Genomic DNA, 57671 nt, shown 5'->3' with positions numbered 1-57671 from the left:
CACCGACACGCGCGGGCTCCTGGAGGGCGGCCGCTACGCGCTGCTGCACACCCGCAGCCTGGAGTTCGACGACCTGCGGCCCTACGTGGCCGGCGACGACGTCCGCGACATCGACTGGAAGGCCTCGGCCCGTTCGGGTTCGGTGCTCATCAAGCGCTACGTCTCGGAGAAGCACCACAAGATCCTGCTGATCGCCGACGCCGGGCGCAACATGACGGCCCTGGCGCCCAGCGGGGAACTCAAGCGCGACGTCGCGCTGCACGCGATGGGCGCGATCGGGCTGATCTCGCTGGGCCGCTCGGACGAGGTCGCGCTCGTGTTCGGGGACTCCCGCGGCAGCGCCAACGTTCACGCGCGGCGCGGCGAGACCCACGTCGAGAGCCTGCTGCACCGGTACTACTCCCACACCGCCGGCCAGCCGGCCCGCAGCGATCTTGTTACCCAATTGGATTACGCGGCAACGGGATACCGGCGCCGGATGCTGATCGTCATCGTGTCGGATGAACCCGACGTCCGCCCCCGGCTGGACGCGGCGCTGCAGCAGCTGTCCGGGCGCCACGACCTGATGTGGGTGATGGTTTCGGACATGCCCGCCGTCGGCTCCGCCGAGGGCGAGCGCGACGGCTACGACGTCGCCACCGGCGCCTACGTGCTCAACGGCGCCACCCTGGGGCCGCGCATCATCGCCGCCTACCGCCGCCGGGAAGCGGCCCGGGTCGCCGACCTCGAGGCGTTCCTGGCCACCCGTGGGATCGGCTTCGCCCGCATCGCCGGCAGCAGCGAGATCCGCTCCGAGCTCGTCGCGTTGACCGAGGCGTTCCAGCATGCCGGGTGAGCTGCTGCGCTATCTCGCTGGGCCGAACGGCTTTTCGCCGTGGTGGTGGCTGGTGGCGGTCCTCTGCGCGGCGACGCTGATCGGTTACTACGGCGGGGTGTACGTGTGGACGCTACCCGCGGGCCGGTTGCGCCGCCTCCCGGTGCTGCGGGAGGTGCACGCACGGCTGCTGCGGCGGCGTTTCGCCCGCACCATCGCCGCCATCGCCGGGCGATACCGGGCCGGTCACCTGTCGGGCGCGCAGGCCGCCGCGGCGATGAGCCGCACCCTGCGCAGCTTCCTGCACCTGCGCACCGGCGCGCGCGTGCAGTACATGCACGTCGGCGACATCACCGCGAATCCGCAACTGGCCGTGGCCGCACCGGTTTTCGCCGCCCTGAACGACGCCCAGTTCTCCACCGAAGGCGCCGACATCGACCGGGTCGCCCACGCGACGACGGAGGTGATCCGGACATGGACCTGAGGTGGCCGGCCGTCCCGATCGTCGGTCTCATCGCGCTGGTGGCGGTGCTCGCGGTGGGGATGCTGGCGCCGATGCCGAAGATCACCAAGGTGCTGCGCCCGCTCGCCCACGTCGAGCGTCTCACCGCGATGCCGGAATACGCGCGGGTGGCCCGCGTCCAGCACTGGTCCATGCTGATCACGCTGGTGCTGCTGGTCGCCGTGTTCGTGACGGCGCTGCTCACCACCTCGCGCCCCACCGGATTCACCTCCGCCAGCCGCAATTTCGAGGCCGTCCACCCCGAGGACATCATGGTCTGCGTCGGGCAGCCGGTCACTGACCCGACCACCGCGGGATTCCTCGATTATTTCGACGACCAGCTCAAGAGCTACCGCACCCAGCGCATCGGGCTGACCTCCCCCACGCTGCGGGTGGTGCCGTTGACCCGTGACTACACCTACGCCGGGTCCCAGTTCGGCCGCTACGCCGGCATGGCCGCCCTACAGCATCAACTGGACACGACCAAAGAACTGCCCGGGCCGCAGGCCGACCAGCTGCGCACCGGCATCAACGACTTCTCGCGGCATGTCGCCTACGTCGACTACGCCCGCAGCGTGGAGGACATCCTGGCGCTGTGCATGACCGGCTTCCCGTCGTTCGAGGACAAGAGCACGCACCGCCGCTCCCTGATCTATTTGGGCTACAGCAACTTTCGGGGAGCCGACGAGACCCGGCCGTCGCTCTACTCCGACCAGCAGATCAAGGACATGGCGACCAGGGCCGGCGTCCAGATCAACGTGATCAACCGCGCGGACGTCGTCAAGTCGCCCGAGCAGTCCAACCAGGCACTGGCCGCCATCGCGGGGGTCACCAACGGCCGCTACAGCGTCTACAACCCGGCCGGCACCGCCGGCGCATCGGGCACCGATCCCACGCTGGCCGCGCTGCTGGACAAGATCCGCGCCAACCCGCCGAACGTCGTGCTGCCCAGCGGCACCGTCGTGACCAGCCGCTCCTGGGACTACCCCAACGTGCCGCTGCTGGGTGCACTGTTGATGGCCAGCCTGTTGTTCGTTTCGCTGGCGGTGCTGCGCCGATGACCTTCGAACCGATCGTGCCCGCGGCCCTGCTGGCCGCGATCGGCGCCGTCCTCATCGCGATCCGGATGGCCGCCCTGTACCGCGTCCTGGTCCGCACCGGCACCGGCCGGTACCTGCGGGTGGTGCTGCGCTGGGGCGCGCTCACCGTCGCGGGCCTGCTGCTGGTGCTGGCCGCCGCCCGCCCCGGCCTGCCGCACGGCGACTCCCGCGGGCACACCGGCAACCGGGCGTCCGCCGCGTCGGCCGCGGCCAACGTGTTCTTCGTGATCGACCGATCCGTGGACGGGCGGGTGAGGGACTTCGGCCAGGAGGCCGGGCAGGGCAAGTCGCGCATGTCGGGGATCCGCAGCGACATCGCCGCGCTCATCGACCAATACCCGCGGGCGCGCTTCTCCGTGATCAGCTTCGCGGCCAAGGCCAGCCTGGACTGGCCGTTGTCCGACGACGTCTGGAGCCTCAAGCCGCTGATCAAGGGCCTGTCGACCTACACCGAGGTGCCGCACGACGCGACGTTCGCCGTCGACGCCGGCGCCGCGAACGGGCTGCTGCGCGCCAAGCTCGCCGAAGCCACCGAGCAGCATCGCGACTCCAAGAACCTGGTCTTCTACTTCGGGGAGGGCGCGGGCGGCTCCCGGGCCGCGCAGAGCGGCTTCGACATCCCCCGCAAGTCGATCGCCGGGGGCGCGGTGCTGGGCTACGGCACCCCCGCCGGCGGGCCGATCCCGGAGGCGTTCGTCAACGGCGACCTCGTCTACGCGTGGGACGAGCGGTCCGACCGGGCGGCGAACTCGGCCCTCGACGAAGACGCCCTCAAGAACATCGCCGGGCAACTGGGGGTGCCGTACTTCCACCGCGACAACAGCCCCATCACCCCGGTGGTCCCCGCCGTCGACCTGACCGGCACCAGCGCGGGCGACTCGCCGGTGATCTCTTCGTCCACCGTGGAGCGCACGGAGCTCTACTGGTTGTTCACCGGGCTTGCCGCGGTCCTCGCCCTCGTCGAGGCCTACCTGACCCTGCGGGAGTTCCGCCGCAACCGCCCGCCCCGACGAGTGAGTGTGTAGATGCTGCAACGTGATCCCCGCCCCGCCGCGCGCCGCGCCCGCCTGCGCCTGGCGACCTGGTGGCGGCGCGGCCCGTCCCGGCTGCGGCTGCGTCGCCGGCTCGTCGTGTACTCGCTGCCGCCCGCGCTGGTGTTGCTAATCGGCGTCGGCAAGATCGTGTCGACCATGCTGACCGGCAACGCCGCGGTGTCGGATTTCGCCCAGCACGACATCGACGCGCTGCGCTCCGACGTCTCCACCCTGAGCGGACTGAACATCATCGAGCCCGGCAAGGTCTCGTTCGTCGCCGGTGACTTGGAGGTGCTGGAGGGCAACCTCGACACCGCTGAACGGCAGTTTGGCGCCGCGCTGGACCGCAGCGGCGGCGCCGACGCCTGCGCGGTGCGCGTCAACCTGGAGCTGGTCCGCGAGACGCAGGGCGACATCGCCGCCGCCAACGGCGACAAGTCCCGCGCCGAGGAGCGCTACAACAGCGCCCTGCAGGTCATCTCCGGGGCGCCGCCACACTGCTACCGGGACAACGCCGACCCCAACCCGGACCGGCGCCGCATCCGCAACGACGCCGCGGCGCGGCTGGCCGACAAGATCAAGGCGCTGCACCTGCCGCCGACGGCGCCGCCGCCCTCGCAGACGATGACCCCCCCCCCGCCCCCGCCGACCTCGCTGACGAAGACGAACCTGCCGCCACCGCCCGCGCCCGGGGCGACCTCCACGCCCGAACCGCCGCCCCCGCCGCCCGGACCGGGTGGCCCGGTCTTCGGACCCAACGGCGGCGGCGGAAACGGTGAGCCCGGGGGGCGTGACGGGCTCAAAGACGTCAGCCCCGACCGGATCCCCGTGACGGGGAACGGATCGGTGCCGGGGCACCGGCTCGGCACCGGGGAGGGCGGCAGCCCGCTGGACCAGCTACAGCAGGCCCTGGGTGACGCCGACTCCACCGGCCCCAGTGGTCAGGGCGCGGTCGAGGGCGCGCACGCCTAACCCCAGTCAGGGTGCGACGGCGTCGGCCTCGGCGTCCTCCACCTCGGCGCCCGCGCTCTGCATGGCCCGCGACGCCCGGCCCGGCCGGGCGCGTTTCTCCCAGCGCCGCAGCGCCTCCCGGCACGGGGACTCCACCAGCCCGTAGCTGACGGCCGCAATCGCGAAGCCGAACAGCAGCGTCAGCGCCAGCACCTCCGGCATGCGGCCGGTGAACGGGAACGTCCCCAGGACCGGGAAGACCATCGCCAGGGCCGCCAGGTGCCACACGAACAACCCGTAGGACCAGCGCCCGAGGGTCACCATGAACGTGGTGCCCAGCAGCCGATGCGGCGTGTCAGGCCGGTCCAGCACCAGCGGGGCCACCAGCGCGAACGCCACCAGCGAGCCCATCGCCGTCTTGACCGCGAACTGGCTGGCGGTGCCCGGCACCAGGCCCTCCGGACCGGCCAGCGGCGACGCCGCCACCAGATAGGCCGACACCGCGGTGAGGGCGAACACCAGCCGGCCCACCCCGTTCCGCGCCAGCCGGTGCACCGGCCCGGGCGGGTAATAGGCCAGCTCGGCCAGCAGCATGCCGGCGGCGAACCACGAGAAGAACGCGGGCGGCCAGTTCAGCGGATTCATGCCCGGACCGGAATGCGCCACCACCGGCGCCAGCCAGCCCCAGGTCCAGCTCAGCGCGGCCAGCGCCGCGATCGCCGGCAGGCGGGCGGCGGTCGGAAGGCGGCGCGCCAGCAACGCGAGGAGCGGCAGCGCCAGGTAGAAGCTGACCTCCACCGACAGGCTCCACATCTGGGTTAGCCCGCCGGTCAGGGTCAGCGGAACATAGATCTGGGTCAGGGTCAGGTTCGCCAGCCACACGGTCGGGCTGGCGTGATCGGCGTCGGGCAACAGCGACAGGATCACGACGACCGCCACGACGTACGCCGGCATGATGCGGACCACCCGGGACCGCAGGTAGTGGCCCGTGCGGGGCCGCGACCCGATGCCCCGCGCGGCGGCGGCGTGCCCGCGCCACAACAGGAACCCGGACAGCGCGAAGAACACCGCGACGGCGAGGTCGAAGCGGCCGAACAGCCGGCCACCCACCCCGGTGGAGTGCCCCGTCTGGAAGGCGACGTGCGTGACGACCACGCCCATGGCGGCGCAGGCGCGCATCCCCTCCACGGCGGGCAGGAAGCTGCGCGCGCCGCCCACTTGCGGGCCGTCGGTCACCTCCACAGTCTGCCTGGAGTGCCGCCGGGCGAACGGGGTACACCCGTAGGGCGCGTGGCGCGGCGGGATCGGGTTCGTAAGCGGACGCCTTATGTCCTGCTGTTAGGGTCGAACGGGTTTGCTTCAGGGACCAATTCGGGACCATTAGGGAGGGCACGGCAACGTGAACCGAGCAGTCATGTTGCGGTTTGCCGCATGCGCGATCATCGGCCTCGGATCCGCCCTGCTGATCGCCGCGCTGCTCTTGTCGACCTACACCAGCCACCGGATCACCAAGATCCCGTTGGACATCGACACCACGCTTATCGGCGACGGCACCGGGACCGCGCTCGACGCGGCCTCCCTGTCGACGGACCACCTGGTGGTCAACCAGAACGTCCCGCTGGTGTCCCAGGAGCAGACCAGCGTCGAGTCGCCGGCCAACGCCGACGTCGTCACGCTGCAGGTCGGCTCCTCGGTGCGGCGCACCGACAAGCAGAAGGACAGCGGGCTGCTGCTGGCCATCGTCGACACGGTCACCCTGAACCGCAAGACCGCCATGGCCGTCTCCGACGACACGCGCGCCGGCGGGTCGGTCCAGAAGCCGCGCGCCTTCGGCGACGAGAACCCGCCGACCGCGATCCCGGTGCGGCACGACGGCCTGGCCTACCGGTTCCCGTTCCACACCGAGAAGAAGACGTATCCCTACTTCGACGCGATCGCGCAGAAGCCGTTCGACGTCAACTACGACAGCCAGGAAGACATCAACGGGCTGACCACCTACCGCTTCACACAGAACATCGGCTACAACGCCGACGGCAGGCTGGCCGGCCCCATCCCCTACCCGTCGCTGTACGCCGGCGCCGAGGACGCCAAGGTGACCGCCGCCGCGTCGATGTGGGGGGTCCCCGGCGAGCCGGGCGAACAGATCACCATGACCCGCTACTACGCGGCGCAGCGGACCTTCTGGGTGGACCCGGTGACGGGCACCATCGTCAAGGAAACCGAGCACGCCAACCACTACTTCGCCCGGGATCCGCTCAAGCCCGAGATGACCCTGGCCGACTACAAGATCACCTCCAACGAGGAGACCGTCGAATCCCAGGTCAACGCCGCGCGTGACGAGCGGGACCGGCTGGCGCTGTGGTCGCGGGTGCTGCCCATCACCTTCACCGCCGTCGGCCTGATCGCGTTGATCGGCGGCGGGGTGCTCGCCGCGTTCAGCCTGCGCACCGAGAGCGCGCTGACCGACCCCGGCCTGGACCGCGGCGACCAGGAATTCTTCGGCCGCAGCGGGCTGGAGGAACCGGTGCCTGGCGCCGAGGCCGAGACCGAGAAGCTGCCCACCCAGCGACCCACGCTGCGCGACGACGACGGGCCTCCCGGCTCCGACCCGCCCGGCGCTGGTACTGACGAGCCGACCGAGGCGGGCCCGGCCGACCCGAAACCGCCCGAACGGGAGTAGCCGGGTCGAGACCACCGTGCGCCGGACCTTGCCCGGGTACGCCCTGGCCCTGGCGCTCCTGGTTACCGGGCCGCTGTCGGGGCCCGGCTATCTGCTGCTGCGCGACGCGGTGTCGACCCCGCGCTCCTACCTGTCAGATGCCGCGCTCGGGCTGACGGCGGCGCCGCGCGCCACCCCGCAGGACTTCGCGGTTGCGCTGGCCTCCCGGGTGGTCGACGGCGGGATCGTGGTCAAGGCGCTGCTGGTCCTGGGCTTGTGGCTCGCGGGCTGGGGCGCGGCCCGGTTGGTCGCGGCGGCCCTCCCCGCCGCGGGCACGGGCGGCCAGTTCGTCGCCTGCACCCTGGCGGTGTGGAATCCCTATGTCGCCGAACGCCTTTTGCAGGGGCACTGGAGCCTGCTGCTGGGCTACGGCTGCCTGCCCTGGGTGGCGACGGCCATGCTGGGGCTGCGGGCCGGCGGCGGCGAGTTCCCGCGGCTGGTGTTCTGGATCGCGCTGGCCGGGCTCACCCCGACCGGGTTGCTGCTGGCGGCGGCGGTGGCGCTGGTCTGCGTGGCGACGCCCGGCGCTTCCCCGGACCAGGCCAGGCCGCGCTGGCGGTGCGCAGCGGCGGCGCTGGGCACGGCGCTGGTCGGGGCGCTGCCCTGGCTGACCGCTGCGGCGATGGGCTCCTCGCTCACCTCGCACACCGCCGCCAGCGCGCTCGGGGTCGACGCGTTTGCGCCGCGGGCGGAACCGGGCCTGGGCACGCTGGGCAGCCTGGCCAGCCTCGGCGGCATCTGGAACGGCCAAGCCGTACCGACCTCGCGCGCAACGCTATTCGCGGTGGCCTCGGCCGCGGTGCTGCTCGGTGTGGTGGCGGCCGGGTTGCCGGCGGCGGTGCGCCGTCGCGAGGCGTTGCCGCTGCTGGTCCTGGCGGCGGCGGCCGTCCTGGTGCCGGCCGGCCTGTCGAGCGGCCCCGGTCTGCACCTGCTCACCGCGGTGGTCGACGCCGCCCCCGGCCTCGGGGTGCTGCGCGACGGGCAGAAGTGGGTGGCCCTGGCCGTGCCGGGCTACGCGCTGGCCGGCGCCGGCGCGGTGGTCACGCTGCGGCACGCGCGTCCGGCGGCCGTGGCGGCTGCGTGCTGCGTCGCGCTGGTCCTGGCGCTGCCGGACCTGGCCTGGGGCGTGTGGGGCAGGGTGGCGCCGGTGCGCTATCCCCCCGGGTGGGCCGCGGTCTCGGCGGCCGTCAACACCGACCCCCGCACCGTCGCGGTGCTGCCCGCCGGCACCATGCGGCAGTTCTCGTGGTCAGGGCCGGCCCCGGTGCTGGACCCGTTGCCGCGCTGGCTGCGCGCGGACGTGCTGACCACCGGCGACCTGGTGATCTCGGGGGTCGTCGTGCCGGGCGAGGGCACTCGCGCCCGCCAGGTCCAGGACCTGCTGCTGCGCGGCACCGATCCGTCCGCCCTGACCGACATCGGGTGGCTGGTCGTCGAGTCGGACACCGCCGGTGACATGGGCGCGGCGGCCCGCACCCTCGACGCGCTGACGCCGGTGTATCGAGACCGCGATTTCGCGCTCTACCGGATCGGGGGCGGCTTCCCGGGCGCGTCGCCCGGCCGGCGCGCGGCGACGGTCGTCGCTCACCTCGCGTGGGTGGCGATGCTGCTCGCGAGCGGGGCTGGCGCGGTGGCCACCGCCTGGCGCCGGCGCTCGGCTACACCACGCCGCTGACGAACTTGCCGGCGCACACCGCTTCCAGCACCACCCGCATCGCGTCGGCGCTTTGCGTCCAGGAGAACTCGCCGCTGCGTGCCTGCGCCTTGAGGCCGAGCTGGTCGCGCAACACCCCGTCGGCAAGCAGTTCCTCGAGCCGGTCGACCAGCTCGGAGCGGCTGTCCACCAGGATCCCGGTCACCCCGTCGACCACGGAGTCGGTCAGCCCGCCCGAGGACCGGTAGCCGATCGTCGGCACCCGGTGCTGGGCCGCCTCGACGACCGCCAACCCCCATCCCTCCTTGCGCGACGGCAGGACGTGCACCCAGGAGCTCTGCAGCACATGGTGTTTGGTGACGTCGTCGACGTGGCCGTGAAAGGTGACCGCCCGCGAGATGCCGAGCCGCTGCGCGTGCTCGACCAACCGCTGCCGCCACCAGCCGTCGCCGACGACGTCGAGGTGCACGCCCGGCATGCGGCGCCGCAGTTCGGCGACCGCCTCCAGCGCGTCCTCGATCTGCTTGTGGGGTACCAGCCGCGACAGCACGACCACGCGCGGGTCGGCGGCGCGCGGGCCGCCCAACGACTGCGCGGGGGCCTCGTCGAGGCCGTTGCGCACCACCGCGATTCGCTCGTTGCCCACGCCGAGCTCGACCAGGTCGCGGGCCGACGGGAGCGACACCGTCACGTATTGGTTGCGCCGGTTCAGCCGCGGCGACAACGTCGACTCGACAAACCAGCCCAGCCGGCCGAGCACCGGCCCGGCGACCGGCCACTGCTCGCGGTGGCAATGGTGCATGAGGACCACCACCCGGCGCCCGTAGACCAGCCGGGCGAGGAACGGCAGCCCGTTCTGGGTGTCGACCACCACGTCGGGCCGGGCGCGCCGCAACGGCGCGAGGCCCAGGCGCGCCCCCAACTCGTGCAGGGCCATCGCCAGCAACGCCCACACGTACACCGAGTAGTGGCCGCCGGCCCGGGTGATGCGCACCCCGTCGACCACTTCGCGGCGGGCGGCACCGGGATAGCGGGCCGTGCGCAGCGTGACCGCGATGCCCGCCGCGGCCAGCTGCGCGCCGATGCGCTGCAGATAAGCCTCGCTACCCCCGCCCTGCGGGTGACCGGTGTCGCGCCAGCACAGCAGCAACACGGAACGCGGACCAGACATCAGTCGCCAGCCTAGCCTGGTCCTGGCTGCGTAGGCGGCTGCGTAGGGTGTGGCCCGTGGCCGCCCCCGCACGAGTCACCGACGCCTTCGCCCGCCGGGCGACGCTCGCCCGCTCCCTGCGGCTGCTGTCGGAGTTCCGCTACGAGCAACCGGACCCGGCGCGCTTCTACGGCGCGCTGGCCGCCGACACCGCGGCGATGGTGAGCGACCTGTGGACGGCCGGGCACGGCGCCCCGCCCGTCGGGCGCACGCTGCTCGACGTCGGCGGTGGACCCGGATACTTCTCCGCGGCGTTCACCGCCGCCGGGGTGCGCTACATCGGCGTCGAGCCGGACCCGCGCGAGATGCACGCGGCCGCACCGGCGGGCGCCCGGGGGAACCACGCCCCGTTCGTCCGGGCATCCGGGATGGCGCTGCCCTTCGCGGACGGCTCGGTGGACATCTGCCTGTCGTCGAACGTCGCCGAGCATGTGCCGCACCCATGGCGGCTCGGCGCGGAGATGCTGCGCGTGACCCGGCCGGGCGGGCTGGCCGTGCTGTCCTACACCGTCTGGCTCGGCCCCTTCGGCGGCCACGAAATGGGCCTGACGCACTACCTCGGCGGGGCGCGGGCCGCCGCGCGCTACGCCCGCAAACACGGCCATCCGGCCAAAAACAACTACGGGTCGTCGTTGTTCGCGGTGTCCGCCGCCGACGGCCTGGCCTGGGCCGCCGGCACGGGCGCTCTGGTCGCGGCTTTTCCCCGCTACCACCCGCGATGGGCCTGGTGGCTGACGTCGGTTCCGGTACTGCGGGAGTTCCTCGTGAGCAATCTCGTGCTGGTGCTGTCGCCCCGGGAATGAAACATGTTCTCGTTTGGCGTCCGCTTGGGTAGGGTGGCGCCCATGCGCGCCGGCGACGATGCAGCGCGGAATGATGAGGAGGAGCGGCGCAGATGACGGAGAACGTGACGACGACGGAGAACGCTTCAACCGAGTACGACAAGCTCTTCATCGGCGGTAAATGGGTGGAGCCGTCGACCGACGAGGTCATCGAGGTGCGCTGCCCGGCCACCGGCGAGTACGTCGGCAAGGTCCCGCTGGCGGCGGCGGCCGACGTGGATGCCGCGGTCGCCTCGGCCCGCGCGGCCTTCGACAACGGCCCCTGGCCGACGACGCCGCCCAAGGAGCGCGCGGCCGTCATCGCCAATGCGCTCAAGGTGATGGACGAGCGCAAGGATCACTTCATCAAGCTCCTCGCGGGCGAGACGGGCCAGCCGCCGATGGGCATCGAGACGATGCACTGGATGAGCTCGATCGGCGCCCTGAACTTCTTCGCCGGGCCCGCGGCCGAACAGGTCAAGTGGCGCGAGATCCGCACCGGCGGTTACGGGCAGAGCATCGTGCACCGCGAGCCGATCGGCGTGGTGGGCGCGATCGTCGCCTGGAACGTTCCGCTCTTCCTGGCCGTCAACAAGCTGGGCCCGGCGTTGCTGGCCGGCTGCACGGTGGTGCTCAAACCGGCCGGCGAGACCCCGTTGAGCGCCAACGCCTTGGCCGAGGTGTTCGCCGAGGCCGGCCTGCCCGAGGGCGTGCTGTCGGTGGTGCCCGGTGGCATCGAGACCGGCCAGGCGCTGACCTCCAACCCGGACGTCGACATCTTCTCCTTCACCGGAAGCTCCGCCGTCGGCAAGGAGATCGGGCGGCGCGCCGCGGAGCTGCTCAAGCCGTGCACCCTGGAGCTGGGCGGGAAATCGGCGGCCATCGTCCTGGACGACGTCGACCTGACCGCCGCCGTCCCGATGCTGGTGTTCTCCGGGATCATGAACACCGGGCAGGCGTGCGTGGCCCAGACCCGCATCCTGGCGCCGCGCTCGCGGTACGACGAGATCGTGGACGCGGTAAGCGCTTTCGTGCAGGCGATGCCGGTGGGCCTGCCGTCCGACCCGGGCGCGCAGATCGGCTCGCTGATCTCGGAGAAGCAGCGCGCCCGCGTCGAGGGCTACATCGCCAAGGGCATCGAGGAGGGCGCGCGGCTGGTCTGCGGCGGCGGTCGCCCCGAGGGGCTGGACACCGGATTCTTCGTGCAGCCCACCGTGTTCGCCGACGTCGACAACAAGATGACGATCGCGCAGGAGGAGATCTTCGGGCCGGTGCTGAGCATCATTCCCTATGACACCGAGGACGACGCGATCAAGATCGCCAACGACTCGGCGTACGGTTTGGCGGGCAGCGTGTGGACCACGGACGTCCCGCGTGGGATCGAGATCTCGGAGAAGATCCGCACCGGGACGTATGCGGTCAACTGGTACGCGTTCGACCCCTGCTGCCCCTTCGGCGGCTACAAGAACTCCGGCATCGGCCGCGAGAACGGGCCCGAGGGTGTGGAGCACTTCACGCAGCAGAAGAGCGTGCTGATGCCGATGGGCTACACCCTGGAAGGCTGACTCCGACCAGCTCGAGCCCAGCCAGCGCTCGCGGCCCGACGCCGAGTCCCGCCGACGCCTGAGCGACCAGGCGTTATGCATGGAGCAATAATTCCGGGCGCTTCGCGATTCCGCGGGTCGCGGCGCGGGATGACGCCCGTTACGCCGTTTGTCGAGCTTCGGCGGTTACTTAGGGAATAAAAATTGCTTACTTGACCTATGTCTTATATGCTTCGGAGCATAATCATGGGCCGCCGGCCTCGGCGCATGACTGCACCACATCGGCCGGGAGAGAAACATGTGGATCATCGAGCTCAACGTCGCCGCCTACCAATTCACCCGCGAGCTGCCCGACCTCAAGCGGCACCACTTCCGCTTCAGCCCGCGTAATATGCACCGGCCGGCAGCCCGGCATTCGCACGCTGCATGACGCCCGTCACGGGAGGTACGCCCGTGCCGACGACCACCGACACGAAGCCCGACCCCGCCCCGGCGAAGCGCTGCGACACCCGCACAAAGATGCTGGTCAGCGCCGCTCAGGTGATGCGCGAGCGGGGCACGGCCGGGGTGACCATCGACGAGGTCCTCGCCCGCAGCGGCGCTCCGCGCGGCTCGGTCTACTACCACTTCCCCGAGGGACGCAATCAGATCCTGACCGAGGCGCTGCGCTTCTCGGGCGACTCGATCACCGCGATGATCGACGACGCGGCCGGCCGGGGCGCCCGCGCGCTGTTGCGCGAATTCGTCGAGTTCTGGGAGCGGCTGCTGACCGAGGGCGACTTCGCCGCCGGCTGCGCGGTGGTGGCGGCCGCCATCGGCTCGGACTGCAGCGGCCTCAACCTTTCCGGCGAGGCCGGCGCCATCCTGGGCCGCTGGCGCTCCGCGCTCACCCGGGCCTTCGTCAACGACGGCTTCGATGACAACGATGCCGCCTCCCTCGCGGTGACGTCGATCGCGGCCCTGGAGGGCGCCATCGTGCTGGCCCGCACGGCCCACAGCATCGAGCCGCTGCGGCAGGTGGGTGAGCAACTCGAATTCCTCATCAAGGCAAGGGAATTCGTGATTAGCAACATGATTGCGCAGTAACGGCCGCCGTTTTCCGATAATGGGATGAACCCCGTCCCCGATCGCATACGATCTGACTTCCAGCCTTGAGCTTCGGAGGTGCGGAAGTGTCGTTCGTATTCACGGTGCCGGATGTTGTGTTAGCGGCCGCTACGGATGTGGGTTCCATCGGCGCGACGCTGAGCCAGGCCAACGCGGCAGCGGCGGCGCAGACCACTCGGATCACGGCCGCGGCCGCCGACGAGGTGTCGGCGGCGGTCGCCGCGGTGTTCGGCTCGCACGCCCAGGAGTACCAAGCCCTGACCGCGCGGGTGGCGTCGTTCCACGACCAATTCGTCCAGGTTTTGAACGCGGGGGCGGCGGCCTACGCCGAAACCGAGGCGGCCAACGCCGCAGCGGCCGCCAACCCGTGGCAGGCCCTGCAGCAGGACGTCCTGAATGCGGTCAACGGGCCCACTCAGGCGCTGCTCGGGCGCCCGCTGATCGGCAACGGGGCCGACGGGGCGCCGGGGACCGGACAGAACGGTGGCGCGGGCGGGCTGCTGTGGGGCAACGGCGGCAATGGAGGATCGGGCAAACCCGCGACGGGATCCGGTCCGGGAGGGGCGGGCGGTATGGGCGGACCCGCCGGACTGTTCGGCGACGGCGGCAGGGGAGGCGACGGCGGACCCGCCGTCGGCTTCCAATCGGCCGGCAGCGGCGGCGCGGGCGGCACCGGCGGCCTAATCCTCGGCACCGGCGGCACCGGCGGCACCGGCGGCTTCGCCCTCGCCTCCACCACGGGCGGTTCGGGTGGACGGGGCGGCGACGCCATCGGATTGTTCGGCAGCGGAGGCGCGGGCGGCGACGGGGGGTCCGGTCAGGTCAATGACGCGGCTAACAGCATCGCCGGTGCCGGCGGCCAGGGTGGGCATGGCGGGCTGCTGAACGGCGATGGTGGCCACGGCGGCAACGCCGGGGTCGCCACCCGCGGCAACAGTGGCGGCAGCGGCGGGGCGGGCGGGATGCTCAGCGGCAACGGTGGCGGCGGCGGCAATGGGACCGAGGGCAATCCCGCTCTGGGAGGCGGCTCCTACGCCGGCGGCAGCGGGGGCTCCGCCGGCCTCATCGGCAATGGTGGCGCCGGGGGCACCGGCGGCTCCGCCACTTTGACATCGCTGTTCGAGAACGGTGGCGACGGTGGCGCCGGCGGTACCGGTGGAACCCTGTGGGGCAGCGGCGGTCACGGTGGCGCGGGCGGGCAATCCGCCTACGGCAACGGCGGCGTCGGCGGCGCGGGCGGCAATGCCGTCGGGCTCTACGGCGACGGCGGGGTCGGCGGCGACGGCGGCCAGGGCCTCGGGAGGGGCGGGTTTGGCGGGCGCGGCGGCAACGCCGGCCTCACCGGTCAAGGCGGCAGGGGCGGCGACGCCGGCTTCGGTACCACGTTTGCCGGAGCGGTCGGTGGCAACGGCGGCAACGCCCAGCTGATCGGCAACGGCGGCGACGGCGGGACCGGGCAACTCCCGGGCGACGGCGGAATTGGTGGCGCCGGCGGGCTGCTGCTCGGCGTGCCGGGCTCCGACGGCAAATAGTCCGGACTTCGCCGAGCGCGACTGGCCCGGCCTGCCCTCAGTCGCTGGCGGGCAGCGGCTTGACCTCTTTGAGGTGCGGCGGCGTCTCACCGACGCTGAGGCTGCCGGCGCCGGGCTTGGTCACCAGCACCTCGGCGCCGCCGTCGTCGACGTAGCGCTTGCCCATCACCGTGCCCTCGGCGAACGCCGGGTCGAGCTCTCCGGACCTCTCGCCGCCGATCGGCACCATCGGCACGCCGCCGCAGCGCAGGTCGTCGAGGCTGTCCGCACTCCTGACGACGATCACCTGGGTGTCGCAGACCTGGCTGGCGAGGCGGGTCCCGCTCTTGATCATGCGCGCAGCCCCTCGAGCTCCCGGATGATCTCCCTACGCACCACCTTGCCGGTAGGGGTGGTCGGCAGCTCGTCGCGAAACACTACGCGGTCGGGGGTGCGGGACCCCCGCAAACTCTTGCGCACGTGCTCGCGCAAATCCTCAGGGTCGGGCGCCGCGCCCGGGGCCGGCACGACGACCGCCACGATCGCCTGACCCCACCACGGGTCGTCGACGCCCACCACGGCGACGTCGCGCACGTGCGGGTGCTCGACCAGCACTTCTTCGAGCTCGGCGGGCGCGATGTTCTCGCCCCCGCGGATGATGGTGTCGTCGCTGCGGCCGCCGATGAACAGGTAACCGTCGTCGTCCAGCATGGCGATGCCCCTGGTCGGGAACCAGCCCTCGTCGTCGAGAAGCAGGGAAATGCTCATCCGCGATCTTTCCGGGATTCCGACGCTTTACAGATCTAAGCCACAGTGTAACCCCTGCTGCGGGGGATCAGGTTCCGGTCCAGCGCGGCGGCCGCTTCTCGGCGAACGCGATCGCGCCCTCCTTGGCGTCATTGGAGGCGAACACCGGCATCAGGATCTTGTTCTGGTCGGCGAACCGGGTCTCCCGGCTCCAGCCACGCGACTCGACGATGATCCGCTTGGTGGCGGCGACGGCCAGCGGCCCGTTCGCGGCGATCTTCTCGGCCAGCGCAATGGCCGCCTCCAGCGCACCGCCCGGCTCGGCCAGCACGTTGACCAGGCCCAGCGCATGCGCGCGCCCGGCGGTGAGGTTATCCCCGGTCAGCGCCAGCTCCATGGCGATCGCGTACGGGATGCGCTCGGGCAGCCGCAGCAACCCACCGCCGCCGGCCACCAGGCCGCGCTTCACCTCGGGAATGCCGAAGGCGGATTCGCGGGACGCGACGATCAGGTCGGTGGCCAGCGCCAGTTCGGTGCCGCCGGCCAGCGCGTAGCCCTCCACCGCAGCGATGAGCGGCTTGTCCGGCGGGCGCTCGGTGAAGCCCATGCCCCGCCCCTCCACGATCGGCAGTTCACCGCGCGCGAACGCCTTGAGGTCCATGCCGGCGCAGAACGAGCCGCCCGCACCGGTCAAGACCCCGACCGACAGCCCGGCGTCGCCGTCGAGCCGGTCCATGGCGTCGGCGAGGCCCCGGCTGACCGCGGCGTTGACCGCGTTCTTGGCCTTCGGGCGGTTGATGGTGATGATCAGGATGCGGTCGCGCTGTTCGACCAGAACCTCGGGCTCAGCTTCTTCGCTTGTGCTCACGGACCGATCGTAACCACTGACGGAAACATCGTTAACGCCAGGCGAGATTGCGATTTCCGTCCGTGCTCCTGCGCCGAGCGTGCACTGAGCGCGAAATTCACGCGCGAATTTCGCACTGGGTGCACGTTCGGCGCGGAAACGCCGTCAGCCGCTCAGGCGGGCGCCATCGCGGTTTCGACGACCGTCAGCTTCTCGGAAAGTCCTGCGGCACGACGTATTTCGATGAAGTCGGCGACCATGGCCTCGGTCACCTCGTGCGGGTCCTCGCACGTGGCCCCGTCGCTGAGCACCGAGATGTTGAGCTGGTCGACGTAACTCCACACGGTGATGTTGAGGCCGCTGCCGGCGGTCAACGGCCCCACCGAATAGATCTCGGTGACGAGCGCCCCGCCCACCCGGCCCCGCTCCCGCGGCCCGGGGACGTTCGAGATGTTGAGATTGAGGACCTTGTTGTGCCCGTCGCGGCCCGACGCCCACCGGAAGAAGGCCTGGGTGGGCACGGGCGGCATGTACGCCGCCCACCGGCTCACCAACTCCGGACCCATCAGCTGGTTGCTCTCCTTGGCCAAAATGGCGTTCTCGTGGCTGCACCGCACCCGCTCGAGCGGGTCATCCGAATCGGTGGGGAGGCCCACCAGCACGCCGGTGAAGCGGTTCCCGGAGATGCGCTCGGGCGAGAAGTCGAAGCTCATCGGGACCGAGGCGAGCAGCGGCACGGCCTTGCCGTCGTAGCGCAGCAGCAGCGTCCGCAGCGCGCCGCTCGACATCGCCAGGACCATGTCGTTGACGGTCGCCCCGAGCTTCTTCCCGGCCTCCTTGACGTCGGCGAGGGCCAGGGTGGCGGTGGCGAACCTGCGCTCCGGGGTGATCTTGTGGTTGATGAAGGTGGGCGGCGGCTCGAAGGGCCGGGTCAGCTCCGGAGACAGCTTGCGCGAGCTGCGCCGCACCCGGCCGAGACCCTCGGCGGTGTAGCGGATGTTCCGCGGGATGCGCCCGAGGTGGCGCATGTGGTCGGCGAACGCCGAACTCATCAGCTGCCGGTTGGTGGGCGCGGGGTCGGACACGTACGGGCCGCCCTCGGGCCCGGGCTGCAGGTCCATGCCGCGCGCCATCAGGTTGGCGGACGCGACGCCGTCGGCGAGCGCGTGGTGGATCTTGCCGACCACCGCGATCCGGCCGTTGGCCAGCCCCTCGACGAAGTACATCTCCCACAGGGGATGGCTGCGGTCGAGCGGGGTGCTGGCGATCTGGCCGATCGCCTCGTCGAGCTCGCGACGGCCGCCTGGCGCCGGTAGGCGCCAGGGCCGGATGTGGTAGTTCAGGTCGACATCGCAATGCTCGCGCCACATCGGATGGTGGAACTTGAACGGGATCTCGACGAGCTGGTAGCAGAACGGGTCGAGCTTGCCCAGCCGGCCGCGGATCACTTCCCGGAACGCGTCGATGCCGAAGTCGAGCCGGTCCGTGTCCAACTCGATGACCGCCGCCTTGATGGTGTGCATGTGCACGTTGGGCGTCTCGCTGTACAGCAGTACCGCGTCCCATCCGCTTAGCCGTTTCACCGCTGCCCCTTACCCATAAAGGGACCATACTCAGCGGCGGGAGCTCAGATAACCTCTTTGGCCGCGTTTGCCTTGGTGCGATAGACCTGGTTGAGGAACAGCGACGTCGCGTGCGCGGCGACGCCCGCCCGCCCGCCGTCGATAAGGTCGAATCCGTGGCCCGCCCCGGGCAGCTCGAGGTAGCCGACGATCGAGTGCGACACCGCCCGCATCCGTTCCACGAAGCCCCGCGCCTGGGCGACGGGGATGACGCTGTCCCTGCTGCCGTGAATGATGAGGAACGGCGGGGCATTCCGGTGCACGCGCGCCATCGGCGACGCGGCGCGGAACACGTCGGGGTGGCGGTCGATTCTGCGCCTCACCACCACCCGCTCGAGGAAGTCGACGAACCGTTCCCGCTCTGGGGTGGACCGGTCCTCCCAGTCGTACCTGCCGTAGATGCCCACCACGGCGTCCACCGAGCTGTCGGCGCCCTCGGGCAGGTGTTCGGCGAAGCCGGGGTCGTCCGGCGTCAGCCCGGCGAGGGCGGACAGGTGGCCGCCGGCCGAGCATCCCGCCACCGCAACGAAATTGCGGTCGCCCCCGAAGCGGTCCACGTTGGCCCTGGCCCACGCGATGGCCGTCTTGACGTCGGTGATGTGGCGGGGCCAGCGGTGGTGCGGCGAGACGCGGTAGTCGATCGCCAGGCACACCCAGCCCTGCTCGGCCAGCCGCGACATCAGCGCCGAGCCCTGCCCCCTGGACTTGCCGTGCACCCAGGCGCCGCCGGGCACGAAGACCAGCACCGGGGCCGGGTGTGCGGGGAGATCCTTGCGGCGCCAGACGTCCAGCACCTGCGCGGGGTGGCTGCCGTAGTGGACCCCACGCCGGTACAGGTAGCGACGCTGACGCATGGCGTCCCAGATGGGGGGCGTGCGGTCGACGACGGGCCACTCCGCCTCCAGGTCGGCGGCCGACACGACGCCGCGCAGCGACGCGAGCGAGATGTCCTGGTCGCTTCGCGGATCGCGGGGTTCTTCCGGCTCGGCCCCGGGCCGCAGCCACCCCTTGGCCGCGGCCGAGAGGAATTCCGGCGCGTGCTTGGCGCCCCAGGTGCCCATCGCGGTCATGGTGCCGAGCGGTTCGAGGTGCTTACCGACCACCGGCAGCGAAGCGCCCGCCACGCTCAGGGCCAGCGCATAGTCGGCAGGCCGGGCCCGCAGCAACCATTTCACGCACGGTGTCATGCTCGGTCCCCTCGCCGTCATTAGGGGAGCTTACCCCCGCGCGGTTCGGCAAAACCGACGTTTGCGTCGGAGCGCGCGACGAGCAGCCGCGTGGCGTAGGCGGCCGCGCTCGCCGCGAACATCGCGGCGGTGAGCAGCAACCACCGCCCCAGGAACGGGTCCTGGGTCTGGCCGGTGGCCGCCCGGTAGGTCGGTGCGCCCTGTTCGATGATGCCGGGCAGGAACACCAGCAACGTCAGTCCGGCGCCCAGGGCGGGCACCCGAATGTGGTTGCGGGCGCTGATGTTTGGCCGACGAGACGCGCGCCTGCGCGCGAATAACACCCGGTCGGCCAAGGCGTAGAGCGGGAACAGCAGCAGGTCGTGGGCGACGACCGCGGCGCCGAGCCAGACCGCGATCGACTGCCACCAGGTGCCGGGGTTCCAGAGGGCTTCGGGCTTGAACGTGACCAGCAGGTAGCCCAGCAGCGTGAAACCGCTGAGCATCGTCAACAGGTGCGCGGGATGCGCCCCGTAGAACGCGGCGAAACGCCTTGTCAAACTCGGCATTTCAGCTCGACTCGAAGCTCACCGACGTCACCCACTTGGTGTTGTGCACGCCGGGCAGCGCCGGCACGATGATGCGTGCCGGGTACCCGTGGTCCAGCGGCAGGTCGGCGCCGTTGACCCGCACGGCCAGCAGCGCGTCGGGATCGCCGATCTGATTGGCCTGCAATGTCGCGGCGCCGAACGCGCCGCCCGGCTGCAGGGACGTCACCCGCGCCGCCTTCGGTGCGGGCACGCCGGCGAGCCGGGCCAGCGCGGCCAGCGGCACGCCGCTCCAGGTCTGCACGGTCGACCAGCCTTCGACGCAGGCGATCGGCAGCCGCGCGGAGCGCTGCGGCAGGGCGGCCAGCGCGGCCCGGTCGAGCACCACCTCCGCGGGCCCGCCGCGTAGGGTCAACCGCCAACCGCCGCCGATCATTTCGGGCGTGATGCCCGCCGCCGCCGCGGTCTTGTTGACGGGGAAGTCGCCGCTGGCATTGGCCCCGCCCCGGCCGCGCGGCAGCAGCAGTGCCGCCTGGCGTGCGGCTCCCCCGAACGTCTGGCCCGCCGTCAGCACGCCGATGAGCAGGGCCCCGGACCCGACCAGCGCCAGCGCGCCGCGCCTGCTCATCGTGGGTTCCGCCGGGTCGGCGGCCACCAGGCCGTCGGGGTCGGGCGGCTGCGGGCGGGTGTCGTCGCGGCCGGTGCGCAGGACCTCCCGCATGGGTAGCGACCGCAGCCCGGTGACCATGCGCGGGATCTTGAGCGCGATGTGCATCAGGAACCCGATGATGAAAACCCAGGCCCCGAAGTAGTGGGCCGTGTAGAAGCTGAACCCGAAGATGTAGTCGTACTGGATGTTGAGGACGCCGGTGACGATTTCGAACAAGACCCCGCCGACGAGCGCCACCAGCGACAGCCGCTCGAGCACCTGGGCGATCGAGCGGGCCGGCGGCCACACGAACAGCCGCGGTATCACCGACCACAGCTTGGCCAGCACCACCGGAATGATGATCAGTCCCAGCCCCACGTGCAGGCCCTGGGTCAGCCGGTACAGCCAGGCGGGCCGGGTGGGCCAGGTGAAGGGGGGCAGGCGCAGCCAGCCGACGTCGGCGGGGATGGCCTGACCGAACTGTGGCGCGTACGCGATGTACGACAACAGCCCCGTGACGACGACGATCGGCAGCGCGACCAGCAGCGCGAGGCCGAACACGGACGTCAGCCAGGGTCCCCGCAGCGGACTCCGGAAGCGCCCCAACGGCCGCAGGTCGATCATGGGTCCCCCATCAGGCCTACAACGCTGCCAGACTCGCGATCACCCGGCTACCGATCAGGCTGACATCGGTCAGTGTCAACCCGACCTGGGCGGCCAGCGCGGCAGCGCTGTCCACGCCCACCGAGGCCCACCGAAACCACGGCCCGACGTCCCCGCCGGACTCGAGCCGCACCCAGCGTTCCCGGATGCCGATGGCCTCCGAGTCGAATTCGGCGACGCACCGGCCGCCGCAGGCCAGCAACTCGACGGCGCGGCCCAGGATCCGGCGCGGATCACCGCCGAGGCCGACGTTGCCGTCGACGAGCAGGACGGTCTGCCAGGCGCCGGTCCAGGGCAGCGGTTCGAACACGTCGCCCAGCAGGGCGGGCGCGCCGCCGCGGCCCGCCAGGCGGATCGCCGTCGCGGACCGGTCGATGCCGAGTGCGGGAACCCCCCGCGCAATCAGCCGCGCCACCAATCGGCCCGGTCCGCACCCCAATTCGATCGCCGGCCCGTCGCACATCTGGGTGACGGCATCGTCGAAGACCTCGTCGGGGGCGTCGGAGGCGTCGGAGGCCGAACCGTCGGGGCGCGGCACGCCCAGCCAGCGGTGGGCGGGCAGCGGTTCCAGCCCACCGTCCTGGTGGCGGATCCAACATCGTTCGCCGACGAGCGCCCGGTCGTAGAGTTGGCCCAGCATTGCCCGCCTCTCGCGCGTCCCCGACCAAGCGGTCCCGACGTGCTGATGCCCACCAGCGCCAGCGTTTCGATCACCCTGATCGATACCCGGAAGTTCGCAGAACTAATCCCTTGCCGGGAGGGACACGTGGCAACCGCCGAAACGGTTCATCCCGTGCCGAGGCGCGCATCGATGCACAACCGGATCGCACCGTCCTCCTCGGCATGCGCGGGATACGCGGTCACCGGCGCGCCGTCGTTGGCCACCTCGCAGCCGGTGGCCAGGTCGTAAGTGTGGCCGTGCAGTGGGCAGATGACGACGGTGTTGTCGGCGATCCCGTCGGCCAGCGGTCCGCCGCGGTGCGGGCAGCTGGCGTCGAGCGCGCGCAGCGAGCCGTCCCGCAGCCGGAACACCGCGATCTGCCGATCGTCGACGACGAAAGCGCGGCCCTCCCCCACCGGGATCTGGTCCACCGGCCCCAGCGAGACGTCGGTCATCGGACCGGCACCTGCGGCAGCGGGATCAGCGGCAGCGACGACCGGAACTGGTTGGGCGTGACCGGATCTTCGCTTTCGCCCCAGGGGTCGCGATAGGAGTCGACGGATTTCTGCATGCGCGCGTCGAGACCCGCGGCGATACCGTCGCTGTCGGAGACCACGATCTCGCGGATCCGGTCGATGCCCACTCGCGGGACGAAATCGTAGGTGCGCTCGAGCCACTTGGCGTTCTCGCGGTAGTACTGCAGGAAGCGGCCCGTGAGCGCGATCACCTCCTCGGGGGAGCCGACCGTGGTGAGCAGGTCGCCCTTGCGGACGTGCGCCCCGGCCGCGCCGCCGACGTAGATCTGCCACTGCCCGCCCTCGATCGCCACGACGCCGAGGTCCTTGCACAGCGCCTCGGCGCAGTTGCGGGGGCAGCCGGTCACCGCCAGCTTCATCTTGCCGGGGCTGGGGATGCCCTGGAAGCGCTCCTCGATCGCGATGCCGAGCGCCGTGGAGTCGCCCAGCCCGAATCGGCAGAAGTCGCTTCCCACACAGGTTTTCACCGTCCGGAAGCTCTTGCCGTAAGCGTAGCCCGACGGCATGCCGAGGTCGGCCCAGACCGCGGGCAGGTCTTCCTTGCGCACGCCGAGCAGGTCGATGCGCTGGCCGCCGGTGAGCTTGATCATGGGGATCCGGTACTTGTCGGCGACGTCGGCGATCGTGCGCAGCTGCTGCGAGCTGGTCACCCCGCCCTTGAGCTGCGGGACCACCGAGAAGGTGCCGTCGCGCTGGATGTTGCCGTGCACGCGGTCGTTGATGAAGCGGCTGTCGCGTTCGTCGACAAACTCGTCGCCCCACATCATGTGCAGCAGCGACGCCAGCGCCATCTTCGACCCGGCGTCCTCCCGGCCCTCGGGGGCCAGCGCCGCGAACACCGAGGACACGGAGTGCAGTTTGAGCTCGCGGATCTTGGCCATCAGCTCCGGTTTTTCGTACGGGATGCCGGGCACGTACCAGTTGGCGGCGGCGTCCCGGGACACCGCGGCCCCTGCCTCCGACGCGGCCCACTCGACGATCTGGGCGACCAGGCCCTTGCACGAACCGCAGCCCTTGCCCGCCCGGGTCGCCGCCATGACGCCGTCGATCGAGGTCTGGCCGTCCTTGACGCAGCGCACGATCGTGGCCTTGTTGACGCCGTTGCAGTTGCACACCTGCGCGTCGTCGGACAGCTCGGCGGCGCCGGCGGCCTCGTCGGGCGCCCCGCCGATGTCGAACATCAGCGTGACGCGTTCGGGGGGCAGGGGCAGGCCGCGGTCGAAGGCCTGCATCAAAAACGCCACCTTGCTGACGTCACCGACCAGCGTGGCCCCAATCAGCTTGTCGTCGCGCACCACCACGGTCTTGTACACGCCGCGCCTGGGCTCGCAGTACTGTACGAACTCGTCGTCGTCGCGTTCGGGTCCCTTCACCCCCATCGCCGCCACGTCGACGCCGGCGACCTTGAGCTTGGTGGCCGTTCGCGAACCATGATATGCCGCATGGGGATTGGCGCCGGTGATGTGCTCGGCCAGGACGGTGGCCTGCTCCCAGAGCGGGGCGACCAGGCCGTAGACCTGGCCGCGGTGCTCCGCGCACTCGCCCACCACATAGATGTCGTCGTCGTCGACCGAACGCATCTGGTCGTCGACCACGATGGCGCGTTCCACCGTCAGGCCCGCGCGGGCGGCCAGCCCGACGTTGGGCCGGATGCCGGCCGCCATCACCACCATGTCGCACGGCAGGCGGCTGCCGTCGGCGAATTCGACAGCCGACGGCAGCCCGTTCTCGGTCAGCATGCGGGTGGTCCGCTTGCCGGTGTGCACCTCGATGCCCAGGGCCTCCACGAGGCGCCGCAGGATCGCGGCGCCCCGGTCGTCGAGCTGGGCGTTCATCAGCGCCGACCCGCCCTGCACGACGCGCGCCTGCAGGCCGCGGTTCTGCAGGCCGCGCGCCGCTTCGAGGCCCAGCAGCCCGCCGCCGATGACCAGAGCCATTGCGCCACCGTTCCTTTCGGCGAAGTCGATCATCGCCTGGGTGTCGTCGAGGGTGCGGAACCCGAACACCCCGGGCGCCAGGGTCTTGTTGTCCAGCCAGATGCCGTCGACCGGCGGGAAGAACGACCGGCTGCCGGTGGCCAGGATCAGCTTGTCGTAACGGACGGTCGTGCCGTCGTCGGCGTGCACCACGTGCGCGAAGGGGTCGACGCGCACCACACGGACCCCCGCGCGCAGCTCGATGCCGTTGTCGGCGTACCAGTCCCGCGGATTGAGGTAGATCTCGCCGGCGTCGTCCGAGCCAGCCAGCACGTTGGACAGCAGTATCCGGTTGTAGTTTCCGTACGGCTCGTCACCGAACACGGTGATGTCGAACCGTTCGGTGCCGCCGCGGGCGACGATCTCCTCGAGCGCCCGCGCGCCGGCCATCCCGTTGCCGACGACCACCAGGGTCGCCAGCCCGGCCCGGTGGTGGCCGTTGGTTTCGGGTTTGGTCAGTGTCGTCATGGCTAGATCTCGACGAGGCCGATGTCGATGAACACGGTGCCGTTCAGCCCGTCGGGCGCGGCGATGAAGACCTCGACGACGGTGTCGGCGATCAGGTCTTCGACGACCCGAAGTGGCACGTGCATGGCGTCTTTGGCCCCGATCGGGAAGTAGCGCATCGGGACGCCGTCACGCATGACCACGACGGTCACCAGCTCGTCGGTGCTGTTGCCGCCGCGGAAATACACTGGCTGGGCGATCGACCCCGCCGGCACAACATAGCGCAGCGACGCGGCGAGCAGCGACGGCGCGTCGTATCCCTTCCCGTCGAACGCGAATGCCCCCTGCAGGAACCGTGGCGTGCTCTCGTCACCCATTCGAATCTCCCTCCCTCGGTTGATCGGTGTCGGCTCTGGACACGGACACCGCGCAGACCTTGAACGACGGCATCCGCGAATACGGATCGAGCGCCGGGTTGGTGAGGCGGTTGATGTTTCCCGCCCCATCCCAGTGGAAAGGCGCGAAGACGGTGTCGGGCCGGATTCCGCTGTCGGTGCGCGCCGTCATCACGGCCTCGCCGCGGCGGGTCCGGAGGCGGACCTTGTCGCCGCTGGCGACCCCGACGCTGCGGGCCAGGGTCGGGTGCAGTTCGGCCACCGGCTCCGGGTCGCCCTCGGCGAGCTGCGGCACCCGGCGCGTCTGGGTCCCGGATTGGTATTGCCGCATCACCCGGCCCGTCGTGAGGTAGTAGGGGAACTCGTCGTCGGGCAGCTCGGGGGTGCCGCGGTGCTCGACGGCGTGGAAATGGGCTCGCCGGTCGGGCGTCGGGAAGTCCTCCACGAACAGGCGCGGGGTGTCGGGGTACAGCGGCGACGGGCAGGGCCAGAACACGCCGTCGTTGTCCGCGATCCGCTGGTAGCTGATGCCCCGGTAGTCGGCCTTGCCGCCCTGGCTGGCGCGGGTCAGCTCGTCGAAGACCTCCTGCGGTTCGGCCGAAAAACCCTGTGCCCCCAGTCGCTTCGCGAGGTCGGCCATCACGTCGAGGTCGCTGCGCACCTCGGCGGGGGGCGGCATTGCCGCGCGCCGCAGGATCACCCGGCCTTCCAGGTTTGTCATCGTGCCGGACTCCTCGGCCCACTGGGTCGTCGGGAGCACCACGTCGGCCAGCGCGGCCGTCTCGGACAGGAAGATGTCGGAGACCGCCAGGAAGTCGAGGGCGCGCAGCCGCTCGGCCACGTGCAGGGCGTTCGGCGCCGAGACCACGACGTTGGAGGCCATCACCCACAGCGCGCGGACGCCGCCGGGAGTGCCTAGCGCGCTGAGCATTTCGTACGCCGACCGCCCGGGCGACGGCAGGTCTGCGGGGTCGACGCCCCACACCCGCGCGACGTGGGCGCGGGCTTGCGTGTCGTCGAGCTTGCGGTAGCCCGGCAGCTGGTCGCTCTTTTGCCCGTGCTCGCGGCCCCCCTGGCCGTTGCCCTGACCGGTGATCGTGGCGAACCCGCTGTAGGGGCGGCCCGGCAGGCCGAGCGCCAGGGCGAGGTTGATGAAGGCCTGCGCGGTGTCGGTGCCGGAGCTGTGCTGTTCGGCGCCCCGCGCGGTCAGGATCATCGCGCGGTTGGCGTGGGCCAGGAGGCGCGCCGCGGCCACGATGTCACGCTCGGGCACGCCGGTGATGCGCTCTACCCGGTCCGGCCAGTACAGCCGCACCGCGCGGCGCACCGCCTCGAACCCCGCGGTGCGGTCGGCGACATAGTCGCCGTCCAGAAGCCCCTCGCGCGCAATGACATTCAACATGCCGTTGGCCAGCGCGAGGTCGGTGCCGGGCACGGGCTGCAGGTGCAGGTCGGCGCGGCCGGCGGTCGGCGTGCGCCGCGGGTCGACGACGATGTGCCGGGCGCCGCGGGCGCGGCCCTCGTCGAAGTACTGCATGGCCGGGGGCAGCGTCTCGGCCGGGTTGCTGCCGACGAGCAGGATGACATCGGCGCGCGCGATGTCGGCCAGCGGGAACGGCAGGCCGCGGTCGATGCCGAACGAGCGGTTGGTCGCCGCGGCGGCCGACGACATGCAGAACCGGCCGTTGTAGTCGATCGCGGAGGTGCGCAGCGCTACCCGCGCGAATTTGCCGAACTGGTAAGCCTTCTCATTGGTCAGGCCGCCGCCACCGAAGCAGCCGACCGCGTCGCGGCCGTGCTCGGCCTGCGCCCGCTGGAACGCCGCCACCATCCGCTCCAGCGCCTCGTTCCAACTCGCCGGCCGCAGCGGCGAACCGCGCTCGTCGCGCACCAGCGGGCCGGTCAGCCGTTCCGGATGCCCCAGCAGCTCGGCCGCCGTCCAGCCTTTGGCGCACAGTCCGCCGCGATTGGTCGGAAAGTCGCGCTGCGGCTCGAGGATCGGCTTCTCGGAGCTACCCCCCGACACTTCCAGCGTGATCCCACACTGCAGCGCGCAGTACGGGCAGTGTGTTTTTGTCGGCGCCGGCGCCATCGGCGATCACCGCTTAGCTGACGAGCTGGGCGTCGCGCGCCCCGCCGTGCTCAGTTGACCTCCCACGTCGCCTCCCGAATCGGCCCTCCTCCCCGAAGCTACGGGCGCCGTGTTGCGGTGGCATTTCAGCGAATTGTCCGCGGGACTACCGTGGCCTCACCGCCGGTGAGGCGCTGCGTGCGCGCTGGCGCCGGCCGGCTGATCACATCGCAAAGTAGACGAGTTCGCCGCCGATCACCGTGGCGGCCACCATGCCGGCGTCGAGTTCGGCGAGCGCGGTCGCGGGCGGTTCGCTCAGCACGCACAGGTCCCCCGGTTGTCCGGGCTCGACCGTGCGGGGCCGGGCCGGCCGGTCCGGGCCGCCCAGGAACATCGTCAACGCCGCCAGGGGCGAGACGCATTCGCCGGCGTTGAGGACCGCGCCGCTCGGGGTGGTGCGGTAGACGGCGGCGCGCATCGCCGTCCACGGGTCGCCGTGGCCGAACGGCATGTCGGTGGACAGCGCGGTCGGCACCGCCGCCTCCAGCAGGGACGCGACGCGCCAGAGCTGGGCGTGCTCGGCGGCGGGGACGTCGTCGAGGTATTGGTCCCCGCGCTCGGCGACGAAGTTGGGCTGGCTCACCACCGTCACGCCGAGCTCGGCGAGGTCGGCCAGGTTGTCGTCGGGCACCACGGCGGCGTGCTCGATCCGGTCCAGCGGGTGGCCACCGGCCGCGCGCAGGGCGGCGATGGTCACGACGAGCTGGGCCGCCGTCACGCAGTGCACCGCGACCGGCCGGCCGTCGCCGTGCACGCGACCGATCCACGCGGTCAGCTCGTCGAGGTCGAGGCGGTCGTCATGCAGGATCCTCTTTCCCGGCGACAGGAACGCCACGCGGGGCCGGAACTCCCCGCTCAGATGCGCCGCCCGCAGCGCTTCGGTGTCGGCGGCGTCCAGGTCGGGGGTGGCGTCGGTGACCCCGGTGACGCCGGTCGCGGCGATCCGGCGGCCGAGTTCGGCGAGGTCGGTCTCCCGCCACTGCAGCAGGTCCGACCAGCCACGGTCGGCGCTGCGCAGGCGGCCGTCGGGATGCCCGGACAGGCCGACCCGGCCCAGCGCCTCGGAGTTGAGGATCCACAGCGCGCCGCTGCGGTGCTGCACGCGCACCGGCACGTCGCGCACGACGGCGTCCAGGGCGGCCCGGTCCAGCTCGCCGGCGACCGATTCGTGATAGCCGACGGCGCGGATCCAGCCGTCGGGGCCCGGTGTGGCGTTCGACAACAGTTGCGCCAGCTCGGATTCGGTGCTTACGCCGGGCGGTCCGACGAAGAACGAGTTCAGGGCGGAGGCGGCCGAGCGGACGTGGACGTGGTGGTCGTGCAGCCCGGGCAGAACGGCGCCGCCGCCCGCGTAGAGGACGCCCTCGCCGGGGTGCGCCTCGAGCCCCTCGCCCATCTCCTCGATCCGCTCGCCCGCCCGCAGGTCGACCGTCCTGCCGTCCAGCAGGGCGGCCCGCTTGATCAGCATGTGGCGCAGCGCCGTTGCGCGACCAGCCGGTGCACGGCGGCATTGTCCGCGCCGAGCCCGCCCGCCGGTGCCGGCGGCTGCGGCGCCCGCGGGGGCGGGGCGGGCAGCTGCGCGATCGAGTCCCCGACGGGCAGCGCGGCGTAGGTGGCGGCGACGGCCACCATCGAGACCTCGATCAGTTCGCCGCCGCCACGGTTGAGCGAGTCGGTCAGCGCCGCAAAGGCTTCCAGTCCGGTCAGCGGGTCTGCGACGGCGTCCCCGCAGAACACCGGTCCCGTCGCGCTGGTCCCCACCAGGCCGCCGGCGACCGCGGCGTCATCGCCGAAGGCCGGCTCAGACCCAGCCACGCGGCCCGGCAGGTGAGCTCGGTGGCGGCATCGATCGCGGCTCCCCAGCCGGCGACGGCCCCGGCCCGGGCCAGCACGTTGGCGCGGGAGAAGTCCGGGGGCCCATCGGGCAGGCCCGTAAGGTGGGCCAGCCCGCCGCTTCCCCAGCGACGCGTCGCGCGGTTCACCTGGCCGAGCGTAACCTGCGGGCCCCGCGCGGCCCGCAGGGCTCAGAAGTGCAGCGCGCTGAACCGCCAGTCCAGCACCTGCCGGTCCGGCGCACCGGCCGCATCCCCGACCGCGTAGACCTGCGACCGCAGCCGCAGCACGCCGCCGCGCGCCGCCGAGGCCGAGGCCGAGGCCGACTCGACCCGCAGCCGGCTGTACAGCGTGTCCCCCTCGTGCACGGGACCGGTGTGGTCGCAGGACTCCCAGCCCAGCACCGTCACCAGATTGGGCAGCAGCCTGCTCGCCTGCGCCAGCGCGACACCGATGGTGTGGCCGCCGTACACCAGCCGGCGGCCGCCGACGCGCAGATCGTGGTGTGTGGCAGCGATATTCGCCGTGAGCCGGGCGAGCTCCGGCGCGCCGCTGACCACGTCACCGGTGCTGGTGAACTCCAGCCCGACCAGGCCCGGGTCGAAGTGCGGCCCGGGAATCCGGCTCCGGTACACGTCGCCGTCCCAGTGGCCCGTGGGATCGGCGGCGGGCCCGGAGGTTTCGGCGCCGATCACCGAGAGGTCGTCGCCGGGCTCGTCGGGCGGATGCCAGCCCGGGCTCGCCGGGAGCATCGCGCACCGGTAGAAGTCGAGGACCAGCCGGTCGGCCTGGTCGATGGTGATCATCCGCAGCGCCGCCATCCCCGTCGGCGCCCGGCCGGGTTTCGGCGAATTCACCCGCAGCCCCACGATTTCGGTGCGCGTATAGATGGTGTCTCCGATGACGGGGAACCGGTGGAAGGTGAGGCCGCGGTAGAACAGGTTCGCCTTGACGCGCTGGGTGGCCAGCGTGGACTGTCCGATCGCGACGTCGCACACCAGCGCGGGATGGGCCAGCGGCCCGGGCACGCCCGTGACCGCGGTGCACAGGACGGCGTCCAGCGCGAGGCGCAGCCGGTCCCCGACGATCGCCTGGTGTGCGGCCGCCAGGCCGGACGACAGCGTCACCGATGGCGCCCAGTCGAACACCTGGCCGACCGACAGGTCATCGAAGAAGGGGCCGCCCGCGCGCTCACCCGCATAGCCGCTACGCACAAGCCACATGCTGGCAGGCGCACGGGGTGGGGGCAATATGGCGTGCGTGAATGACGAAGAAGAGATGCTGGTCGCCACGGTGCGCGCGTTCGTCGACCGCGACGTCAAGCCGACCGTCCGCGAGGTAGAGCACGCCAACACCTATCCGGAGGCGTGGATCGATCAGATGAAGCGGATTGGGATCTACGGGCTGGCCATCGACGAGGAGTACGGCGGGTCACCGGTGTCGATGCCCTGCTACGTGCGGGTCACGGAGGAACTTGCCCGCGGCTGGATGAGCCTGGCCGGGGCGATGGGCGGACACACCGTGGTGGCCAAGCTGCTGACGCTGTTCGGTACCGACGAGCAGAAGAGCGCCTACCTGCCGCCGATGGCGACGGGCGAACTGCGGGCCACCATGGCGCTGACGGAGCCCGGCGGCGGTTCCGATCTGCAGAACATGTCGACGACGGCCCTCCCGGACGGCCGGAACGGCTTGCTGATCAACGGCACCAAGACATGGATCAGCAACGCGCGACGCTCGGGGCTGATCGCACTGCTGTGCAAGACGGACCCCGACGCCACCCCGCGCCACAGCGGGGTCTCGATCGTGCTCGTCGGGCACGGGCCCGGCCTGACAGTGTCGCGGGACCTGCCCAAGCTGGGCTACAAGGGTGTTGAGGCGTGCGAGCTGTCGTTCGACAACTTCTCCGCGCCCGCGTCGGCGATTCTGGGCGGTGTGGCGGGGGAAGGCTTTTCGCAGATGATGAAGGGCCTCGAGACCGGTCGCATCCAGGTGGCCGCCCGCGCGCTCGGTGTCGCCACAGCGGCGCTGGAGGACGCGCTGGCGTACGCCCAGGAGCGGGAGAGCTTCGGCCAGCCGATCTGGAAGCACCAGTCGGTGGGCAACTACCTCGCCGACATGGCGACCAAGCTCACCGCCGCCCGCCAGCTGACCCGGTACGCCGCCGAGCGCTACGACAGCGGACAACGCTGCGACATGGAGGCGGGCATGGCCAAGCTGTTCGCCTCGGAGGTCGCCATGGAGATCGCGCTCGACGCGGTGCGCATCCACGGCGGCTACGGCTATTCCACCGAATACGACGTCGAGCGGTACTTCCGCGACGCGCCCCTGATGATCGTCGGCGAAGGCACGAACGAGATCCAGCGCAACGTGATCGCTCGGCAGCTGGTGTCCCGGGGCGGCATCTGAGAGCTAAATCCCGGACCGGCGTCGGCCCCTGCTGTATATTTGCCTGACTTCGGGTCGGAAGGAAAACCGGGCGCTATGAGCTATCCCCCAGGGCCGTACCAGGGTTCGCCGGAATGGCAGGGCCAGCAACCGGAATGGCAGGGTCAGCAACCCGGCTGGCCGGGCCAGCAGCCTGCGGGGTGGCCGGGCCCCCAGCCGGGCTGGCAGGGGCAGCGCGAACCCGACAACTACCTCGTCTGGGCGATCCTGTGCACCGTCCTGTGCTGTCTGCCGTTCGGGATCGTCTCGATCGTCTATTCGACCAAGGTTTCCGGCCTGTGGACGCAGGGGCGGTACGCCGAGGCCCAAGAGGCGGCCAACAACGCGAAGAAGTGGGCCATCATCGGGGCGATCGTGGGCGCGGTCGCCGCCGTGATCGGTGCCATCCTGTACTTCGGCCTGATCGTGTTCGCGATCTCGAACGCCCCGTCGAACGTCACCACCACCTACTCCGGCTACTGAGCCACCGCGTCCACCAGCCCCCAGGACAGCGCGGTAGCCGCATCGATGGTGTGGCCCGACAGCACCAGATAGGCCGTGCGCCAGCGCCCACAGCGCTGCACCAACTCGGCCAAGGTGTCGCGCACCGACACGACGGTGATGGCCCGCCGGTCGTCGCAAGGGGCTTCGGTCAGCGTGAAAGTGGCTTGGTCAAGCCAGTATTCGGGCGCGCCGGCGATCTCCCCGGCCCCAACCACGACGCCGGGCAGCGCAAAGTCGTCGGCCGGCGGCGGGGCGCTCAGATCGATGACGCGCAGTGTCACACCGAGTACTTCTCGATCAGCCCGTTCTTGTACAGCTTGCCGGTGTCGGTCCGCGGCAGCTGCGCCTCGAAGGCGATGGATCGGGGACATTTGTAGTGCGCCAGGCGTTCTCGCAGCCACACCGTCAGTTCGTCGGCGAATTCCGCGGTGGCGTCGGCGGGGTCGATGGTCTGCACGGCCGCCATCACCCGCTGGCCCATCTCGTCGTCGGGAACGCCGAACACCGCCGCGTCCAACACCTTTGGATGGGTGACCAGGAGGTTCTCGGTCTCCTGCGGGTAGATGTTCACCCCACCGGAGATGATCATGTGGTGGCGGCGGTCGGTGAGATAGAGGTAGCCCTCGTCGTCGAGGTACCCGACGTCGCCGACCGTCACCCAGCCGCGCCTGTCGCGTGAGGCGGCGGTCTTCGCGTCGTCGTTGAGGTATTCGAAGGAATAGCCGCCCGCGAAATAGATTTCACCGGCCTGGCCCGGGGGCAGCTCGTTGCCGTCCTCGTCGAGGATGTGGACCTCGCAGGCCATCGGCTTGCCGACCGACCCCGGGTGGGCCAGCCACTCCTCGGCGCTGATCAGCGTCGAGCCGATCGCCTCCGAGGAGGCGTAGTACTCGTCGATGATCGGGCCCCACCAGTCGATCATCTGCTTCTTGATCTCCACCGGGCACGGCGCAGCCGCGTGCATCACCCGCTGCAGGCTGGACAGGTCGTACGAATCGCGCACGGCCTCGGGAAGTTTCAGCATCCGCGTGAACATCGCCGGGACGAACTGGCCGTGCGTGACGCGGTGGCGCGCGATGGCGTCGAGGCAGCCTTCCGGGTCGAACTTTTCCAGGACGACCGTGGTGATGCCGCCGGCCTGCGCGCTCATCGACCACACCGACGGCGCGGTGTGGTACAGCGGGGCGGGGCTCAGGTAGATCGAATCCGGGGTCATCCAGAAGCTGACCAACGCCGACATCATGCCCGGGGCATCGGCCGGCGACACGTGCGGCAGTTCGCGCTTGATGCCCTTGGGCCGGCCGGTGGTGCCCGACGAATACTGCAACAGGTCGCCCTCGCGCTCGTCGTCGATCGGCGTGTCCGGTTGGTCGGCAACGCATTCCGGGTAGCGCTGCCAGCCCGGCAGATCGTCGTCCGCGATCATCAGCAACTTGGGCAACCCGCCCGGGAGGTGCTCCTCGAGGTTCTCGCAGATCTTGCGCAGCGCGGCCGACCCGACGATAGCCTTGGTCGCGCTGTTGTCGACGATGTAGGCGGCCTCGGCCGCGGTCAAGTGTGTGTTGATGGGCACGTAGTACAGGCCGCTGCGGCGCGCGGCCCACATCACCGCGTGGATGTGCTCGTTGTTCTCCATGAGGATCGCGACGGCGTCGCCCTCGCGCAGGCCAGCCTGCCGGAAGTGATGCGCTAGCCGGTTGGCGCGGGCCTCGAGCTCGTCGAAGGTGACGACCGTGCCGGAGGGGTGGAGAACGATGGCGGGCTTGTCCGAGCCGCGATGCTCGCGAATCTGCATGCGCAGACTGTACCGCCGCGGAACTTGACGGGTGTCAAGTGGTCCCGCGGGCGGGGCGGGCTACTGGGACTCGGCCAGCCGCTGCTTGAGCGCCTCGAACTCATCCTTGACGCCGGTCGGCAGCTTGTCGCCGACGAACTCGAACCACTCCTCGATCAGCGGAACCTCCTGGCGCCATTCGTCGGCGTTGACCGCCAGGGCCTGCGCGACGTCGGCGCTGTCGGCGTCGAGCCCGTCGAGGTCCAGGTCATCGGCGCCGGGCACGACGCCGATGGGGGTGTCCTGGCCACCGGCCCGGTGCTCGATGCGGTCAACGATCCACTTCAGCACGCGGCTGTTCTCGCCGAAGCCCGGCCAGAGGAACTGGCCCTCGTCGCCGCGGCGGAACCAGTTGACGAAGAACACCTTCGGCAGCTTGGACTCGTCGGAGTTCTTGCCCAGGTCCAGCCAGTGCTGGAAGTAGTCGCCGACGTGGTAGCCCAGGAACGGCAGCATGGCCATCGGGTCGCGGCGCACGGTGCCGACCTTGCCCTCGGCGGCGGCGGTCTGCTCGCTGCCCATGGTGGCGCCCATGAACACCCCGTGCTGCCAGTCGCGGGCCTCGGTCACCAGCGGCACCGTGGTCTTGCGGCGGGCGCCGAACAGGATGCCGGAGATCGGCACGCCCTGCGGGTCGTCCCATTCCGGCGCCAGGATGGGGCACTGCGACATCGGGGTGCAGTACCGCGAGTTCGGGTGGGCGGCCTTGGTTTCCGTATCGCGGATGTACCAGTCGTTGCCCTTCCAGTCGATCAGGTGGTCGGGCTCGCCCTCCAGGCCTTCCCACCACACCTCGTCGTCGTCGGTCAGGGCGACGTTGGTGAAGACGGTGTTGCCAGCGGCGATGGTGCGCATGGCGTTGGGGTTGGACTTCCAGTTGGTGCCCGGCGCCACCCCGAAGAAGCCGAACTCGGGGTTGACCGCGTAAAGGCGGCCGTCCTTGCCGAACCGCATCCAGGCGATGTCGTCACCGAGCGTCTCGGCGCGCCAGCCCGGGACGGTCGGCTGCAGCATCGCCAGGTTGGTCTTGCCGCACGCCGAGGGGAAGGCGGCGGCGAAGTAGTACGCCTTGTTCTCCGGGGAGATGAGCTTGAGGATCAGCATGTGCTCGGCGAGCCAGCCCTCGTCGTGGGCCATCGCCGAGGCGATGCGCAGCGAGTAGCACTTCTTGCCCAGCAGGGCATTGCCGCCATAGCCGGAGCCGTAGCTCATGATCTCGCGGGTCTCCGGGAAGTGGGTGATGTACTTGGTGTCGTTGCAGGGCCACGCGACGTCCTGCTGGCCCGGCTCCAGGGGCGCGCCGACGGAGTGCAGCGCCTTGACGAAGAACCCGTCGTCGCCGATCTTGTCCAGCGCGGGCTTACCCATCCGAGTCATGACCTTCATCGAGACCACGACGTACTCGGAGTCGGTGATCTCCACGCCGAGCTTGGGGTCGTCGGCACCGAGCGGGCCCATGCAGAACGGCACCACGTACATGGTGCGGCCGTGCATGCAGCCCCGGTACAGGTCGGTCATGGTGGACCGCATCTCGGCGGGGTCCATCCAGTTGTTGGTCGGACCCGCGTCGACCTGCCGCTCGGAACAGATGAAGGTCCGCGACTCGACACGGGCCACGTCGGACGGGTCCGACAAAGCCAGGAAGGAATTCGGGTATTCCTTGGGGTTGAGCCGCTTGAACGTGCCCGCCTCGACGAGCTGGTCGGTCAGCCGCTTCCACTCCTCGTCGGATCCGTCAGCGAACACCACCCGGTCGGGTTGGGTCAGCTCGGCGACCTCGCGTACCCACTCCAGCAAACCCGGGTGATTGGTAGGCGCGGTATCCAGTCCGGGAATGGTGGCTGAGGTCATCGAAGTCTCCTGAATTCGTCTCTACACTCGGGCTTCTGTGGCTTTCGTATGCGCTCGCCCACACATCGGCTTCTATGGTGGCGTTAACTACAGGTTATCGCGAGCGCCTTGTCGAGGAAGTCTCGGGCAGGTATAAGCCTTCTCACAACAACGATTCAGAAGCCTCATCGGCCGTCACCCATCGTCGACATCGTCGCTGCTGAGACCCGGTTTCCCAACTTGGTCCTCGCCGGGGCCCGCGGCCGGGATCTCCAGCTCCGGTATACCCGGTTCACCGAGTTCTGCACGCACGGCGACCAGCGCGGCCTTGAGCGTCGGCATCTCGCGGTCGCGGGCCGCGGCCGCCCGCGCCGCCGCGATGGCGTGCTCCCGCAGTTCGCCGTCGATGGCGCTGACCTGGGCGGACACCTGGGTGTTCTCGGCCTCGTCGTGCGCCATCACCGCCGTGCTCAACACGGTCTCGGCGACCAGGACGCGGCTGGCGACGAGCTCCTCGACGGCGGAACGCAGTGACGACGTGACGTCGCCGACCCAGCGGTCCAACAATGCGCGATCGTGCAGCAACGCCCGGATGTGGACAACCACCAGCGTGACGGCCAGCCCGACCGCAACGCACCCCGCCGCCGCAGCGACGGCCAGCACGGGGCTCAGGCGGGAGGCCACACCGCCGACCAGCCGGCCCAAGCTGAGCGCCACCCCGAGCCCGAACCCGGCGCCCAGCAGCGTCATCAGCCACACCTCGTGGCGCCGGGCTCTCAGGGGCGGAGACGAGACCTCGACGGCCGGCAACTCCTCGACGGCCGGCAGGGCGACCCGCGCGCCCGTCGCCTCGACGGTGCCCGTGAGCTCCGAGAGCTCCGTCGTGATGCCTTCACCGACCTCGGCGACCAACTCGTCGAGCCGGGCGCGCGTGTGCGCCTCGAAGCCGGCCATCTTCCGCCGGGGCAGTCCCGCGACCTCCTCCTGCAGCTCGGTGCGGACCGACGAACAACGGTTGCGCGCGAAATAGGACAGCTGGACGCGAGCCTGCTGGACCTGGCCGCGCAGGGTGATGCCGCGCTCGGTCTTGCTCTCGCGTCGCTCCCGCAGTGCCGTGCTGCGCTGCTCGCGCAGCACGTCGACTCGCGCTCGCCGGCCGGCGCCGTCCGCGTCGCGGTCGAAGCGCCGCGCCGCCGTCAGAAGACGAGAGTTCCACGCGCGCAGCCTGTTTCGGCGCGGGATGTCGGGATCGGCGAGCCGGCGGGACACCGCCTCGACCAGCTCGCCGACGTCCGGCTCGCCGAGATCGGGGAGGGCGGCCGCACCCACCCACGGCGCGTCGGCGTACCGCGGGGCATGGGCCGCCAGGGCGTGGCGGTTGGCCTCGACCAGGTCACGCCAGCCGCGGTGCATGTCGATCTTGGACACGACACCCACCACCACGTCGGTGTTTTCGGCGGCGGCGTCCAGCAGGGCGCAGTCGGATGCGGTCAGCGGTGCCGCCGCGGAGACGACGAACACGACCGCCAGCGGCGCGTCGCCGGGGCCCAGGTCCGTCGACTCGACGAACTTGCACTGGGGCAGCCGTTCGCGCAGCGCCGCGGCGACCGAGCTGACGCCCGCCAGCCACGGGCCGGCCACCAGCACGACGTCGCGGCGATTGACGGCGGGCGGATCCAGGTGGGGTCCGATCGCCGCCACCAGCGCGTCCACCTGCGCGACCGGGTCGACCGATTCCACGCCGCTCACGCCCCCTCCCCGGGCAGGGCCCGCGACCACAGCCGCAACGTCCCCCTTGCGATGTCCGCACCGCAGGCTCGCCGCACCGGGCATATCGCTCCGCGGCTGTAGCGCTGCCAGCGCGCGGCGGCCCGGAGGTGCGCGGCCCGGTCGCCGCCACCCGCGCCGACCTCCAGCCCGGCGGCCTCGGCCATGTCGGCGGCCGCGGCCATCCGGGCGACGACCGCCTCGTCACCGGCGAGGAAGGCGGTGATCCGTTCGGCGTTGCCGGAGGCGGTCCCCGGAACAGCCAGCGCCTCCAGCTCGGCGACGGCGTCCAGGACGCGCCGGTAGCGCAGCTCGGCCCCGGCTGCCGCAATCGCGCGCACGACGTCATCCGCGCCGCCCATGCGGCGCAATAGGGCGCGCACCTGGCCCGGCGTCCGGCCCTGCCGGATCGCCGCCGTGGCCAGGGCCACGCCGAACAGGTCCAGCCTGTCGAGCAGGCGGACCCGCACCTCGGTGGGAACGGGACACTGCGCCGACAGGAACTGCGCGAAGGTGCCGTCCAGACAGGCACCGGGATGGTCGGCGAGCGTCCGCAGCGCGGCCCACAGCCCGCCGTCGAGGTCGTCCATCGCGGCGACCGTCAGCAGCCCGATCATCGGCCGCACCGCGACCCCGGCCAACGTGGACAGCTCCGCGCACCGGCGCCGCGCCGCCGCGAGGGGCCCATGCGCCGCGCCGTCGTCCCAGCCCGAGAGGGGCCCAATGAGATCGGCCTTGTTGAGCACTCCCACGACGGGCCGCCGCGCGGCGGCGATCGCGTCGACGTCTTCGGGCTTGAAGACCTCCGCGGTGACGTAGACGAACAGATCGGCCGCGCCGGTCGTGATCGCGATGCCCGACGAACGGCCGGCGCCGCCCAGGGCGCGCGCGACCGTGCCGCGGCCGACACCTGGCCGCCCGTGGACGGCCACCCGCAGGGGCGCCGCGGCGCGTTCGGCGACCGCCGTCACGCGCGAGTCGGCGTGCGCGGCGGCGAACCGCGCCAGCCCCTCGGCGAAGATCTGGTGTCCCCGTCCCCTCATGTCCTGCCCGTTCGGTTCGATACGTTCCGGCCAACCTTGCCACCACCGTCGGTCACACCGAATCGTGGCACCCGACACGCCGAGATGCGAGCCACCGTCCAGGTGGGTACCAGGCGAAGGCAACTGTTGGGTATCAATCTGGACCAGGGGCGGCTACATCGGGAGTTCATGGGCCACCATGGACAAATGCGTGCGCAAACCGGTGTGGGGCGGGGTCCCGATGCGGACCGCAGCGAGCAGCGCTACCTGCCGGCCAGCACGTTCCGCTCGCGCCGATCGGCGCTTTCCGACGCGCAGCGCCAAACCTGGGACCGGCTCTGGCCCCGCCTCGGCCTGTCGATCGGGACCCCGGCCCCCGGCGAAGCCGGCCCGGGGCTCGTCGACACCCCGGCATGGTTCGGCCGTCAGGCCCCGGTGGTGCTCGAGATCGGCTGCGGCACCGGCACGTCAACGTTGGCGATGGCCCAGGAGGAACCCGGCGTCGATGTGATCGCGGTCGAGGTCTACCGGCGGGGGCTGGCGCAGCTGCTCTCGGCGATCGACCGCGAACGGGTCGGAAACATCCGGCTGATCCGGGGGAACGCGATCGTCGTCCTCGAGCAACTGGTCGCGCCGGGCTCGCTGACCGGCGTCCGCGTCTTCTTCCCCGATCCGTGGCCGAAGGCTCGCCACCACAAGCGCCGGTTCCTGCAGCCGAATACGGTTGGCCTGATCGCCGACCGGTTACTCCCTGGTGGTGTTTTCCACGCCGCGACGGACCACCCCGGTTACGCCGAGCACATCGCCGAGGTCGGTGACGCCGAGCCGCGGCTGCGCCGGGCCACCGCCCAGACCCGGCTCCCGATTTCGGTGGTGCGCCCTACCACCAAGTACGAGAGCAAGGCGCACCAGGCCGGCAGCGCGGTGACCGAATTCATCTGGCAGCGACGTTGAGTAGGCGGTGACCATGAGCCTGACGGAAGAGACCGCAGCGGAGCCCGTCGCGCCACCGGCGGTGTTGTCCGATGAGGCGTTGGGCGGTTTCTCGCCGGGCGGCCGCGTGCTGCTGGTGTGGGACGCCCCCAACCTCGACATGGGCCTCGGCTCGATTCTGGGGCGCCGACCCACCGCCCTGGAACGGCCCCGTTTCGACGCGCTGGGCCGCTGGTTGTTGGCCCGCACGGCGGAGGTGAGCGCCACGCGGCCGGGGATCGTCATCGAACCCGAGGCCACGGTGTTCACCAACATCGCGCCGGGCAGCGCCGACGTGGTCCGGCCGTGGGTCGACGCGCTGCGGAACGTGGGATTCGCCGTCTTCGCCAAGCCGAAGATCGACGAGGACAGCGATGTCGACCGCGACATGCTCGAGCACATCGAGCGGCGCCGCGGGGAGGGGCTCGCGGCGCTGGTGGTGGCTTCCGCCGACGGTCAGGCGTTTCGCCAGCCGCTCGAGGAGATCGCCCGTGACGGCGTCGCCGTTCAGGTGCTCGGATTTCGCGAACACGCCAGTTGGGCGTTAGCGTCGGATACCTTGGACTTCGTCGACCTGGAGGACATCGCGGGTGTTTTCCGGGAGCCATTGCCGCGAATCGGCTTGGATTCGCTGCCCGACCAGGGGGCATGGCTGCAGCCGTTCCGGCCGCTGTCTGCCCTGTTGACCGCGCGTGTGTGAGACTGGGAAGCCAATGCGCGGGTCACTACTGATCCAGTAAGGAGCTCACGTGTTCGCCTGGTGGGGTCGAACTGTGTACCGCTATCGGTACATCGTAATCGGGGTCATGGTGGCTCTGAGCCTGGGTGGCGGTGTGTTCGGGATGAGCCTGGGCAAGCACGTCACGCAGAGCGGTTTCTACGACGACGGCAGCCAGTCCGTGAAGGCGTCGGTCCTGGGGGACAAGACATACGGTCGCGACCGGACGAGCCACGTCGTCGCCACCTTCACCGCCCCCGACGGCAAGACCGTCGACGACCCGGCGTGGCGGCAGAAGATCGTCGACGAGCTGAACAAGTTCAAAAACGACCACCCCGACCAGGTCGTGGGCTGGGCCGGCTACCTGGCGTTGTCCAACCCCGCCGACGCTCCCCCGCTCATCAAGGGCATGGCCACCGAGGACAAGAAGCACACCTTCGTCAGCATCCCGTTGAAGGGTGACGACGACGACACCATCCTCAACAACTACAAGGACATCCTGCCCGACCTGCAGAAGCTCGACGGCGGCACCGTCCAACTGGCCGGGCTCGAGCCGATCGCCAACGCGCTGACCGGCACCATCGCCACCGACCAGCGCCGCATGGAGGTGCTGGCGCTGCCGGCGGTGACGGTGGTGCTGTTCTTGGTGTTCGGTGGCGCGGTCGCGGCGGGCCTCCCGGTGATCGTCGGGGGTCTGAGCATCGCCGGCGCCCTGGGCATCCTGCGGCTGATCGCGGTGTTCGGGCCGGTGCACTTCTTCGCCCAGCCCGTCGTCTCGCTGATCGGGCTGGGTCTGGCCATCGACTACGGGCTGTTCGTGGTGAGCCGGTTCCGGGAGGAGATCGCGGAGGGCTACGACACCGAGGCCGCGGTGCGCCGCACCGTCATGACGGCGGGCCGCACCGTGACCTTCTCCGCGGTGCTGATCATCGCCTCGAGCGCCAGCCTGCTCGTGTTGCCGCAGGGCTTCGTGCATTCGCTCACCTACGCGATCTTCGCCGCCGTCGGACTCGCCGCTCTGCTGTCGATCACGTTCCTGCCGGCCTGCCTCGGCATCCTCGGCCGCCACGTCGACGCGCTGGGCGTGCGTACGGCGTTCCGGGTGCCCTTCCTGCGCAACTGGAAGGTGTCGCGGGCCTACCTCAACTGGCTGGCGGATCGGCTGCAGAAGACGAAGACCCGCGAGGAGGTCGAGGCCGGGTTCTGGGGCAAGCTCGTCAACTTCGTGATGAAGCGCCCGCTGGCGTTCGCGATCCCCATCGCCGTCGGCATGATCTTGCTGGTCATCCCGCTGGGCAACCTCTCGTTCGGCGGCATGAGTGAGAAGTATCTGCCGCCCAACAACCCCGTCCGCCTGGCTCAGGAACATTTCGACAAGCTGTTCCCGGGGTACCGGACCGAGCAGTTGACGGTGGTGATCGAGAGCACCAACCACACCAAGGTCACGGACCAGCAGGTCGCGGACATCCGGAACAGGATCGCGCCGATCACCGGGTTCACCGACAAGTCCTGGGAGGAGCGGCCCTGCCCGACCATCGCCGGCAACCCCTGCGTCACCGGTCCGAACGGGACGTCGCAGCCCAAGGACAACACGATCCGGGTCATCCAGAACGGCCTGTCCAACCGCGGTGACGCCGCCAAGAAGATCGACGAGCTGAGGGCCATATCCCCCCCGAAGGGGATCAATCTGCTGATCGGCGGCACGCCGGCGCTCGAGCAGGACAGCATCCACAGCTTGTTCGACAAGGCGCCGCTGATGCTGGTGCTGTTGCTCAGCGCGACCACGTTGTTGATGTTCCTGGCATTCGGATCGTTCGTGCTGCCGATCAAGGCCGTGGTGATGAGCGCGCTGACGTTGGGATCCACGTTGGGCATCCTGACGTGGATCTTCGTCGACGGGCACTTCTCCTCCCTGCTCAATTTCACGCCGACTCCGCTTATGGTGGTGCTGATCGCGCTGGTGGTCGCGGTGGGTTTCGGCCTGGCCACCGACTACGAGGTGTTCTTGGTGTCCCGGATGGTCGAGGCGCGGGAACGTGGCATGTCGACCGCCGAGGCCATCCGGATCGGCACCGCGACCACCGGCCGCCTCATCACGGCGGCCGCACTAGTCCTCGCTGTGGTCGCCGCCTCGTTCGTGTTCTCCGATCTGGTCCTGATGAAGTATCTGGCGTTCGGCCTGATGGCGGCCCTGCTGCTGGACGCGACCATCGTCCGGATGTTCCTGGTGCCCTCGGTGATGAAGCTGCTCGGGGACGACTGCTGGTGGGCCCCGCGCTGGGCCCGGCGCCTGCAGAACAGGATCGGGCTCGGCGAGATCGACCTGCCCGACGAGCGCAAGCGCCCGACGTTCAAGGGCGGCCCCGCACGCCCGCCCGTGGCGGCGGCGAGCCTGACCGCCGCGCCGGCGCGCCCCCCGCACGACCCGACGCATCCCGGGGCGCTGGAGCCGTCGCGGGCGCGGCCGGTCAACGCATCGGAGGCCCGCCCCGCGCCCGGCCCAGCCCCCGCACCGTCGGCGCCGGCCGGCAACGGCGCGGCCGGCCCCGCGCGGCCCGCTCAGCCGACCGAGGCCAAGACCTCCCGCCTGACGACGCCCGGACGGGAACGACCCGTGGGTCCGGGTGTGGCCCGGCCCGCGGCGCCGGTCCCACCGACGCCGCCGCCACCGCCGTCGGACGGCCAGACCCGCGCGATGCCGGTCCCGTCGAACCGCGACAACAACGTCGACGCGGCCGATCCGACCGCGGCAATGCCGGTCATGCGCCCGGAGGGCTCGGAAGGCAGGGACTCCGACGCCGCCACCGAGAAGCTGAACACCCGGCGCCAGGGCGACAACGGTGACCCATCGCGTCAGCGCCGCCGCGCCAGCTCGGGCGGCGGGGGCCTGTCAGCCCAGGACCTGCTGCGCCGCGAGGGCCGGCTGTAGGGTCGCGCGCGCGGTGGCGGCCTGGATGTCCCCCCGCCCGCTCCACGACACATAGGCCACGCACACGATAATCCGCAACCGTTTATGTCTCGTCGCGCGGTAACGCCTGCTCCGGGCTGTCGGGCTCGGCCTGGACGATGGCGGTGCCATCGGATTCCTCGGTCTGCTTCTCGGCTTCGGCGGCCGGATCCGGGGCGAGCAGCACCTGCACCGCGTTGTTGAGGAACGCCACCGTCGGGACGGCCAGCAGGGCCCCGACGATGCCGGCGAGCACGCCGCCGGTGGAGATGGCCAGCACCACCGCCAGCGGGTGGATCGACACCGCCCGGCCCATCACCAACGGCTGCAGTATGTGCGCCTCAAGCTGGTTGACGGCGATCAGCAGGCCCAGCGTGATCAGCGCGTAGACAATGCCCTTGGCGAGCAGGGCGACCACGACCGCCAGGAAACCGGCAACCACGGCCCCGACCAGCGGCACGAACGCGCCGAGGAACACCAGCGAGGCCAGGGGCAGGGCGAGCGGGATGTGCATGATCGCCAAGCCCGCCCCCACCCCGGCCGCATCGGTCAGCGCCACTAGGAAGGTGGCCCGCACGTAGCCGATCAGCGACCCGTACCCGGCGCGGCCCGCCTCGAGCACCCTGTCGCGGACGCCGGCGGGGAAGATCTTGGACACGTATAGCCAGATGTTGCGGCCGCCGTACAAGAAGAAGATCAGCGTGAACAGCACCAGAACGGCCGCGGTGACCAGCTCGGTGATGGTTGCCGCGGTGGCGAGCGCCCCGTTGGTCAGCTTCGACTGGTTGTTGTGCACCGCCTCGATCGCCGCGTTGCCGGCGTTCTGGATCTGTTCGCTACGCAGGTGAGCCGGTCCCTCGATCAGCCAGCGGCGGATGGAGTCAATGCTGCGGCTGATCTGCTCGGTCAGGCCGGGCAGGCCGTCGATGAACTGGTTGACGACGAACGTCAGGATGCCGCCCAGGATGCCGAATCCGCCGAGCAGGACCAGCGCCACCGCGCCGCCCCGCGGCAGGCCACGGCGGTCCATCCAGTCGACGACGGGCACCAGCAGCGCGCTGAGCAGCAGCGCCACCAGCACCGGAACGACGATCACTTCGAGCTGCTCGACCACCCAGACCAGGGCGAGGAACGCGGCGAGGATGACGAGCAGGCGCCACGCCCAGGCTGCGGTCTTGCGGACCAGGGGTTCGACGGACGCGTCGTCGAGGTTTGCCGCCATCTGCCAAGCCTAGTTGCGCGGCGGGTCGGGCGGTCGGGCGCGGGGTTGTCAGGCCTGCGCGGGGCTGGCACGATCCGGTTACGACCCCGACACAGTCGGAACTGCGTCGCGATCCCTCCCCCACCTGCACCGTTACCCTAAAGTACGTGTCGCACGACGCGCCCGTCCGCAAGCTCGACTTGCCCCGCGAAGAGACCCCGCGCGGCAAGTACTGGTGGCTGCGATGGGTGATCCTCGGCATCGTCGCCGTCGTCCTGGCCGTCGAGGTCGCGCTGGGCTGGCGCCAGCTGGCCAAGGCGTGGATGAGCCTGTACGAGGCGAACTGGTGGTGGCTCCTCGCGTCGGTGGTGGCGGCCGCCGGGTCCATGCACAGCTTCGCCCAGATCCAGCGCACCCTGCTGAAGTCCGCCGGGGTGCACGTCAAGCAGTTGCGGTCGGAGGCCGCCTTCTACGCGGCCAACTCGCTGAGCACCACGCTGCCGGGCGGACCAGTGCTGTCGGCCACGTTCCTGCTGCGCCAGCAGCGGCTCTGGGGGGCCTCGACGGTGGTGGCGTCGTGGCAGCTGGTGATGTCGGGGGTGCTGCAGGCGGTCGGGCTGGCGCTGCTGGGCCTCGGCGGCGCCTTCTTCCTCGGCGCAAAGAACAACCCGTTCTCGCTGCTGTTCACCCTCGGCGGCTTCGTCGCGTTGCTGATCTTGGCCCAGGCTGTGGCGTCGCGCCCCGAGCTCATCGACGGGATCGGCAGCCGAATCCTGGCGCGCGTCAACTCGATTCGCGGCAAACCGGCCGACACCGGGCTGGAGAAGTGGCGTGAGACGCTTCAGCAGCTGGAGTCGGTGAGCCTGGGCCGGCGGGACATGAGCGTGGCCTTCAGCTGGTCGATGCTGAATTGGATCGCCGACGTGGCGTGCCTCGGCTTCGCCGCCTACGCGGCCGGCGATCACGCGTCGGTCGCCGGGCTGACGGTCGCGTATGCCGCCGCCCGGGCGGTCGGGACGATACCGCTGATGCCCGGCGGGCTGCTGGTGGTCGAGGCCGTCCTGGTGCCCGGCCTGGTGTCCAGCGGCATGTCGCTGCCCAGCGCCATCTCGGCGATGCTGATCTACCGGCTCATCAGCTGGCTGCTCATCGCCGCCATCGGCTGGGTGGTGTTCTTCTTCGTGTTCCGCACCGAGAACGTCACCGTCCCCGATGACGAAGACACCGATCCGGCGCTACCTGCCCCGAACCCCGATCCGACCGAGCCAGCCCTGCAGGGTCCGCTGCCCCCCGACCGCAAGCCCGAAACCGCTTAGCCGACGGAGTTGCCGCGCGGTGGGCCCGAGAGCGGGCTTCCGGCCGCCGGCGGGACCGGTCCGGCGCCCAGTGGCAGCGCGCCGCCCGGCAGCGCCGGGAGTCCGCCGGCCGCGCCCTGCGCCTGCTGCATCATGCCCATCGCCTGGGTGGGCGAGATCGGCAACTTGCACTGCGTCGACAGGTTCGTCAGCGGCTGGGCGATCGACGTCAGGTCCGCGGCCACCTTCGGGTTGGCCTCGAAGTAGGACTTGATGCCGGTCAACGATTGCGGCCCGGCCTGCTGTTGCAGCATCGACGTCATCGTCTGGTTGGTTTCGGGGTGGGAGTCCAGGTAGTCGCCCATCGACTTGGACACCGAACCGATCGTCCTGGCGACCTCGCTGGCCGCACACGGGTCGTTGGCGCCGGTCGCCGGCGGCCCGGCCAGCAACGCGACCCCGGCGGCCGGGAGACCCGCGAACGCAACGGCGATCAGCCCGGCGCGCAGCCCGCGGCGGACGGTGGCGGTACCTGTCGTCATGGATAACTCCTTAGCTGCGAAGGCCCGCCGGGGGTAAACGCCTCGCGGCCGGCGCCGATCAACGGCCCCCATATCGCGGAGTTCCCCCGCCCCGCAGGCCATCCGACATACTGCCATCCGCCCCATACCACTGCCCAGCTCGTGTGATCTACATCCCCCGAGTCACCGGTTCACAACGACTCCGCAGCGAGTTGGCAAGATCGGTGTCGCTGCAGCTCAGGATGCGAATAGCCGACATAATCCACAGCCCGCTGCGGTATCCTCGCCTCCACGCGTCGCGTGACACATCGGGGAGTCGAAAATCCAGCAGCTAATGATGCGCCTGAGCCGCAGCCTGCGCCGATATCGCTGGTTGGTCTTCGCGGGCTGGTTGCTGGCATTGCTACCGGCCGTCTATCTGGCGATGACGCAATCCGGGAATCTCACCGGAGGTGGTTTCGAAGTCGCCGGCTCGCAGTCGCTCGCCGTGCACGACCAACTCGAGGATCTGTACCACGATCAGGGGGCGTCGTCGTTGGCGCTGGTCGCCGCGCCCCGGCCGGACGCGAGCTACCAGGACATGAACGACGCGGTGGCGCTGCTACGGCAGACCGCCAGCGAGTTCCCCGGCATCACCGAGGCGCCCAACCCCACCCAGCGGCCGCCGCAACCCGACCGGCCCTACGTGGTGTCGCTGACGCTGGACGCCCGCAACTCGGGCACCAGCGACCTGGCCAAACAGCTGCAGAAGAAGATCGGCGTCAACGGCGACCAGCCCGGCCAGACCGCCAACGGCCGGGTGCGGCTCTACGTCATCGGGCAGGGCGCGCTCAGCGCCGCCGCGGCGGCGAACACCAAGCACGACATCGCCGCGGCCGAGCGCTGGAACCTTCCGATCATCCTGATCGTCTTGCTCGCCGTGTTCGGCTCGCTGGCGGCCGCGGCGATCCCGCTGGCCCTCGCGGTCTGCACGGTCGTGGTGACGATGGGCCTGGTCTACCTGCTGTCCGAGTTCACCACGATGTCGGTGTTCGTCACCTCGACCGTCTCGATGTTCGGCATCGCGCTCGCCGTCGACTACTCGCTGTTCATCCTGATGAGGTTCCGCGAGGAGCTGCGGACCGGGCGCGAGCCGCGCGACGCCATCGACGCCGCGATGGCCACGTCCGGGCTGGCGGTGGTGCTGTCGGGCCTGACCGTGATCGCCTCGCTCACCGCGATCTACGTGATCAACACCCCGGCGCTGAAGTCGATGGCCACCGGGGCGATCCTGGCCGTCGCGGTCGCGATGCTGAGCGCGGCGACGCTGACGCCCGCGGTCCTGGGGACCTTCGGCCGGGCGGCCGCCAAGAGGTCGCCGCTGTTGCACTGGTCGCGCAAGCCGGAGGCCACCCAGTCCCGGTTCTGGAACCGCTGGATCGGGGCGGTGATGCGCCGGCCGTGGATCTCGTCGCTGGCGGCGGCCACGGTCCTGCTCGTCATGGCCGTGCCGGCGACGTCGATGGTGCTGGGCAACAGCCTGTTGCGTCAGTTCGATTCGTCGCACGAGATCCGCGCCGGGGTGGGCGCGGCCGCCCAGGCGCTCGGGCCCGGCGCGCTCGGCCCGATCCGGGTGCTCGTCACCTTCCCCGACGGCGGCGCCGCCTCGCCCGAACACTCCCAGACCATCGGCGCGATCCGTCAACGCATGACCCAGGCGCCCCACATCGCCTCGGTGAGCCCGCCGCAGTTCGCCGAGGACAACGGCAGCGCGCTGTTGTCGGCGGTGCTGTCGGTGGACCCCGAGGACATGGGCGCGCGGCAGTCGGTGGGGTGGATGCGCACCCAGCTGCCCAAGATCCCCGACGCGGGAACGGCGCGGGTGGACGTGGGCGGCCCGACGGCGCTGATCAAAGACTTCGACGACCGGGTTTCGCAAACCGAGCCGCTGGTGCTGCTGTTCGTGGCGCTGATCGCGTTCGCGATGCTGCTGCTGTCCATCCATTCGGTCTTCCTGGCCCTCAAGGGCGTGCTGATGACGTTGCTGTCCGTCGCGGCCGCCTACGGCAGCCTGGTCATGGTGTTCCAGTGGGGCTGGCTGCAGGACCTCGGCTTCGCGCACATCAGCTCGATCGACAGCACGGTGCCGCCGCTGGTGCTGGCGATGACCTTCGGGTTGTCGATGGACTACGAGATCTTCCTGTTGACCCGCATCCGGGAACGCTTCCTGCACTCCGGGAACACCCGCGATGCGGTCGCGTACGGCGTGAGCACCAGCGCCCGCACCATCACCAGCGCCGCGCTGATCATGATCGCCGTGTTCATCGGCTTCGCGTTCGCCGGCATGCCGCTGGTCGCCGAGATCGGGGTGGCGTGCGCCGTGGCGATCGCGGTGGACGCCACCGTGGTGCGGCTGGTGCTGGTGCCGGCGCTGATGGCGATGTTCGCCCAGTGGAACTGGTGGATCCCGGCGTGGCTGTCCAGGGTGCTGCCGTCGGTCGACTTCGACCGCCCGCTGCCCGAGGTCGACCTCGGCGACGTGGTGGTGATCCCCGACGACATCTCGGCGCTCGCGGCGCCCGCCGCGGACGTGAAAATGGTGCTCAAGTCGGCGGCCAAGCTCAAGAACCTGGCGCCCGACGCCATCACCGTGGCCGATCCGCTCGCCTTCTCCGGTTGCGGCCGCAACAGCAAGGCGACACAGTCCGGCCTCCTGGCCGGCGGCAAGGCGACACAGTCCGGCCTCCTGGCCGGTGCGCAGGCCCGTGGGCGCGGTCCCGCCCAGATCCCCCACCAGGTCAACCTCAGCGAGGACACCTCGGGCGTCGCGGTGGGACGAAACGGCGGCAACGGCCACCCCCACCCGGGGACCAAGAAATTGGTCGGCGCCCGCGCGTCGCGCAACGGCATCGCCCGGGTGATCACCGGAGCCGAGCGGCCCGTGCACCCGGTCACGCTGTGGCGGGGCCGGCTGTCGGTTGCCATCGAAGCGCTGCAGACCGGCTGCGATGACGACGACCAGCCGAGGTACGAACGCCGCAGCCCGGTGGAGACCACGCACGTGCAACTGCCGACGGGCGACCGGCTGCAGGTCCCAACGGGCGCCGAGGCGCTGCGGCTCAAGGGCTACCTGATCATGTGCCGTAACAGTCGCCGCGATTACGCCGACTTTGCAGACATGGTGGACACCGTGGAGCCCGAGACCGCCGCGCTGGTATTGGCCGGCATGGACAGCTACTACAGTTGTGAGCCGCCCAGGCGGCAGTGGATGGCCAGCCAATTGGTGCGTCAGCTCGCCGATCCCCATCCGCGCGATCTCGCCGACGATCCGGACTCCGGCGGCGAAGACGAGGCAGACTGGGAAGAAGTCAGGCAACGCTGCCTGTCGGTGGCCGTGGCAATGCTGGAGGAGGCGAGGTGACGTTGGCATCCGACCGGCGCCCCGCATCGCCGCCCGAACGGCCCGCTGCGGAAGCGGGCAGGCCCGAGCCCGACCAGCCGGTCGAGTTCTGGCCGACCTCCGCGATCCGCTCGGCGTTGCAGGGCGGTGACATCGACACCTGGAAGCGGATCGCCGCCGCGCTCAAGCGCGACCCGTACGGTCGGACCGCCCGCCAGGTCGAAGAGGTCCTGGAGGGCACGCGCCCGTACGGCATCTCGAAGGCCCTGTGGGAGGTGCTGGAACGCGCCCGCACCCATCTGGAGGCCGACGAGCGCGCCGAGGTGGCGCGCCACGTGCGGCTACTGATCGACCGCTCCGGGCTCGGACACCACGAATTCGCGTCCCGCATCGGGGTCTCCGCGGACGACCTGTTCACCTACCTCGACGGCAGGGTCAGCCCGGCGGCCTCGCTGATGATCCGGATGCGCCGGCTGTCGGACCGGTTCGTCAAGGTCAAGTCGGCCCGGTCGGCCGAATCCAACTGAACCTAGCGCGAGTTGACGGGCAGCACGCCGGAGACCCGCCAGTCGTTACCGCGCTTTATCAGCGCGACCCGCAGCGCGGGCGCCGCCTGGCTGGGCGGCTGGCCGGGCGCCGTCTGGGTCACCCGCAGGATCACCGCGACGCTCGCCGCCGCGGGCCCGATCGCCTCGACGCCGGCCGACAGCGTCGCGGCCTCGGCGGTGACGTGGCGTTGAGCGAGGTCCGCGCTGCTCTTGTTGTACTGGTCCCGGAACGCCCCCGCCTGGTCCGGCACCATCAGCGCCGTGGCCCGATCGATCGAGCTGGCCGGTGCGCTCGGGGTGAACGACGCCATCGCCTCCGCGACCTCGGCGGCGATGTGGACGACGTCGCGGGAGTCCCGCCGGAAGTCGCGGTCCGGCCTCGTCCAGTGCAAGTAACCGGTCACGACCGCCGCCGACACGGCGGCCGTGCACAGGACGGCCACGGCCAGGCGCAGCCCCGGCGCGTCGTCGTCGGTGCCCACGCTGACCGAGTCGCGGCGCAGCAGCCAGAAATCGACCGCCATGCCTTCGACGATCAGCAGGATCAACACCGAGCACACCGACACCCACCACAGCGGCCAGGTGAGGACCACGCCGATCGCCAGCAGGGCCGCGACCGCGGCCAGCGGGGCGACCACGTCGAAGGCCAGCAGCCGCCAGATGTTTCGCACTTGAGCCCTCATCTGATCGACGCCAATCCAGAGACCATCAGCTTGCCGTCCACGTCGGACACGTCGAGCCGCAGATTCCAGTGCACGGTCGTCGGCTTGCCGCCGGCGTTCTCGCTGATCGACGTGGCGACCAGCAACACCGAGTCCGTCCGGCTGGCGAACGCCGGCAGCTTGGTGGTGACCACATCCCTCGGCTTCCCCCCGCCGGGTTGGTTGTCCAGTTCGTGGTGCACCGACTCGATGGCCACCGCCTCGATCCGGCCGGTGCTCTTCGCCTGCAGCTTCTGCACCACCTGGCGGTACGGCTGGACCGCCGCGTCGAAGTCGGTGTTCAGCTCGCCCACGGTCCCGTCGTGCAGCCGCTGCAGGCTGGCGTCGACGTTGCCGCTGTTCATGTTGATCAGCACGTTCGTCCATTCGGCGGCGGACTCCATGACCCGGGTGAGGTACGAACGCTCGGCCTCCTCGTCGCGGTGCCCGGACCAGATGAAGAGACCGAGCACGATCGCCGCGATCGACAGCACGCCCAGGGCCGCCGACGCGACGCCGTAACCGGAAAACACGGCACCGCGCGCGGATTCGGGCGCCCCGCCACCGCCAGCGGGTTCGTCGTCGGGGGGTGGCTCGGTGGGTTCACCGTCGGACATGGCCCGATCGTTGCACCCAAATAAAGATGGAAGGATGGCGGGGTGACAGTTGAGGCCATCCGCTCCGGCATCGACCTGAGCTACGTCGATGCAACCGCCCGCCCCCAGGACGACCTGTTCGGCCACGTCAACGGCCGCTGGCTGGACGACTACGAGATACCGGCCGACCGGGCCACCGACGGCGCCTTTCGTGACCTCTACGACCGCGCCGAGGAGCAGGTGCGGGATTTGATCATCGAGGCCAGCGAGACCGGCAGCGCTCCGGGCACCGACGCGCAGCGCATCGGCGACCTGTACGCGAGCTTCCTCGACGAGGACACCGTCGAACGCCGGGGCGTGCAGCCACTGCTGGACGAGCTGGCCGCGATCGACGAGGCGGCGGACGCGGACGCCCTGGCCGCCGCGGTGGGCGCCCTGCAACGCACCGGGGTGGGCGGCGGCATCGGGGTGTACATCGACACCGACGCCAAGGACTCGTCGCGCTACCTGGTGTACCTCGCCCAGTCCGGCCTCGGGCTGCCCGACGAGTCGTATTACCGGGAGGAGCGCCACGCCGAGGTCCTGGCGGCCTATCCCGGACACATCGCGCGGATGTTCTCCCTCGTCTTCGGCGGCGACCACGCCGACACCGCGGCCCGGATCGTGGCCCTGGAGACCAAGCTGGCGGCCGCCCACTGGGACGTGGTCAAGCGCCGGGACGCGGAGTTGGGCTACAACCTGCGCACCTTCGCCGACCTCGAGGCCGAGGGTGCGGGCTTCGACTGGGCCGGCTGGATGCGCGCCCTGGGCGGCAGCCCCGAGGCGGTCGCGGAAGTGGTTGTGCGACAGCCCGATTACCTGACCGCGTTCGCGGCCCTGTGGTCGGGGGAGGACCTCGAGGACTGGAAGTCCTGGGCGCGCTGGCGGGTGATCCGCGCGCGTGCGCCGTGGTTGACCGACGCCATGGTCGCCGCGGACTTCGACTTCTACGGGCGGCGGCTGACCGGGGCAGAGCAGATCCGGGACCGGTGGAAGCGGGCGGTTTCGCTGGTCGAGAATCTGATGGGCGACGCCGTCGGAAAGCTTTATGTGCAGCGGCATTTCCCGCCGGAGGCCAAGGCCCGCATGGATGCGCTGGTGGAGAACCTCAAGGCGGCCTACCGGCAGTCCATCAACGACCTGGACTGGATGACCCCGCAGACCCGCGAGCGGGCGCTGCGCAAGCTGGAGAAATTCACCGCCAAGGTGGGGTACCCGGCGAAGTGGCGCGACTACTCCGCGCTGGAGATCGACCGCGGCGACCTCTACGGCAATTACCGCCGCGGCTACGCGGTCAACCACGACCGCGAGGTGGCGAAGCTGGGCGCCCCGGTGGACAGGGACGAGTGGTTCATGACGCCGCAGACCGTCAACGCCTACTACAACCCGGGAATGAACGAAATCGTCTTTCCCGCGGCCATTCTGCAGCCGCCCTTCTTCGACGCCGAGGCCGACGACGCCGCCAACTACGGCGGGATCGGCGCGGTGATCGGTCACGAGATCGGGCACGGATTCGACGATCAGGGCGCGAAGTACGACGGCGACGGCAACCTGGTCGACTGGTGGACCGACGAGGATCGCACCGAATTCGGCGCCCGCACCAGGGCGCTCATCGAGCAGTACGACGCGTACACGCCGCGGGGACTCGGCGCGGGCCACCACGTGAACGGCGCGTTCACCGTCGGCGAGAACATCGGCGACCTGGGTGGGCTGTCCATCGCGCTGCTGGCCTACCGGTTGTCACTGGGCGGACAAGCCGCCCCGGTCATCGACGGGCTCACCGGCGTGCAGCGCGTCTTCTACGGCTGGGCCCAGGTGTGGCGCACCAAATCCCGCGCCGCCGAAGCGATCCGGCGCCTGGCGGTCGATCCGCACTCACCGCCGGAGTTCCGGTGCAACGGCGTGATCCGCAACATCGACGCCTTCTACGACGCGTTCGAGGTGTCCGAGAGCGACGCGCTGTTCCTGGAGCCGCGGAGCCGGGTCAGGATCTGGAACTAGTCACCCGGCGCCGTGGGTCGGTTTGAAAGGGTCGGCGCGAAGGTCGCTCTTAGACGGAACCCAGAGCAATCGTCAAGACTTGTGGATGAGTTCGATCACGTCAGTAGTTGTCCGTACGTCGCCGAAGGTCCTGTAGATCGTGTAGAGGGTGGCTTTGTGGTCCTCGTCGCGGCGTGCGGCATTGGCGTCGGCCACCATGATGACTCGGTAGCGCAGCTGGCTGCGTCGCGGGCTGAAGACTCGCTGCACACATTGGTGACCGTGCCGGTGATCAAGACGGTGTCGATGTTCCGCTTCTCGAGCAGCCCGGGGAGCGGGCACTGGTGGGGAAGAAGGCGCCGGCCGCGCTCTTCTCGGCGATGATGTCCTGGTCGTGGATCTCGAAGGCGGGCCAGAGGCGTTCGCGAAGCGGTCCGATGCCGTTGCCGTGGGAGAACACCTCAGCAGTGTGAGGGCCATAGAAGTCTTGGCGTGCAGGCCGTTCCCACCGGAATTATCCACGCCACCGCGCCTCCGGCCGCGCGTAGGGTTGACTCGATGAGCTTGGACGCCATTGCCAGTCCGGCCGCCCGGGAAAGGAATTTCGCGCCATAGACGGACTCGAATTTTTTGACCGCGCCCAGAGCATGGCGTTCATCCTCACCGGTCCAGATCTGCGTGAACGCGTTCTTCGCCCCACCGTGTGCCGACTTCGGCAGTGCAGCGAGGATATTGGAGACCTTGTGGAACCGGCGGCGCTGCTCGCGGGTGTCCAGAAACGCCTCGCGCAGCGCTCCCCAGAACCCGAGCGCACCATCGCCGATCGCCAGCACCGGCGCACGCATGCCACGGCGCTCGCAATCGCGCGGTAACTCCGCCCACGACTCGCTGGCCTGCCGATAGCCGTCGGTCCACGCGACGAGTTCCTTGCGACCGTCGGCCTGCATGCCGATCACAACCAGCAGACACAGCTTCTCGTTGCCCAGGCGCACGTTGACGTGGATGCCGTCGACCCAGACATACCCATAGGCCACACCGGACGGGTTCCGCTGCGCGAACGCTTTCTGCTCGGCCTGCCAGGTCTGGGTCATCCTGGTGACGGCGGCCGACAGGCCTTTGGCCGAGCCCAGGGATTGCCCCAACGCGGGTACGAAATTTCCTGACGAGAGCCCGTATAGATACAGCAGCGGCAGCATCTGCTCGATATGCGGGGTCTTGCGCACCCACGGCGGCAGGATCGCTGAAGAACACCTCAGCCACTCAAGGGTTTCCGCGTCGATTCGTTTGTCTTTCACGCGCGGCGCGGTCACTTGCACTGTGCCGGCGCAGGTGGTTACCGCCCGCGGCTCGTGATAGCAGTTTGCGTACCACGAGCCCGCGGCACTTCTCATCACGCTCGTCGATAAACGGTGTCATTCGCCAGGGTGATGGGACCACTGTTTGGCCACGGGGTAGGGACCACCTGTTTGGCTCAGTGGGGATGATCGGTGTTTGGTGGCGGGCTGTCAACCGTAGGGCTTCTGGCGTTGGCGGTAGGACGGTCCTTCGATGATGAGTTCGTGGGCGGTGGAGGTGAGCCGGTCGACCGCGGATTCAGCGAGCATGGTGTCGGTCATGACCGTGAGCCATTCGTCGGGTCCGCGGTTGGAGGTGACGATGGTCGCGCTGCGTTGGTGACGGGCGACGACGAGTTCGTAGAAGTCGGCGGTTGCGGTGGCATCGAGTGGTTGCAGAGCGAAGTCATCGATGATGAGCAGGCGGACTTGCGCCAGTCGCCGCATCTCGGCTTCGGTGCTGTTGTCAAGCCGGGATGCTCTGAGCCGCTTGAACATTGCGTTAGAACGCAGCATCAGGGTCGGGATTCGCCGACGCACTGCGATGTGGCCCAACGCGGTCGCGAGGTGGGTTTTGCCGACACCGACCGCACCGAGGACCACGACGCCGTGGGTGGCGTCGAGGAACCGCAGGCTGGTCAGATCGGACCATAGGGTCCGGTCGTAACGCACGGCGGCGTCCTCATTCCAGGTGTCTAGGCGCATGGCGGGATCCAACCCAGCAGCGCGGGCGCGGCGGGCTGCCGAGGTGGTGTCGCGTCGGGTGGCTTCGTCGGCGAGGACCAGTTCCAGGAAGGCTGCGTGAGAGAGGTGTTGGTGGCGGGCCAAGGTGAGCCGATCGGGCAGGGTGTCGAGCATGGGTGAGAGTTTGAGTTGACGCATCACCCTCTTCAGATCGGTTGAAATCGGGTCATTGACAACATCTTTGGCGGTCTTGTTCACCACAGTCCCTCCTGGCCCTGCTTGGTGTTGCCGCCGTCGATGACGTGCAACCAGTCCGGCCGATGTGTGGGGCGGTAGTCGCGGGGATCGCGGGCGAACCGGGCCGCCGCCAACCCGGAGGCGGCTCGCGGCGGCGGGACCGGGCTGTTTTCGGTGGCCTGTTCGAGCATGGCGGCGATCTTGGTCACCGAGACCACATCGAGGTCCAGCGCCCGGCCGCAGGCAGTCTCCACCGGGCCAGGGCCGTAGCGTTTGACCAGCCCGAGCAGCCGATACACCTGACGCATCTTCGTCCAGGGCAGATCATGATCGAGCAGGCGTTCGGCGTAGAGGCCGATATTAGGGCCGTGACCGGCCGCGGTGGCGATCAATCGGTGCAGATCTCGCATCGCGTAGCCGGTCTTGTCTGGGGGCAGATCGGCCGGGTCGGTGGACCGGGCGCCGGCGGGATGGCGCGGGTGGGTCTTGATCAGCTGGCCGCGGTGGTAGAACTTCGCCAACTCCCCGTCAGCGCGGGCCGAAATCGTCTGTCCGCGCAGGTGATGCGGGATCGAATACAACGCCTTGGCCAACTGGACGTGGTAGTCGCGGGCCACTTTGACCTCGGCATACACCGGCACGGCGTAGCGCACCGCCGGGGCGGCCAACAACACCGGCGCTTCTCGCTCGACGAAGACCACCGCGGGTTGGGCGCACGTGGTGCCGTGAATGCGCAGACCAGCCTTCTCGGCGCACCACACCTGCGCTCGACTCTGAGCATCAGCGAGGTCGGTGAAGTCTTCGCCGGCGAAGAAGTTGTTACGCACGTACTGCACCATCCGCTCCACGCGGGGTTTGTCTTGCGGGTGGGCCACCCGGGCCGGGTCGGTGCTGAATCCGCGGTCCTGGGCGTATTCCAGCCACCCGACCGTGAACCGCGGATTGACCGAATCTGCGTGCGCGACAACAGCACTCATATTGTCAGGGATCAAGACTTTGAACACGCCGCCGAAGAATGCCCAGGCCGCCTCGCAGCCGTTGATCACCGCGGCCAGGGTTTGGGAGAACGTTAACCACACGAACATGTGCCGCGAACACACCGCGGTGAAGGTCAACGCATGCACCACCCGACGCCGGCCGGTCGCGCTGTCGAACAGCATGCCCATCCGGGCGAAGTCGATCTGGCATTCCACCCCGGGCTCGCCGTCGACCACCGGTACCGTCCCGGCCCGGCGACGGCCCTGATAGCTGGTGCGTTCCTGACAGTAGCGGTGCAGAGTGCGTTGGGGCACCAGCACACCTTGGCGGGCGAGCAGGTCACCGATCTTAACCACCGTCAGCCCATCCTTGACCCACCCGTTGATGCGGTCGTGGTTGGCGCACAACACTTCCCACGCCGATCCGAACCCCTGGGGCCGGTCCGGGCGGACCACGGCTACCACCGCGCCGACCAACGCGTCATCGAGTTGATCGACACCACCGGCCCGGTCCAGGCCGGCAGCCACCGCAGCCTCGACATAGCGTCGAGCTGTCTTTCTATCTACCCCGGCCTGGGCGGCCACCACCCGCAACCCGTGGCCAGCCAGCCACGCCCGGAGTACCTCGCGAATCTCGACCACAGAAACCTCCCGAAACATCGGCGGACCCCTTCACATGCATCGACGTGAAAGCGATCCGATCCAGTTATCGAGCGGCCCCCGACGCGACACGCCGGTGGTCCCACTACCGGCAATCAGGTGGTCCCATGACCGTGGCTAAACCCAGCTCAAACCGGTCCCATCACCGTGGCGGGCGACAAAACGGCGACGGCGACACGCGTTATGAGCTGCATCGATTAACGACTTCCCAGTGCCAGGGTGCCGACGGTCACGTAATTCCCCAGGGGCTGCCGTCACGTAATTCCTCGTGTTGGGGCCCTGCTCGGCTGAGGGTAGCGGGTGGTGTGACGGC

At 70.3% G+C, this 57671-nt stretch carries 47 protein-coding genes and 5 pseudogenes (1 of these 52 running past the window's edge); 21 read left to right on the top strand and 31 right to left on the bottom strand.

Features of this window, described 5'->3' with window-relative positions; all coding sequences use genetic code 11:
• The 5 genes in view from SKC42_RS24335 to SKC42_RS24315 are tightly spaced (each overlapping or abutting the next) and all read left to right on the top strand, a layout consistent with a single transcriptional unit that may run on beyond the window.
• A protein-coding gene (locus SKC42_RS24335) for a DUF58 domain-containing protein (RefSeq protein ID WP_330966798.1) crosses the window boundary here: on the top strand, positions 1-835 show its 3' portion. The gene continues 38 nt to the left of window position 1, outside the view; 835 of the gene's 873 nt are visible here — the last part of the coding sequence; the start codon falls outside the window, past its left edge; the stop codon is at positions 833-835.
• Positions 825-1298, top strand: a complete 474-nt coding sequence (locus tag SKC42_RS24330) for a hypothetical protein (protein ID WP_330966797.1) — start codon at positions 825-827, stop codon at positions 1296-1298. Before SKC42_RS24335 ends, SKC42_RS24330 begins: the two co-directional genes overlap by 11 nt.
• On the top strand, positions 1289-2377 hold the full coding sequence (locus SKC42_RS24325; RefSeq protein ID WP_330966796.1) for a hypothetical protein: 1089 nt from the start codon (positions 1289-1291) through the stop codon (positions 2375-2377). The genes SKC42_RS24330 and SKC42_RS24325 overlap by 10 nt, the downstream gene beginning before the upstream one ends.
• Positions 2374-3441: a VWA domain-containing protein gene (locus SKC42_RS24320; protein ID WP_330966795.1), complete on the top strand. Its 1068-nt coding sequence runs from the start codon at positions 2374-2376 to the stop codon at positions 3439-3441. Before SKC42_RS24325 ends, SKC42_RS24320 begins: the two co-directional genes overlap by 4 nt.
• On the top strand, positions 3442-4422 hold the full coding sequence (locus SKC42_RS24315) for a hypothetical protein (protein WP_330966794.1): 981 nt from the start codon (positions 3442-3444) through the stop codon (positions 4420-4422). It abuts the gene before it with no gap.
• Positions 4423-4428: 6 nt separating this feature from the next.
• Here SKC42_RS24315 and SKC42_RS24310 read toward each other — a convergent pair whose 3' ends face one another.
• Positions 4429-5580 carry an acyltransferase family protein gene (locus SKC42_RS24310; RefSeq protein ID WP_442932243.1) on the bottom strand — a complete coding sequence of 384 codons (1152 nt, stop codon included), beginning with the start codon at positions 5578-5580 and terminating at the stop codon, positions 4429-4431.
• A 220-nt stretch (positions 5581-5800) separates the two neighbouring features.
• Between SKC42_RS24310 and SKC42_RS24305 the strand changes: the two genes are divergently transcribed.
• Together SKC42_RS24305 and SKC42_RS24300 are read left to right on the top strand one after the other, a co-directional pair.
• Entirely contained in the window at positions 5801-7081 is a 1281-nt protein-coding gene (locus SKC42_RS24305) for a DUF3068 domain-containing protein (protein WP_330966792.1), read from the top strand.
• Between the two features lie 16 nt (positions 7082-7097).
• Positions 7098-8796, top strand: a pseudogene (locus SKC42_RS24300) (hypothetical protein); the annotation flags it as partial.
• Here the strand turns inward: SKC42_RS24300 and SKC42_RS24295 are convergent.
• The gene (locus SKC42_RS24295; protein ID WP_330966790.1) at positions 8779-9945 is read right to left on the bottom strand and encodes a glycosyltransferase family 4 protein; all 1167 of its coding nucleotides are present in this window, start codon (positions 9943-9945) and stop codon (positions 8779-8781) included. The pseudogene SKC42_RS24300 and the gene SKC42_RS24295 overlap by 18 nt on opposite strands.
• Positions 9946-10001: 56 nt before the next feature.
• Here SKC42_RS24295 and SKC42_RS24290 point away from each other — a divergent pair, with 56 nt between their 5' ends.
• The 5 genes from SKC42_RS24290 (at position 10002) to SKC42_RS24270 (ending at position 14988) form a co-directional block, all read left to right on the top strand.
• A complete protein-coding gene (locus SKC42_RS24290; protein ID WP_330966789.1) occupies positions 10002-10787 on the top strand; it encodes a class I SAM-dependent methyltransferase in 786 nt (261 codons plus the stop codon).
• A gap of 92 nt (positions 10788-10879) precedes the next feature.
• A complete protein-coding gene (locus SKC42_RS24285; RefSeq protein WP_330966788.1) occupies positions 10880-12370 on the top strand; it encodes an aldehyde dehydrogenase in 1491 nt (496 codons plus the stop codon).
• Positions 12371-12647: 277 nt separating this feature from the next.
• Positions 12648-12779 carry a hypothetical protein gene (locus SKC42_RS24280; protein WP_330966787.1) on the top strand — a complete coding sequence of 44 codons (132 nt, stop codon included), beginning with the start codon at positions 12648-12650 and terminating at the stop codon, positions 12777-12779.
• Positions 12780-12868: 89 nt separating this feature from the next.
• Positions 12869-13435 carry a TetR/AcrR family transcriptional regulator gene (locus SKC42_RS24275; RefSeq protein ID WP_330966811.1) on the top strand — a complete coding sequence of 189 codons (567 nt, stop codon included), beginning with the start codon at positions 12869-12871 and terminating at the stop codon, positions 13433-13435.
• An 86-nt stretch (positions 13436-13521) separates the two neighbouring features.
• On the top strand, positions 13522-14988 hold the full coding sequence (locus SKC42_RS24270) for a PE family protein (RefSeq protein WP_330966786.1): 1467 nt from the start codon (positions 13522-13524) through the stop codon (positions 14986-14988).
• 37 nt (positions 14989-15025) lie between these two features.
• On the opposite strand, the gene SKC42_RS24265 is transcribed toward SKC42_RS24270, so the two are convergent.
• From SKC42_RS24265 to SKC42_RS24195, 15 genes and pseudogenes are all read right to left on the bottom strand, one after another.
• Positions 15026-15322 carry a hypothetical protein gene (locus SKC42_RS24265; protein ID WP_330966785.1) on the bottom strand — a complete coding sequence of 99 codons (297 nt, stop codon included), beginning with the start codon at positions 15320-15322 and terminating at the stop codon, positions 15026-15028.
• Positions 15319-15717: pseudogene (locus SKC42_RS24260) on the bottom strand (class I adenylate-forming enzyme family protein); the annotation flags it as partial. The gene SKC42_RS24265 and the pseudogene SKC42_RS24260, both read right to left, overlap by 4 nt.
• 85 nt (positions 15718-15802) lie before the next feature.
• Complete coding sequence (locus tag SKC42_RS24255; protein ID WP_330966784.1) at positions 15803-16582, bottom strand: crotonase/enoyl-CoA hydratase family protein; 780 nt, start codon at positions 16580-16582, stop codon at positions 15803-15805.
• A 152-nt stretch (positions 16583-16734) separates the two neighbouring features.
• Positions 16735-18144: a WS/DGAT/MGAT family O-acyltransferase gene (locus SKC42_RS24250; RefSeq protein WP_330966783.1), complete on the bottom strand. Its 1410-nt coding sequence runs from the start codon at positions 18142-18144 to the stop codon at positions 16735-16737.
• Between the two features lie 44 nt (positions 18145-18188).
• Entirely contained in the window at positions 18189-19391 is a 1203-nt protein-coding gene (locus tag SKC42_RS24245; RefSeq protein ID WP_330966782.1) for an alpha/beta hydrolase, read from the bottom strand.
• The gene (locus SKC42_RS24240; RefSeq protein WP_330966781.1) at positions 19391-19918 is read right to left on the bottom strand and encodes a hypothetical protein; all 528 of its coding nucleotides are present in this window, start codon (positions 19916-19918) and stop codon (positions 19391-19393) included. The genes SKC42_RS24245 and SKC42_RS24240 overlap by 1 nt, the downstream gene beginning before the upstream one ends.
• Position 19919: 1 nt before the next feature.
• Complete coding sequence (locus SKC42_RS24235) at positions 19920-21170, bottom strand: molybdopterin-dependent oxidoreductase (RefSeq protein ID WP_330966780.1); 1251 nt, start codon at positions 21168-21170, stop codon at positions 19920-19922.
• Positions 21171-21186: 16 nt separating this feature from the next.
• Complete coding sequence (locus tag SKC42_RS24230; protein WP_330966779.1) at positions 21187-21849, bottom strand: SAM-dependent methyltransferase; 663 nt, start codon at positions 21847-21849, stop codon at positions 21187-21189.
• A 146-nt stretch (positions 21850-21995) separates the two neighbouring features.
• Positions 21996-22325 carry a Rieske (2Fe-2S) protein gene (locus tag SKC42_RS24225; RefSeq protein ID WP_330966778.1) on the bottom strand — a complete coding sequence of 110 codons (330 nt, stop codon included), beginning with the start codon at positions 22323-22325 and terminating at the stop codon, positions 21996-21998.
• Positions 22322-24850 carry a nitrite reductase large subunit NirB gene (gene nirB / locus SKC42_RS24220; protein ID WP_330966777.1) on the bottom strand — a complete coding sequence of 843 codons (2529 nt, stop codon included), beginning with the start codon at positions 24848-24850 and terminating at the stop codon, positions 22322-22324. Before nirB ends, SKC42_RS24225 begins: the two co-directional genes overlap by 4 nt.
• A 2-nt stretch (positions 24851-24852) precedes the next feature.
• Positions 24853-25206 carry a molybdopterin oxidoreductase gene (locus SKC42_RS24215; RefSeq protein WP_330966776.1) on the bottom strand — a complete coding sequence of 118 codons (354 nt, stop codon included), beginning with the start codon at positions 25204-25206 and terminating at the stop codon, positions 24853-24855.
• Positions 25199-27316 carry a molybdopterin oxidoreductase family protein gene (locus SKC42_RS24210; protein WP_330966775.1) on the bottom strand — a complete coding sequence of 706 codons (2118 nt, stop codon included), beginning with the start codon at positions 27314-27316 and terminating at the stop codon, positions 25199-25201. Before SKC42_RS24210 ends, SKC42_RS24215 begins: the two co-directional genes overlap by 8 nt.
• Before the next feature lie 202 nt (positions 27317-27518).
• Positions 27519-28823, bottom strand: coding sequence for an amidohydrolase family protein (locus SKC42_RS24205; protein WP_330966774.1), 1305 nt, complete (start codon positions 28821-28823; stop codon positions 27519-27521).
• Positions 28817-29152: pseudogene (locus SKC42_RS24200) on the bottom strand (CoA transferase); the annotation flags it as partial. The gene SKC42_RS24205 and the pseudogene SKC42_RS24200, both read right to left, overlap by 7 nt.
• 227 nt (positions 29153-29379) lie before the next feature.
• The gene (locus tag SKC42_RS24195) at positions 29380-30402 is read right to left on the bottom strand and encodes a MaoC family dehydratase (protein ID WP_330966773.1); all 1023 of its coding nucleotides are present in this window, start codon (positions 30400-30402) and stop codon (positions 29380-29382) included.
• 46 nt (positions 30403-30448) lie between these two features.
• On the opposite strand from SKC42_RS24195, the gene SKC42_RS24190 reads away from it, so the two are divergent.
• Complete coding sequence (locus SKC42_RS24190; protein WP_442932240.1) at positions 30449-31594, top strand: acyl-CoA dehydrogenase family protein; 1146 nt, start codon at positions 30449-30451, stop codon at positions 31592-31594.
• A gap of 75 nt (positions 31595-31669) precedes the next feature.
• The gene (locus SKC42_RS24185; RefSeq protein ID WP_330966771.1) at positions 31670-32095 is read left to right on the top strand and encodes a CD225/dispanin family protein; all 426 of its coding nucleotides are present in this window, start codon (positions 31670-31672) and stop codon (positions 32093-32095) included.
• On the opposite strand, the pseudogene SKC42_RS27865 reads toward SKC42_RS24185, so the two are convergent.
• The 5 genes and pseudogenes from SKC42_RS27865 to SKC42_RS24160 all read right to left on the bottom strand — a co-directional run.
• Positions 32089-32199 (bottom strand): annotated as a pseudogene (locus SKC42_RS27865) (enoyl-CoA hydratase/isomerase family protein); the annotation flags it as partial. The gene SKC42_RS24185 and the pseudogene SKC42_RS27865 sit on opposite strands and share 7 nt — an antisense overlap.
• A 194-nt stretch (positions 32200-32393) precedes the next feature.
• Positions 32394-33911: a fatty-acid--CoA ligase FadD4 gene (gene fadD4 / locus SKC42_RS24175; protein ID WP_330966769.1), complete on the bottom strand. Its 1518-nt coding sequence runs from the start codon at positions 33909-33911 to the stop codon at positions 32394-32396.
• A 60-nt stretch (positions 33912-33971) separates the two neighbouring features.
• Positions 33972-35801: a phosphoenolpyruvate carboxykinase (GTP) gene (locus SKC42_RS24170; protein ID WP_330966768.1), complete on the bottom strand. Its 1830-nt coding sequence runs from the start codon at positions 35799-35801 to the stop codon at positions 33972-33974.
• 174 nt (positions 35802-35975) lie between these two features.
• Positions 35976-37520, bottom strand: coding sequence for a hypothetical protein (locus SKC42_RS24165; protein ID WP_330966810.1), 1545 nt, complete (start codon positions 37518-37520; stop codon positions 35976-35978).
• Between the two features lie 5 nt (positions 37521-37525).
• Positions 37526-38590: a hypothetical protein gene (locus tag SKC42_RS24160; protein WP_330966767.1), complete on the bottom strand. Its 1065-nt coding sequence runs from the start codon at positions 38588-38590 to the stop codon at positions 37526-37528.
• A gap of 168 nt (positions 38591-38758) precedes the next feature.
• On the opposite strand from SKC42_RS24160, the gene trmB reads away from it, so the two are divergent.
• From trmB to SKC42_RS24145, 3 genes are read left to right on the top strand one after another with little or no spacing between them, the layout of a single operon-like run.
• The gene (gene trmB / locus SKC42_RS24155) at positions 38759-39523 is read left to right on the top strand and encodes a tRNA (guanosine(46)-N7)-methyltransferase TrmB (protein WP_330966809.1); all 765 of its coding nucleotides are present in this window, start codon (positions 38759-38761) and stop codon (positions 39521-39523) included.
• A 13-nt stretch (positions 39524-39536) separates the two neighbouring features.
• Entirely contained in the window at positions 39537-40241 is a 705-nt protein-coding gene (locus SKC42_RS24150) for an NYN domain-containing protein (protein WP_330966766.1), read from the top strand.
• Between the two features lie 49 nt (positions 40242-40290).
• Positions 40291-43188: an MMPL family transporter gene (locus SKC42_RS24145; RefSeq protein ID WP_330966765.1), complete on the top strand. Its 2898-nt coding sequence runs from the start codon at positions 40291-40293 to the stop codon at positions 43186-43188.
• Positions 43189-43270: 82 nt separating this feature from the next.
• Here the strand turns inward: SKC42_RS24145 and SKC42_RS24140 are convergent, their stop codons facing one another.
• Positions 43271-44428: an AI-2E family transporter gene (locus SKC42_RS24140; RefSeq protein ID WP_330966764.1), complete on the bottom strand. Its 1158-nt coding sequence runs from the start codon at positions 44426-44428 to the stop codon at positions 43271-43273.
• 146 nt (positions 44429-44574) lie between these two features.
• Here SKC42_RS24140 and SKC42_RS24135 point away from each other — a divergent pair, with 146 nt between their 5' ends.
• Entirely contained in the window at positions 44575-45723 is a 1149-nt protein-coding gene (locus SKC42_RS24135) for a lysylphosphatidylglycerol synthase transmembrane domain-containing protein (protein WP_330966763.1), read from the top strand.
• Here SKC42_RS24135 and SKC42_RS24130 read toward each other — a convergent pair.
• Positions 45720-46244, bottom strand: coding sequence for a hemophore (locus SKC42_RS24130; protein ID WP_330966762.1), 525 nt, complete (start codon positions 46242-46244; stop codon positions 45720-45722). The two genes, SKC42_RS24135 and SKC42_RS24130, sit on opposite strands and share 4 nt — an antisense overlap.
• A gap of 313 nt (positions 46245-46557) precedes the next feature.
• Between SKC42_RS24130 and SKC42_RS24125 the strand changes: the two genes are divergently transcribed.
• Together SKC42_RS24125 and SKC42_RS24120 are read left to right on the top strand one after the other, a co-directional pair.
• Positions 46558-49623: an MMPL family transporter gene (locus SKC42_RS24125; protein ID WP_330966761.1), complete on the top strand. Its 3066-nt coding sequence runs from the start codon at positions 46558-46560 to the stop codon at positions 49621-49623.
• A complete protein-coding gene (locus tag SKC42_RS24120) occupies positions 49620-50129 on the top strand; it encodes an XRE family transcriptional regulator (RefSeq protein WP_330966760.1) in 510 nt (169 codons plus the stop codon). Before SKC42_RS24125 ends, SKC42_RS24120 begins: the two co-directional genes overlap by 4 nt.
• Positions 50130-50131: 2 nt before the next feature.
• Here SKC42_RS24120 and SKC42_RS24115 read toward each other — a convergent pair whose 3' ends face one another.
• Together SKC42_RS24115 and SKC42_RS24110 are read right to left on the bottom strand one after the other, a co-directional pair.
• A complete protein-coding gene (locus SKC42_RS24115) occupies positions 50132-50821 on the bottom strand; it encodes a hypothetical protein (protein ID WP_330966759.1) in 690 nt (229 codons plus the stop codon).
• Positions 50822-50829: 8 nt separating this feature from the next.
• Entirely contained in the window at positions 50830-51468 is a 639-nt protein-coding gene (locus SKC42_RS24110; RefSeq protein WP_330966758.1) for a hypothetical protein, read from the bottom strand.
• Positions 51469-51510: 42 nt separating this feature from the next.
• Between SKC42_RS24110 and SKC42_RS24105 the strand changes: the two genes are divergently transcribed.
• The gene (locus tag SKC42_RS24105; RefSeq protein ID WP_330966757.1) at positions 51511-53487 is read left to right on the top strand and encodes a M13 family metallopeptidase; all 1977 of its coding nucleotides are present in this window, start codon (positions 51511-51513) and stop codon (positions 53485-53487) included.
• A gap of 72 nt (positions 53488-53559) precedes the next feature.
• Here SKC42_RS24105 and SKC42_RS24100 read toward each other — a convergent pair whose 3' ends face one another.
• From SKC42_RS24100 to istA, 5 genes and pseudogenes are all read right to left on the bottom strand, one after another.
• The gene (locus tag SKC42_RS24100; RefSeq protein ID WP_330966756.1) at positions 53560-53736 is read right to left on the bottom strand and encodes a hypothetical protein; all 177 of its coding nucleotides are present in this window, start codon (positions 53734-53736) and stop codon (positions 53560-53562) included.
• Positions 53737-53758: 22 nt separating this feature from the next.
• A complete protein-coding gene (locus SKC42_RS24095; RefSeq protein WP_330966755.1) occupies positions 53759-53926 on the bottom strand; it encodes a hypothetical protein in 168 nt (55 codons plus the stop codon).
• Positions 53927-54065: 139 nt separating this feature from the next.
• A pseudogene (locus tag SKC42_RS24090) lies at positions 54066-54873 on the bottom strand (IS256 family transposase); the annotation flags it as partial.
• Between the two features lie 98 nt (positions 54874-54971).
• Positions 54972-55658 carry an ATP-binding protein gene (locus SKC42_RS24085; protein WP_442932239.1) on the bottom strand — a complete coding sequence of 229 codons (687 nt, stop codon included), beginning with the start codon at positions 55656-55658 and terminating at the stop codon, positions 54972-54974.
• 80 nt (positions 55659-55738) lie between these two features.
• Entirely contained in the window at positions 55739-57358 is a 1620-nt protein-coding gene (gene istA, locus SKC42_RS24080) for an IS21 family transposase (RefSeq protein WP_330966753.1), read from the bottom strand.
• Between the last annotated feature and the right edge of the window lie 313 nt (positions 57359-57671).

It is taken from the genome of Mycobacterium sp. 050134 (genome assembly GCF_036409085.1).
Taxonomy (GTDB): domain Bacteria; phylum Actinomycetota; class Actinomycetes; order Mycobacteriales; family Mycobacteriaceae; genus Mycobacterium.
This window is presented reverse-complemented; position numbering and strand designations above follow the sequence as displayed.

Excerpts from the sequence above, each read along its gene's own strand:
- SKC42_RS24330 (WP_330966797.1), top strand. The coding sequence starts at position 825 with ATGCCGGGTGAGCTGCTGCGCTATCTCGCTGGGCCGAACGGCTTTTCG.
- SKC42_RS24325 (WP_330966796.1), top strand. The coding sequence starts at position 1,289 with ATGGACCTGAGGTGGCCGGCCGTCCCGATCGTCGGTCTCATCGCGCTG.
- SKC42_RS24320 (WP_330966795.1), top strand. The coding sequence starts at position 2,374 with ATGACCTTCGAACCGATCGTGCCCGCGGCCCTGCTGGCCGCGATCGGC.
- SKC42_RS24315 (WP_330966794.1), top strand. The coding sequence starts at position 3,442 with ATGCTGCAACGTGATCCCCGCCCCGCCGCGCGCCGCGCCCGCCTGCGC.
- SKC42_RS24310 (WP_442932243.1), bottom strand. The coding sequence starts at position 5,580 with ATGCGCGCCTGCGCCGCCATGGGCGTGGTCGTCACGCACGTCGCCTTC.
- SKC42_RS24295 (WP_330966790.1), bottom strand. The coding sequence starts at position 9,945 with ATGTCTGGTCCGCGTTCCGTGTTGCTGCTGTGCTGGCGCGACACCGGT.
- SKC42_RS24285 (WP_330966788.1), top strand. The coding sequence starts at position 10,880 with ATGACGGAGAACGTGACGACGACGGAGAACGCTTCAACCGAGTACGAC.
- SKC42_RS24280 (WP_330966787.1), top strand. The coding sequence starts at position 12,648 with ATGTGGATCATCGAGCTCAACGTCGCCGCCTACCAATTCACCCGCGAG.
- SKC42_RS24275 (WP_330966811.1), top strand. The coding sequence starts at position 12,869 with ATGCTGGTCAGCGCCGCTCAGGTGATGCGCGAGCGGGGCACGGCCGGG.
- SKC42_RS24265 (WP_330966785.1), bottom strand. The coding sequence starts at position 15,322 with ATGATCAAGAGCGGGACCCGCCTCGCCAGCCAGGTCTGCGACACCCAG.
- SKC42_RS24245 (WP_330966782.1), bottom strand. The coding sequence starts at position 19,391 with ATGACGGCGAGGGGACCGAGCATGACACCGTGCGTGAAATGGTTGCTG.
- SKC42_RS24240 (WP_330966781.1), bottom strand. The coding sequence starts at position 19,918 with ATGCCGAGTTTGACAAGGCGTTTCGCCGCGTTCTACGGGGCGCATCCC.
- SKC42_RS24235 (WP_330966780.1), bottom strand. The coding sequence starts at position 21,170 with ATGATCGACCTGCGGCCGTTGGGGCGCTTCCGGAGTCCGCTGCGGGGA.
- SKC42_RS24230 (WP_330966779.1), bottom strand. The coding sequence starts at position 21,849 with ATGCTGGGCCAACTCTACGACCGGGCGCTCGTCGGCGAACGATGTTGG.
- SKC42_RS24225 (WP_330966778.1), bottom strand. The coding sequence starts at position 22,325 with ATGACCGACGTCTCGCTGGGGCCGGTGGACCAGATCCCGGTGGGGGAG.
- nirB (WP_330966777.1), bottom strand. The coding sequence starts at position 24,850 with ATGACGACACTGACCAAACCCGAAACCAACGGCCACCACCGGGCCGGG.
- SKC42_RS24215 (WP_330966776.1), bottom strand. The coding sequence starts at position 25,206 with ATGGGTGACGAGAGCACGCCACGGTTCCTGCAGGGGGCATTCGCGTTC.
- SKC42_RS24210 (WP_330966775.1), bottom strand. The coding sequence starts at position 27,316 with ATGGCGCCGGCGCCGACAAAAACACACTGCCCGTACTGCGCGCTGCAG.
- SKC42_RS24205 (WP_330966774.1), bottom strand. The coding sequence starts at position 28,823 with ATGCTGATCAAGCGGGCCGCCCTGCTGGACGGCAGGACGGTCGACCTG.
- SKC42_RS24185 (WP_330966771.1), top strand. The coding sequence starts at position 31,670 with ATGAGCTATCCCCCAGGGCCGTACCAGGGTTCGCCGGAATGGCAGGGC.
- fadD4 (WP_330966769.1), bottom strand. The coding sequence starts at position 33,911 with ATGCAGATTCGCGAGCATCGCGGCTCGGACAAGCCCGCCATCGTTCTC.
- SKC42_RS24170 (WP_330966768.1), bottom strand. The coding sequence starts at position 35,801 with ATGACCTCAGCCACCATTCCCGGACTGGATACCGCGCCTACCAATCAC.
- SKC42_RS24160 (WP_330966767.1), bottom strand. The coding sequence starts at position 38,590 with ATGAGGGGACGGGGACACCAGATCTTCGCCGAGGGGCTGGCGCGGTTC.
- trmB (WP_330966809.1), top strand. The coding sequence starts at position 38,759 with ATGGGCCACCATGGACAAATGCGTGCGCAAACCGGTGTGGGGCGGGGT.
- SKC42_RS24150 (WP_330966766.1), top strand. The coding sequence starts at position 39,537 with ATGAGCCTGACGGAAGAGACCGCAGCGGAGCCCGTCGCGCCACCGGCG.
- SKC42_RS24140 (WP_330966764.1), bottom strand. The coding sequence starts at position 44,428 with ATGGCGGCAAACCTCGACGACGCGTCCGTCGAACCCCTGGTCCGCAAG.
- SKC42_RS24130 (WP_330966762.1), bottom strand. The coding sequence starts at position 46,244 with ATGACGACAGGTACCGCCACCGTCCGCCGCGGGCTGCGCGCCGGGCTG.
- SKC42_RS24125 (WP_330966761.1), top strand. The coding sequence starts at position 46,558 with ATGATGCGCCTGAGCCGCAGCCTGCGCCGATATCGCTGGTTGGTCTTC.
- SKC42_RS24110 (WP_330966758.1), bottom strand. The coding sequence starts at position 51,468 with ATGTCCGACGGTGAACCCACCGAGCCACCCCCCGACGACGAACCCGCT.
- SKC42_RS24085 (WP_442932239.1), bottom strand. The coding sequence starts at position 55,658 with ATGCTCGACACCCTGCCCGATCGGCTCACCTTGGCCCGCCACCAACAC.
- istA (WP_330966753.1), bottom strand. The coding sequence starts at position 57,358 with ATGTTTCGGGAGGTTTCTGTGGTCGAGATTCGCGAGGTACTCCGGGCG.